53 protein-coding genes and 1 tRNA gene (1 of these 54 cut by a window edge) are annotated in these 55360 nt (G+C 69.5%); 27 read left to right on the top strand and 27 right to left on the bottom strand.

Annotation, left to right across the window (positions count from 1 at the left end; all coding sequences use genetic code 11):
• Positions 1–1423 carry the 5' portion of a methyl-accepting chemotaxis protein gene (locus QZ749_RS03350; RefSeq protein WP_296943216.1) on the bottom strand. It extends 326 nt beyond the left edge of the window, so the window shows 1423 of its 1749 coding nt (coding positions 1–1423); its start codon is at positions 1421–1423; its stop codon lies beyond the left edge, outside the window.
• 129 nt (positions 1424–1552) lie between these two features.
• Here QZ749_RS03350 and QZ749_RS03345 point away from each other — a divergent pair, with 129 nt between their 5' ends.
• Positions 1553–2284 carry an alpha/beta fold hydrolase gene (locus QZ749_RS03345; RefSeq protein WP_296943214.1) on the top strand — a complete coding sequence of 244 codons (732 nt, stop codon included), beginning with the start codon at positions 1553–1555 and terminating at the stop codon, positions 2282–2284.
• 61 nt (positions 2285–2345) lie between these two features.
• Here the strand turns inward: QZ749_RS03345 and QZ749_RS03340 are convergent, their stop codons facing one another.
• The gene (locus QZ749_RS03340; RefSeq protein WP_296943212.1) at positions 2346–3800 is read right to left on the bottom strand and encodes a catalase; all 1455 of its coding nucleotides are present in this window, start codon (positions 3798–3800) and stop codon (positions 2346–2348) included.
• 236 nt (positions 3801–4036) lie between these two features.
• Between QZ749_RS03340 and QZ749_RS03335 the strand changes: the two genes are divergently transcribed.
• A complete protein-coding gene (locus tag QZ749_RS03335) occupies positions 4037–5386 on the top strand; it encodes an HD-GYP domain-containing protein (protein ID WP_296943210.1) in 1350 nt (449 codons plus the stop codon).
• Here the strand turns inward: QZ749_RS03335 and QZ749_RS03330 are convergent.
• A complete protein-coding gene (locus QZ749_RS03330; RefSeq protein ID WP_296943209.1) occupies positions 5343–6125 on the bottom strand; it encodes a TetR family transcriptional regulator in 783 nt (260 codons plus the stop codon). The genes QZ749_RS03335 and QZ749_RS03330 overlap by 44 nt on opposite strands.
• 69 nt (positions 6126–6194) lie before the next feature.
• Here QZ749_RS03330 and QZ749_RS03325 point away from each other — a divergent pair, with 69 nt between their 5' ends.
• Entirely contained in the window at positions 6195–7370 is a 1176-nt protein-coding gene (locus QZ749_RS03325) for an NAD(P)/FAD-dependent oxidoreductase (RefSeq protein WP_296943208.1), read from the top strand.
• A 46-nt stretch (positions 7371–7416) separates the two neighbouring features.
• On the opposite strand, the gene QZ749_RS03320 is transcribed toward QZ749_RS03325, so the two are convergent.
• From QZ749_RS03320 to QZ749_RS03295, 6 genes are all read right to left on the bottom strand, one after another.
• Positions 7417–8511 carry a thioredoxin family protein gene (locus tag QZ749_RS03320; protein WP_373896774.1) on the bottom strand — a complete coding sequence of 365 codons (1095 nt, stop codon included), beginning with the start codon at positions 8509–8511 and terminating at the stop codon, positions 7417–7419.
• A 28-nt stretch (positions 8512–8539) separates the two neighbouring features.
• Positions 8540–9535 carry an alpha/beta fold hydrolase gene (locus tag QZ749_RS03315; protein WP_296943206.1) on the bottom strand — a complete coding sequence of 332 codons (996 nt, stop codon included), beginning with the start codon at positions 9533–9535 and terminating at the stop codon, positions 8540–8542.
• A gap of 234 nt (positions 9536–9769) precedes the next feature.
• Positions 9770–10198 carry an organic hydroperoxide resistance protein gene (locus tag QZ749_RS03310; protein WP_296943204.1) on the bottom strand — a complete coding sequence of 143 codons (429 nt, stop codon included), beginning with the start codon at positions 10196–10198 and terminating at the stop codon, positions 9770–9772.
• A gap of 54 nt (positions 10199–10252) precedes the next feature.
• Entirely contained in the window at positions 10253–10702 is a 450-nt protein-coding gene (locus QZ749_RS03305; protein WP_296943202.1) for a MarR family winged helix-turn-helix transcriptional regulator, read from the bottom strand.
• Between the two features lie 84 nt (positions 10703–10786).
• On the bottom strand, positions 10787–11626 hold the full coding sequence (locus QZ749_RS03300; RefSeq protein WP_296943200.1) for a CAP domain-containing protein: 840 nt from the start codon (positions 11624–11626) through the stop codon (positions 10787–10789).
• 62 nt (positions 11627–11688) lie between these two features.
• A complete protein-coding gene (locus QZ749_RS03295) occupies positions 11689–12033 on the bottom strand; it encodes a zinc ribbon domain-containing protein YjdM (protein ID WP_296943198.1) in 345 nt (114 codons plus the stop codon).
• 133 nt (positions 12034–12166) lie between these two features.
• Between QZ749_RS03295 and QZ749_RS03290 the strand changes: the two genes are divergently transcribed.
• The 3 genes from QZ749_RS03290 (at position 12167) to folE (ending at position 16324) form a co-directional block, all read left to right on the top strand.
• Positions 12167–14257: a M13 family metallopeptidase gene (locus QZ749_RS03290; protein WP_296943196.1), complete on the top strand. Its 2091-nt coding sequence runs from the start codon at positions 12167–12169 to the stop codon at positions 14255–14257.
• 101 nt (positions 14258–14358) lie between these two features.
• Complete coding sequence (locus QZ749_RS03285; protein ID WP_296943194.1) at positions 14359–15348, top strand: MerR family transcriptional regulator; 990 nt, start codon at positions 14359–14361, stop codon at positions 15346–15348.
• A 235-nt stretch (positions 15349–15583) separates the two neighbouring features.
• Positions 15584–16324 (top strand): GTP cyclohydrolase I, encoded by a 741-nt coding sequence (folE, locus tag QZ749_RS03280; RefSeq protein ID WP_296943192.1) that lies wholly within the window; start codon positions 15584–15586, stop codon positions 16322–16324.
• Positions 16325–16360: 36 nt separating this feature from the next.
• Here folE and QZ749_RS03275 read toward each other — a convergent pair whose 3' ends face one another.
• Positions 16361–16510: a DUF2256 domain-containing protein gene (locus QZ749_RS03275; protein ID WP_296943270.1), complete on the bottom strand. Its 150-nt coding sequence runs from the start codon at positions 16508–16510 to the stop codon at positions 16361–16363.
• Positions 16511–16692: 182 nt separating this feature from the next.
• Here QZ749_RS03275 and QZ749_RS03270 point away from each other — a divergent pair, with 182 nt between their 5' ends.
• Positions 16693–18210 carry a BCCT family transporter gene (locus tag QZ749_RS03270; RefSeq protein ID WP_296943190.1) on the top strand — a complete coding sequence of 506 codons (1518 nt, stop codon included), beginning with the start codon at positions 16693–16695 and terminating at the stop codon, positions 18208–18210.
• 4 nt (positions 18211–18214) lie between these two features.
• On the opposite strand, the gene QZ749_RS03265 is transcribed toward QZ749_RS03270, so the two are convergent.
• Complete coding sequence (locus QZ749_RS03265; RefSeq protein ID WP_296943188.1) at positions 18215–19477, bottom strand: DUF2254 domain-containing protein; 1263 nt, start codon at positions 19475–19477, stop codon at positions 18215–18217.
• Between the two features lie 152 nt (positions 19478–19629).
• Between QZ749_RS03265 and QZ749_RS03260 the strand changes: the two genes are divergently transcribed.
• The 5 genes from QZ749_RS03260 (at position 19630) to QZ749_RS03240 (ending at position 26621) form a co-directional block, all read left to right on the top strand.
• Positions 19630–20769, top strand: a complete 1140-nt coding sequence (locus QZ749_RS03260) for a branched-chain amino acid ABC transporter substrate-binding protein (RefSeq protein WP_296943185.1) — start codon at positions 19630–19632, stop codon at positions 20767–20769.
• On the top strand, positions 20769–21461 hold the full coding sequence (locus QZ749_RS03255) for a hypothetical protein (protein WP_296943183.1): 693 nt from the start codon (positions 20769–20771) through the stop codon (positions 21459–21461). Before QZ749_RS03260 ends, QZ749_RS03255 begins: the two co-directional genes overlap by 1 nt.
• 63 nt (positions 21462–21524) lie before the next feature.
• Complete coding sequence (locus QZ749_RS03250) at positions 21525–24851, top strand: DEAD/DEAH box helicase (RefSeq protein ID WP_296943182.1); 3327 nt, start codon at positions 21525–21527, stop codon at positions 24849–24851.
• 155 nt (positions 24852–25006) lie between these two features.
• Entirely contained in the window at positions 25007–26155 is a 1149-nt protein-coding gene (locus QZ749_RS03245) for a glycosyltransferase (RefSeq protein WP_296943268.1), read from the top strand.
• Positions 26142–26621 (top strand): hypothetical protein, encoded by a 480-nt coding sequence (locus QZ749_RS03240; protein ID WP_296943180.1) that lies wholly within the window; start codon positions 26142–26144, stop codon positions 26619–26621. The genes QZ749_RS03245 and QZ749_RS03240 overlap by 14 nt, the downstream gene beginning before the upstream one ends.
• A 101-nt stretch (positions 26622–26722) precedes the next feature.
• On the opposite strand, the gene QZ749_RS03235 is transcribed toward QZ749_RS03240, so the two are convergent.
• Positions 26723–27415, bottom strand: coding sequence for an HAD family hydrolase (locus QZ749_RS03235; protein WP_296943178.1), 693 nt, complete (start codon positions 27413–27415; stop codon positions 26723–26725).
• A 144-nt stretch (positions 27416–27559) separates the two neighbouring features.
• Here QZ749_RS03235 and QZ749_RS03230 point away from each other — a divergent pair, with 144 nt between their 5' ends.
• Positions 27560–27769 carry a DUF2945 domain-containing protein gene (locus QZ749_RS03230; protein ID WP_296943177.1) on the top strand — a complete coding sequence of 70 codons (210 nt, stop codon included), beginning with the start codon at positions 27560–27562 and terminating at the stop codon, positions 27767–27769.
• A 261-nt stretch (positions 27770–28030) separates the two neighbouring features.
• On the opposite strand, the gene QZ749_RS03225 is transcribed toward QZ749_RS03230, so the two are convergent.
• Positions 28031–29044, bottom strand: coding sequence for a DUF4424 family protein (locus tag QZ749_RS03225; protein ID WP_296943175.1), 1014 nt, complete (start codon positions 29042–29044; stop codon positions 28031–28033).
• A 259-nt stretch (positions 29045–29303) separates the two neighbouring features.
• Here QZ749_RS03225 and QZ749_RS03220 point away from each other — a divergent pair, with 259 nt between their 5' ends.
• Together QZ749_RS03220 and QZ749_RS03215 are read left to right on the top strand one after the other, a co-directional pair.
• Positions 29304–29651, top strand: coding sequence for a CzcE family metal-binding protein (locus tag QZ749_RS03220; protein WP_296943173.1), 348 nt, complete (start codon positions 29304–29306; stop codon positions 29649–29651).
• A 42-nt stretch (positions 29652–29693) separates the two neighbouring features.
• On the top strand, positions 29694–30626 hold the full coding sequence (locus tag QZ749_RS03215; RefSeq protein ID WP_296943171.1) for a LysR family transcriptional regulator: 933 nt from the start codon (positions 29694–29696) through the stop codon (positions 30624–30626).
• Here the strand turns inward: QZ749_RS03215 and QZ749_RS03210 are convergent, their stop codons facing one another.
• Together QZ749_RS03210 and QZ749_RS03205 are read right to left on the bottom strand one after the other, a co-directional pair.
• Complete coding sequence (locus tag QZ749_RS03210; RefSeq protein WP_296943169.1) at positions 30627–31169, bottom strand: hypothetical protein; 543 nt, start codon at positions 31167–31169, stop codon at positions 30627–30629.
• A gap of 42 nt (positions 31170–31211) precedes the next feature.
• A complete protein-coding gene (locus QZ749_RS03205) occupies positions 31212–32234 on the bottom strand; it encodes an NAD(P)-dependent alcohol dehydrogenase (RefSeq protein ID WP_296943167.1) in 1023 nt (340 codons plus the stop codon).
• 103 nt (positions 32235–32337) lie between these two features.
• Between QZ749_RS03205 and QZ749_RS03200 the strand changes: the two genes are divergently transcribed.
• A complete protein-coding gene (locus QZ749_RS03200) occupies positions 32338–33252 on the top strand; it encodes a LysR family transcriptional regulator (protein WP_296943165.1) in 915 nt (304 codons plus the stop codon).
• Positions 33253–33301: 49 nt separating this feature from the next.
• Here QZ749_RS03200 and QZ749_RS03195 read toward each other — a convergent pair.
• Positions 33302–33377, bottom strand: a tRNA-Phe gene (locus QZ749_RS03195).
• 130 nt (positions 33378–33507) lie between these two features.
• On the opposite strand from QZ749_RS03195, the gene QZ749_RS03190 reads away from it, so the two are divergent.
• From QZ749_RS03190 to QZ749_RS03165, 6 genes are all read left to right on the top strand, one after another.
• A complete protein-coding gene (locus QZ749_RS03190; protein ID WP_296943163.1) occupies positions 33508–34788 on the top strand; it encodes an FAD-dependent monooxygenase in 1281 nt (426 codons plus the stop codon).
• Between the two features lie 33 nt (positions 34789–34821).
• Entirely contained in the window at positions 34822–35544 is a 723-nt protein-coding gene (locus tag QZ749_RS03185) for a DsbC family protein (RefSeq protein WP_296943162.1), read from the top strand.
• 105 nt (positions 35545–35649) lie between these two features.
• Positions 35650–36108, top strand: a complete 459-nt coding sequence (locus QZ749_RS03180; protein ID WP_296943160.1) for a (2Fe-2S)-binding protein — start codon at positions 35650–35652, stop codon at positions 36106–36108.
• A gap of 10 nt (positions 36109–36118) precedes the next feature.
• Positions 36119–38326 carry a xanthine dehydrogenase family protein molybdopterin-binding subunit gene (locus QZ749_RS03175; RefSeq protein ID WP_296943158.1) on the top strand — a complete coding sequence of 736 codons (2208 nt, stop codon included), beginning with the start codon at positions 36119–36121 and terminating at the stop codon, positions 38324–38326.
• Complete coding sequence (locus QZ749_RS03170; RefSeq protein ID WP_296943156.1) at positions 38323–38937, top strand: nucleotidyltransferase family protein; 615 nt, start codon at positions 38323–38325, stop codon at positions 38935–38937. Before QZ749_RS03175 ends, QZ749_RS03170 begins: the two co-directional genes overlap by 4 nt.
• 61 nt (positions 38938–38998) lie before the next feature.
• Positions 38999–40828 (top strand): M61 family metallopeptidase, encoded by a 1830-nt coding sequence (locus tag QZ749_RS03165; protein ID WP_296943154.1) that lies wholly within the window; start codon positions 38999–39001, stop codon positions 40826–40828.
• A gap of 28 nt (positions 40829–40856) precedes the next feature.
• Here QZ749_RS03165 and QZ749_RS03160 read toward each other — a convergent pair whose 3' ends face one another.
• Positions 40857–41525 carry a siderophore-interacting protein gene (locus QZ749_RS03160; RefSeq protein ID WP_296943152.1) on the bottom strand — a complete coding sequence of 223 codons (669 nt, stop codon included), beginning with the start codon at positions 41523–41525 and terminating at the stop codon, positions 40857–40859.
• A 348-nt stretch (positions 41526–41873) separates the two neighbouring features.
• Here QZ749_RS03160 and QZ749_RS03155 point away from each other — a divergent pair, with 348 nt between their 5' ends.
• Positions 41874–42677 carry a helix-turn-helix domain-containing protein gene (locus QZ749_RS03155; protein ID WP_296943150.1) on the top strand — a complete coding sequence of 268 codons (804 nt, stop codon included), beginning with the start codon at positions 41874–41876 and terminating at the stop codon, positions 42675–42677.
• Positions 42678–42712: 35 nt separating this feature from the next.
• On the opposite strand, the gene QZ749_RS03150 is transcribed toward QZ749_RS03155, so the two are convergent.
• The 8 genes from QZ749_RS03150 to rpe form a co-directional block, all read right to left on the bottom strand.
• Entirely contained in the window at positions 42713–43231 is a 519-nt protein-coding gene (locus tag QZ749_RS03150; RefSeq protein ID WP_296943148.1) for a lipoprotein, read from the bottom strand.
• A 1-nt stretch (position 43232) separates the two neighbouring features.
• A complete protein-coding gene (gene trpC, locus QZ749_RS03145) occupies positions 43233–44033 on the bottom strand; it encodes an indole-3-glycerol phosphate synthase TrpC (RefSeq protein ID WP_296943146.1) in 801 nt (266 codons plus the stop codon).
• Between the two features lie 10 nt (positions 44034–44043).
• Positions 44044–44691, bottom strand: a complete 648-nt coding sequence (locus QZ749_RS03140; protein ID WP_296943144.1) for a LysE family translocator — start codon at positions 44689–44691, stop codon at positions 44044–44046.
• A 1-nt stretch (position 44692) separates the two neighbouring features.
• Positions 44693–45727 (bottom strand): anthranilate phosphoribosyltransferase, encoded by a 1035-nt coding sequence (trpD, locus tag QZ749_RS03135; protein WP_296943142.1) that lies wholly within the window; start codon positions 45725–45727, stop codon positions 44693–44695.
• 162 nt (positions 45728–45889) lie between these two features.
• Positions 45890–46453, bottom strand: a complete 564-nt coding sequence (locus QZ749_RS03130) for an aminodeoxychorismate/anthranilate synthase component II (RefSeq protein ID WP_296943140.1) — start codon at positions 46451–46453, stop codon at positions 45890–45892.
• Between the two features lies 1 nt (position 46454).
• A complete protein-coding gene (trpE, locus tag QZ749_RS03125) occupies positions 46455–47951 on the bottom strand; it encodes an anthranilate synthase component I (RefSeq protein ID WP_296943138.1) in 1497 nt (498 codons plus the stop codon).
• Between the two features lie 212 nt (positions 47952–48163).
• Positions 48164–48862: a phosphoglycolate phosphatase gene (locus QZ749_RS03120; RefSeq protein ID WP_296943136.1), complete on the bottom strand. Its 699-nt coding sequence runs from the start codon at positions 48860–48862 to the stop codon at positions 48164–48166.
• Positions 48863–49534, bottom strand: coding sequence for a ribulose-phosphate 3-epimerase (rpe, locus tag QZ749_RS03115; RefSeq protein WP_296943134.1), 672 nt, complete (start codon positions 49532–49534; stop codon positions 48863–48865).
• 152 nt (positions 49535–49686) lie between these two features.
• Between rpe and apaG the strand changes: the two genes are divergently transcribed.
• Positions 49687–50061: a Co2+/Mg2+ efflux protein ApaG gene (gene apaG / locus QZ749_RS03110; RefSeq protein WP_296943132.1), complete on the top strand. Its 375-nt coding sequence runs from the start codon at positions 49687–49689 to the stop codon at positions 50059–50061.
• A gap of 8 nt (positions 50062–50069) precedes the next feature.
• Here the strand turns inward: apaG and QZ749_RS03105 are convergent, their stop codons facing one another.
• Positions 50070–50225 (bottom strand): hypothetical protein, encoded by a 156-nt coding sequence (locus QZ749_RS03105; protein WP_296943130.1) that lies wholly within the window; start codon positions 50223–50225, stop codon positions 50070–50072.
• 12 nt (positions 50226–50237) lie between these two features.
• On the opposite strand from QZ749_RS03105, the gene QZ749_RS03100 reads away from it, so the two are divergent.
• Positions 50238–51479 carry a murein transglycosylase A gene (locus QZ749_RS03100; RefSeq protein ID WP_296943127.1) on the top strand — a complete coding sequence of 414 codons (1242 nt, stop codon included), beginning with the start codon at positions 50238–50240 and terminating at the stop codon, positions 51477–51479.
• Here QZ749_RS03100 and QZ749_RS03095 read toward each other — a convergent pair.
• A complete protein-coding gene (locus QZ749_RS03095; protein ID WP_296943125.1) occupies positions 51476–52738 on the bottom strand; it encodes an MFS transporter in 1263 nt (420 codons plus the stop codon). The two genes, QZ749_RS03100 and QZ749_RS03095, sit on opposite strands and share 4 nt — an antisense overlap.
• A gap of 118 nt (positions 52739–52856) precedes the next feature.
• Between QZ749_RS03095 and QZ749_RS03090 the strand changes: the two genes are divergently transcribed.
• Positions 52857–53633, top strand: coding sequence for an enoyl-CoA hydratase (locus QZ749_RS03090; protein ID WP_296943123.1), 777 nt, complete (start codon positions 52857–52859; stop codon positions 53631–53633).
• A gap of 4 nt (positions 53634–53637) precedes the next feature.
• Positions 53638–55200 (top strand): phospholipase D family protein, encoded by a 1563-nt coding sequence (locus QZ749_RS03085; RefSeq protein ID WP_296943121.1) that lies wholly within the window; start codon positions 53638–53640, stop codon positions 55198–55200.
• Positions 55201–55360: the final 160 nt, after the last annotated feature.

Here is a 55360-nt window from a genome sequence, read left to right as displayed (position 1 = left end):
CGTTGACCTGGCCGATGCCGGCGGCCTGTTCGCGGCTGGACGTCGCGATCTCGTCCATGATGGCGGTGACGCGGCCGACGCTGGCGACGATGTCGTGCATGGTCTGGCCGGCCTGGCCCGCCAGTTCCGTGCCGTGCGCCACGCGCCCGGTCGAGACGTCGATCAGGTCCTTGATCTCCTTCGCCGCCGCGGCCGAGCGCTGGGCCAGCGCGCGCACCTCGCCCGCCACGACCGCGAAGCCGCGGCCTTGCTCTCCGGCGCGCGCCGCCTCCACCGCCGCGTTCAGCGCCAGCAGGTTGGTCTGGAAGGCGATGCCGTCGATCACGCCGATGATGTCGCCGATGCGCGCCGAGGAGGCGTCGATCGCGTCCATGGTCTCGACCAGCTGACCGACCATGGCGCCGCCACGCCGCGCCACCTGGGCCGCGTCGGCCGCCATGGTCGTGGCCTGGACGGCATGCGCGGCGCTCTGGGCCACCGACTGGGTCAGCTCTTCCATCGAGGCGGCCGTTTCTTCCAGCGCCTGCGCCTGGCTTTCGGTGCGGCGCGACAGTTCCTGCGATTCGCTCGCCATGGCGGCGACCGAGCTGCCGATGACGCCGGTGCCCTGGCGCACGCGGCCGACGATGTCGGCCAGGCCGGCGCGCATGCGCTCCAGGGCCGCCATCAGGCTGGTGTCGTCGCCGGCGCGCAGCGGCACGGCGACCGCCAGGTTGCCGCCGGCGATCTCGGCGGCGACGGCGGCGGCCAGCGCCGGTTCGCCGCCCAGGCGGCGGAACAGGGCGCGGGCGAACAGGATGCCGGCGCCGATGCTGAACGCCAGCGTGGCCAGGCACAGGGCCAGCAGCACGTCGGAGCTGTAGCGGGTATTGCCGACCACGTGGGCGGCGCGCGCGTCGATGGCCTGGCGCTGCAGGGCGAGCAGGGCGTCGACCGCGCCGACGTAGGCCTGCAGCGCCGGCGTGAAGTCGCGCTCGAACACGGTGCGCGCTTCCTCGCCGCGGCCCTGCGCCTTCAGCGTCGTGACGCGCGCGCGCTGGTCCATGTATGCCTGGCGCGCCTGGCCGACCCGGTCGTACGCCGCCTTTTCCTCGGGCGTGTCGAGCAATGCGCCGACCTGTCGCTGCAGGCCGCCCACGCGCTCGGACGAGGCGCGCGCCTCGGCGTCGAAATAGCTCGCCAGGTCGGGGTCGGCGGTGCGCGCCACCGCTTCGGTGCGCTTGCCGGCCAGCGCGATGTCCTTGGCCCAGTTCGAGATCAGCCTTTCCTTCGCCAGCGGTCGCCCGGTCAGCGCCTGCGTGTCGTCCGCCAGCACGTGCAGGCGCCAGATGGCGATCGCGGTGGACAGGAAGGACAGCATGATGATGACGGCGAAGGCGAACCGCAGCTGGGTGCGGACGCTCGATGTGGCGGATGGGATCACGTTCGGCTCCTGTCGTTCCGGTGAGAATTTTATTGGAAAGCAATATCCGCCTTGGCGCATCGACTGTCCAGTCATCCTTTGGTATGAGTCGGCGGGCGCGGGCAGGCACGGATCTGCTAGCATGCCGCCATGGCTATCCTGCTCGTCCCCGGCTTCATGGCCGACGCAACCCTGTGGAACGACATGACGGCGGCGCTGGAGCGCTTCGGCCCGATCGTGCATGCCGACCTGCGCCACGACACCTCGGTCGAGGCGATGGCGCGCCGCGCGCTCGCGGTGGCGCCCGCCGGCTTCCTGCTGGTCGGCTTCTCGATGGGCGGCTACGTCGCCCGCGCGATCGCGCGCCAGGCGCCCGACCGGGTGCGCGCGCTGGTGCTGGTCGCCACCTCGACCCGTCCCGATTCGCCGGCGCTGCAACAGCGCAAGGGCGCGATCGGCAAGGCGGCGCCGTCGATCGCCTTCAGCGGCTTGAGCCGCACGGCGGTGGCGACCTCGCTGCACCCGAAGGAGCGCGACAACGCCGCGCTGATCGAGCGCGTGCGTGAGATGGGCGTGCGCCTGGGCGGGGAGGTGTTCCGGCGGCAGTCGATGCTCGAGCGCCCGGGCGACATCGACCGCCTGGGCGAGATCCGCTGTCCGACGCTGGTGGTGGCGGCCGCGCAGGACCGCCTGCGCAGCCTGGAAGAAGCGCGCGAGATGGCAGAGGGCATCCGCGGCGCGCGCCTCGAGGTCATCGAGGACAGCGGCCACATGATCCCGATCGAGGCGCCGCAGCGCCTGCTGGAGGTGATGGTGCCGTGGCTGGCGGCGCAGGCGGACCGGGACCCGCCCGGCCGGCCGGATCCCGGCCCCGCCATCTGAACCTGCCGTAGGGTGGGCACCCTACGACAGGGGCGTGTGCCGGGAAGCGTTCAGCCCAGGTTCAGGCCCTGTTCTGCAGCCGCGCGATCGCGTCGGCCACGCCCTTGCCGTAGGCCGGATCGGCCTTCGTGAAGTGCCCGATCTGGCGGTCCTGGATCGTGGCGTCGGCCTGGCTCAGCGCGCCGGCGATGTTCTCGACCAGGTTGCGCTGCTCTTCCTCGCCCAGCAGGCGGAACAGGTTGCCGGCCTGGGTGAAGTGGTCGTCCGTGGCGCGGGTATCGTAGCGGCCCGCCGTGCCTTCCACCTGCCAGCCGGCGTCGCCGTGGCCGAAGCCGGCGGCCGCCGGGCCGCCGCCATGCACCGTGTCGTAGTTCTGCGCGGCGCCGCCGTTGGCCAGCGCCATCGCGCCGTCGCGCTGCTGGTTGTGGAAGGGGCAGCGCGGGCGGTTCACCGGCAGGTGCTGGTGGTTGGTGCCGACGCGGTACAGCTGGGCGTCGTGGTAGGCGAACAGGCGCGCCTGCAGCATCTTGTCCGGGCTGTAGCCCATGCCCGGGACGATGTTGGCCGGCGACAGGGCGGCCTGCTCGACGTCGGCGTGGTAGTTGTCCGGGTTGCGGTTCAGCTCCAGGATGCCGACCTTGATGCGCGGGAAGTCGCCATGCGGCCAGACCTTGGTCAGGTCGAACGCGTCCCAGCCGGTCTTCGCTTCCCAGGCGGCGCGCTGCGCGTCGGTCATCACCTGCATCTCGACGCTCCAGCGCGGGAAGTCGCCGCGGGCGATGGCGTTGAACAGGTCGCGCTGGGCGTAGTCCGGATCGGCACCGGCCAGGCGCGTCGCTTCCGCCGCGCTCAGGTTCTTCACGCCCTGCAGGGTCTTGATGTGCCACTTGACCCAGACGCGCTCGCCGGCGTCGTTGATCAGGCTGTAGGTATGGCTGCCGAAGCCGTGCATGTGGCGGTAGCCGTCCGGCGTACCGCGGCTCGAGAACAGCGTGGTGACCTGGTGCAGGCTTTCCGGCGCATTGCTCCAGAAGTCCCACATCATCTGGGCCGACTTCAGGTTCGTCTGCGGGTCGCGTTTCTGGGTGTGGATGAAGTCCGGGAACTTGATGCCGTCCTTCAGGAAGAACACCGGCGTGTTGTTGCCGACCAGGTCCCAGTTGCCTTCCTCGGTGTAGAAGCGCAGGGCGAAGCCGCGCGGGTCGCGTTCGGTGTCGGCCGAGCCCTTCTCGCCGCCGACGGTCGAGAAGCGCAGGAAGGTCTCGGTCTGCTTGCCGATCGCGCCGAACAGCTTCGCCTTCGTGTACTTGCTGATGTCCTCGGTGACCGTGAAGGTGCCGTAGGCGCCCGAGCCCTTGGCGTGCACGACGCGCTCGGGGATGCGCTCGCGGTTGAAGTGCTGCAGCTTCTCGATCAGGTGGAAGTCCTGCAGCAACACCGGGCCGCGCGGGCCGGCGGTGATCGAGTTCTGGTTGTCGACGACGGGGATGCCGGAGGCGGTGGTCAGCTGGGTCATGGTGGGCGCTTTCAGGACAGGTTGATCTTCATCCTATCGACATGGTTCTTTCGATAGGTGTGTTCTATGAATTTCATGGTAGAGGTTTTATCCCATTTGATCAAACTATCTCTTTGTATAGAATCGATAGTTAAAATAAATCTGCAATTCTCGTCCCGTAGATGTAGTCTATTGCCAATAATCATCACTTTTTATATTTCTGTCACAAATACGTGGCGGATTACCTCGTCATGTCCATGAAATCCCTGAAACTGTCGGAATTGATCGGCTCCCTGAGCTATGCGCTGGACATCACCGAGGGACAGCCCGCCGGCCACTGCGTGCGCTGTTGCTGGATTGGTACGCACATCGGCCGCCGCGTCGGACTTCCCGAGGAACAATTGTGGGAGCTGTACTACACGCTCCTGCTGAAGGACCTGGGCTGCAGCAGCAATGCGGCGCGCATCTGCGCGCTGTACCTCACCGACGACCTGCACTTCAAGCACGACTACAAGAAGGTGGGCGACAGCCTGCCGCAGGTGCTGGGCTTCGTGCTCAAGCACACCGGCCTGAAGGCGGGCCTGGCCGAGCGCTTCCGCAGCGTGATGACGATCCTGCGCGACGGTCCGGAAATCGCGCGCGACCTGGTCGCCACGCGCTGCCAGCGCGGCGCCGAGATCGCCGGCCTGCTGCGCTTCCCGCAGGGGGTGTCGGACGGGATCTATTCGCTGGACGAGCACTGGAACGGCCAGGGCAAGCCGGCCCGCCTGGCAGGGGAAGCGATTCCCGTGTATTCGCGCATCGCCCTGCTGGCGCAGGTGATCGACGTGTTCCATGCGGCCGGCGGCCGCGACGCCGCGCTGCGCGAGGCGCGCGCGCGTGCCGGCCAGTGGTTCGATCCCGCGCTCGTCGCCGCCTTCGAGGACGTGGCGCGGGCGGACGATTTCTGGAGCGTGCTGGCCGCGCCCGGCATCGACCAGGCGGTGGCCGACCTGCAGCCGGCGGGCCGCGCGCAGCATCCGCTCGACGACGACTACCTGGACGACATCGCCGTCGCCTTCGGCCAGGTGGTCGACGCCAAGAGCCCGTACACGAGCGGCCACAGCGAGCGCGTGGCGCTGTACACCGACATGATCGCCGAGGCGCTGGGCCTGGACGCGCAGCGGCGCCGCTGGCTCAAGCGTGGCGCGCTGCTGCACGACGTCGGCAAGCTGGGCGTGAGCAACAGCGTGCTCGACAAGGCCGGCGCGCTCGATCGCGCCGAATGGGATGCCGTCAAGCTGCATGCCGAGTTCACCGAGACGATCCTGGGCCGCATCGCCGCCTTCCGCGAGCTGGCGGCGATCGCCGGCGCCCACCACGAGCGCCTCGACGGTTCCGGCTATCCGCGCGGCCTGGACGCCGCCGACATCCGCATCGAGACGCGCATCATCACCACGGCCGACATCTTCGACGCGATCACGGCGGCGCGCCCCTACCGCGGCGCGATCCCGATCCCGCAGGCGCTCGAGATGATGGCCAAGACGGTCGGCAGCGCGCTCGATCCGGCGTGCTTCGACGCGCTCAAGCGGGCGGTCGCCGAGGTGCCGTTCCCGCAGGCGGCGTAGCGTCCTCGCGCAGGGCGGGCACCCCGTGCCCGCCGGGTACCGGCGCCGTCCCGGCGTCCGCCCGACCCAGCATGCCGATCCCGTCCAGGATCAGGTCGATGCCGGCCGCGAAGTCCTCGCGGTCGTCGTGCGTGCGCAACTGCTCGCCCATGCCGCGGGTGAAGGGGAAGGCTTCGGCGTCGAGCCGGGCCCACGCGGCGGCGACGCTGTCCAGGTAGGCGGCGCGGCTGGCGAGGCCGCGTTCCCGCGCCAGGCGCCGGTTGGCCGCGTTCTGTCCCGCCACGCCGAGGATGGTGTTCAGCAGCGTCGACGTCGCCAGCCACAGCGCCGGCGCGGGCACGCCGAGTTCGCGCACCGGCCGTCCGAGGCTTTCGAAGATGCGCAGCATCGGCATCCGCGCCGGACTGCGCGCCAGTTCCGCCCCCACCCAGGGATGCGCGTCGATCGCATCGAACAGCCCCAGGCCGACGGCGCGGATGCGCGCGCGCGCCGTCGCGCCCTCGGCCGCGGTGGCGATGGCGGCCGCCACGATGGCGTCGCACGCGGCGTCCAGCAGGTCGTCCTTGTCGGCGACGTGCCAATAGATGGCGCCGGCGCCGGTGGCGAGCTTCTGCGCCAGCGCACGGAACGTCAGTCCCGCTTCCCCGCCCGCGTCCAGCAGTGCGATGGCCGCGTCGATGATGGCGGCACGCGACAGCGAAGATTCGCCGCGCCGGGTACGGCGGGTAGTGGTGGCCATGGGGGCTTGACATGAGTGGAATGTCGTTCCAGTATACGTTGGAACACTGTTCCACAAAAGGAAAACACGATGACACCTTCCATTGCGATCGTCGGCGCCGGCCTCGGCGGCCTGCTGCTGGCCCGCGTCCTGCACGTGCACGGCATCGCCGCCACGGTCTACGAAGCGGAGCGCGCGCCGGATGCGCGCGCCCAGGGCGGCCTGCTGGACATCCATGCCGAGGACGGCCAGGTGGCGCTGGCGGCGGCCGGGCTCACGGCCGCGTTCGCGCGCATCGTCCACGCCGGCGCCGAGGCGACGCGTGTGCTCGGCCGGGACGGCGCAGTCCTCGTCGACCAGCCCGACGACGGCCGCTTCCTGCGCCCCGAAGTGCCGCGCGGGGCATTGCGCCGCATGCTGATCGATTCGCTGCCTGCCGGCACGGTGCGCTGGGGCTGCAAGGTCGCGGGCGTGACGGCGATCGGCGGCGGCCGCCACACCCTGTCCTGCGCCGATGGCAGCGCCGTGACGGTCGACCTGCTGGTGGGTGCGGACGGCGCCTGGTCGCGCGTCCGGCCGCTGGTGTCGAAGGCGCGGCCCGTCTATACCGGCTACGTGTTCGTCGAGACGTGGCTGCGCGACGCCGACGCGCGCCACGCCGCGGCGGCGCGGGCAGTGGGCGCCGGCATGCTGATGGTCCCCGCGCCGGGACGCGCGATGTTCGCGCACCGCGAACCCGGCGACGTGCTGCATGCCTACCTGGTGCTGAAAAAGCCGCAGGACTGGGTCGCCGCCATCGACTTCGCGGACCGGCCGGCGGCGCTGGCGCGCATCGCGGCCGAGTTCGACGGCTGGGCGCCGGCGCTGCGCGCGCTGGTCCTGGGCAGCGACACCGACCCGGTGCCGCGCGCGATCCACACGCTGCCCGTCGGGCACCGTTGGGAACGCGTGCCCGGCGTGACGCTGCTGGGCGATGCGGCGCACCTGATGCCCCCGTCGGGCGACGGCGCCAACCAGGCGCTGCTCGACGGCGCCGAGCTTGGCCGCGCGATCGCGGCCAACCCCGGCGACCCGCAGGCCGCCCTGGGCGCCTACGAAGAGGCCATGTTCGTTCGCAGCGCCGCGATTGCCGCGCAGGCCATGGCGATGCAGGAAACGCTGTTCGGTCCGGACGCGCCGGCCGGCGTGGTCCGCATGTTCGGTGGCGGCATGGCGCGCAAGCCGGCGCATGCGCCCGGCAGGCCGGACGATCGACGCGAACCGTGAACCGGCATGCGCGGCCGATCGGGCGGGTACCGCCGGGCGCGCGGCGTCAGCCGAACGTGAATGCGAAGGCCTGCGCGCCGGCGTCGAGGAAGCGGATCTCGAACAGGCGCGGGCGCACGGCGCCGGACTGCCGGACGAGCTGGTACAGCCGCGTCGCGCCGATGACGCCGTTGCCGGCGGCGTCGATGTCGGACCCGGCGTCCGGCCCGGGCGGGCGGCCGTCGATGCTCACCTGGAAGCGCACCGGCTTGCCGCCGCTCCCCGGCCCCAGCACGAGGTGCAGGTCGCGTGCGCTGAAGCGGTACGCGATGCCGCCGCCCGCGCCGTTCAGGCGCGCCCGCTCGGGGCCGACGGTCCAGTTGCCGGCGAGGCTCCAGGCGTTCAGGCCGACGTCCGCGCGCGCATAGTCGAACGCGACGTCGCGCCGCAGCCGGCCGCCGGCAAAGCCCGCGGCCTGGGCGTAGCCGACGTAGGTTTCGCCGGAGCGCAGGTTGGCGGGATCGGGCGCGGCCTGCTCGCCGGCGCCGCCCGGCGCGGGGAGCGGCGCGGCCAGCGGCTGCGACGCTCCTGCCTTGCCCGCTTCGGCCAGCAGCGCCTGGATGATGCGCTCGGCCTCGGCGTAGTTGCCTTCGCCGGCGAGGCGCGCGCGCACCCGTCCGCGCGCGTCGGCGATGTAGAACACCGGCCAGGCGTCGTTGCGGAAGGCGTTCCAGATGCGCCGGTCGCTATCCACCGCGACCGGATAGTCGATGCCGAAGCGCGCGACCGCCTTGTTGACGTTGGCGAGGTCTTCCTCGAACGCGAACTCGGGCGTGTGCACGCCGACCACGACGAGGCCCTGGTCGCGGTATCGCTGCGCCCAGGCGCGCAGGTAGGGCAGGGTGCGGATGCAGTTGATGCAGGAATAGGTCCAGAAATCGACCAGCACCACCTTGCCCCGCAGGGCGCTGGCGCCGAGCGGGGCGGCATTGAGCCAGGTGACGGCGCCGTCCAGCGGCGGCAGTGCGCCGAGTACGGGCAGGGCGCTGCGCTGCCCGGCGCCGGCAGCGCCGGCAATACCGGCGACGCCGGCGGCGATGGCGAGCGCGGCGACGGCGAACCAGCGCAGGACATGGCGCGGCGTGGAGGTGGAAGCGGACATGGCGGTGACTCCTCGCAGGCGGGGCGGATCAGAGACGGTCGACGGCGATCACCGCGTCGGCGAAGGCGCGCGGCGCTTCCTGCGGCAGGTCATGGCCGATGCCGCCCGTGACGAGCCGGTGCGCGTACTTCCCGGTGAAGCGCTGCGCATAGGTGGCCGGATCGGGGTGCGGCGCCTCGTTGGCATCGCCTTCCATCGTGATGGTCGGCACCGTGATCGGGGGCAGGCGCGCGAGGCGCGCTTCCAGGTCCGCGTACTTCGCCTCGCCGTCCGCCAGGCCGAGCCGCCAGCGGTAGTTGTGGATGGTGACGGCGACGTGGTCCGGGTTGTCCAGCGCGGCGGCGCTGCGCGCGAACGTGGCGTCGTCGAAGCGCCATTGCGGGGAGGCGGTCTGCCAGATCAGGCGGGCGAAATCGCGGTAGTGCCGCGCGTAGCCGGCCTGGCCGCGCTCGGTGGCGAAGTAGAACTGGTACCACCATTGCCGTTCGGCGCCGGGCGGCAGCGGCTGCCTGCCGGCCTCCTGGCTGCCGATCAGGTAGCCGCTCACCGACACCAGGCCCTTCACCCGTTGCGGCCACAGGGCCGCGACGATGTCCGCCGTGCGCGCACCCCAGTCGTAGCCGGCCAGGATGGCGCGGTCGATCTTCAGCGCGTCCATCAGCGCGACCACGTCGGCCGCGAGCGCCGCCGGTTCGCCGTTGCGCACCGCGTGCGCGTCGCGAAAGCGCGTGCTGCCGTAGCCGCGCAGGTAGGGCACGACCACGCGGTAGCCGGCCTGCGTCAGCAGGGGGACGACGTCGGCGTAGCTGTGGATGTCGTAGGGCCAGCCGTGCAGGAGGATCACCACCGGGCCGCCGGCCGGACCCGCATCGACGTAGCCGACGTCGAGGTCGCCGGCAGCGACCTGCCTGACCGGGCCGAAGGACGGGGCGGTGGGCTGCGCCTGCGCCGGCAGGCAGCAGCAGGTGGCGGCCAGGATGGCGCCGGCGGCGCGCAGGAAGGAAGGCTTGTGGCGTAGGCGCATGATGTCGCTCCAATTTCCAGAAGTTAATTATGACGACAAATATTATGATCGTAAATTTATACGAGGTCGCGGCACTTTTCAAGCGCAACAATCATTATCGCGATAATTAATTCGCCGGCGCAGCAGGCGCGGCGGGGACGACGGAGGGGAGCGGCGCCATGAAAAAAGGCGCCGCCCATGACGGGCGGCGCCTTGCCGTGCAGCTTGCCGGGCCCGCGGCCCGGCCGGAGGCGATCAGGCCAGGGTCAGCGTGACGTCGATGTTGCCGCGGGTGGCGTTCGAGTACGGGCACACGACGTGGGCGGCGTCGATCAGTTCCTGCGCCGCTGCGCGGTCCATGCCCGGCAGGCTCACCTTCAGTTCCACGGCCAGGCCGAAACCGTTGGGGATCGGGCCGATCGAGACGCTGGCGTCGACGGCGGTCTCGGCCGGGACGGCGATCTTCTTCTGGCCGGCCACGAATTTCATGGCGCCGATGAAGCAGGCCGAGTAGCCGGCGGCGAACAGCTGTTCAGGGTTGGTCGCGCCGCCCTTGCCGCCCATTTCCTTCGGCGGCTGCAGGGTCACGTCCAGGATGCCGTCGTCGGTGACGGAACGGCCTTCGCGGCCGCCGGTGGTGTGGGCTTTGGCGGTGTACAGGACTTTGTCGAGTTTGGTGGTCATGGCATTACCCTTTCAGTGAGTTGTCGGTCAAAAAAAAATACGTCGAATCGTGCTTCAGATCGCACTGGCCAGTTGCCGCCGCAGCAGCTTGATGCGCTCGGCCAGGGCCACGATCTCGTCCACGTCGCAGCCGCTGGCGCCCAGGATGCAGCCGGGAATGCCGGCGGCCTGTTGCCGCAGCGCGCGGCCCTGCGCGGTCAGGCGGATCACGACACGGCGCTCGTCCTGCGGATCCCTGGTCCGGTCGACCAGGCCCTGCGCTTCGAGGCGCTTGAGCAGCGGCGTCAGCGTACCCGAGTCCAGGAACAGGCGTTCCCCGATCTCCGACACGGTGATGCCGTCGCGCTCCCACAGCACCAGCAGCGCCAGGTATTGCGGGTACGTCAGTCCCAGCCTGTCCAGGTGCGGCTTGTACACCTTCGTCATCGCCAGCGATGCCGAGTGGAGCGCAAAACACAACTGGTTGTCGAGCAGCAGGGCGTCGTTTGCAGTGTTCGTTTCCATGGGTTGAATAATAGTGCGCAATTCAATTGCGCGCAATATGTGCGTTTCAATCGGCTACATAGGCAGAATCTATCGACGGGTTCATCAGCGTGGCGCGCCGAACACCTGGGTCCAGAAGGCTGTGCGGTTGTCGTTGTCCGGATTGATGGCATAGGCCGCACCCATCTCGGCAAAGCGCGGGTTCATGATGTTGGCGCAGTGTCCCGGACTGTCGAGCCAGGCCGCCATTGCCTCCTGCGGCGTGCGCTGGCCCGAAGCGATGTTTTCCCCGACCAGGCGCCAGCGGTAGCCGGCGCGCGTGGCGCGGTCGGCCGGTTCGCTGCCGTCCGGCTGGCGGTGCTCGAAGTAATGGCGTTCGGCCATGTCGCCGCTGTGCGACAGCGCGGCCTGCGCGAGCTGCGCGTTCCAGCGCAGCGGGGCGGCCGCGGCGAAGGTGCCGTCGCCGCAGCGGCGCGCGCTGGCGCGGGTCGCGTTCACCAGGGCCAGGAGCTGCCGGCCGGCCTCTTCCCAGCCGGGCAATGCGGGAATGACGAGCGGATGCGCGAGCACCACCTGCCATTCCCGGCCGCGCCGCGCCGTGCCGACGGCCGTGAACGCCGGGGCCAGCAGCCGGCCGCAGTAGGTCTTTTGCAGCACGTCCATGGCGCCCCGGGCGTCTTGCGGCCCGGTGACGGTGATCGACTCGGCCCGGTCGGCGCGGTAGCCCTGGCGGCGCAGCGCCGGCTCGAGGAGGGTGCCCGGCCCGATGCGCACGCCGGCCAGCGCCGGCTCGACCGCGAGGGGCGGCGCTGGCAGCGCGGCGGCGCCGGCGCAGGTGCCGGGCGCGGCGCGCCAGGCGTTGATCAGGTCCGCCAGTTCGTCCGCGCGCGCGGGAACCGTCGCGGCGAGCAGCAGCAGGGGAAGAAGGATGCGAAGCGGCGCCATGGTGGTGGAAAGTGTCGTCCCGCCGCAGATGGGGACGGCCGCCGCGAAATCCAGGCGATGGTTCAGGCCTTGCGCACGAACTCCGTCTTCAGGCCCATCTGGCCGAAGCCGTCGATCTTGCAATCGATGTCGTGGTCGCCGTCGACGAGGCGGATGTTCTTGACCTTGGTGCCCTGCTTGACGGTGCCGCCGCCGCCCTTGAGCTTCAGGTCCTTGATGACGGTGACGGTGTCGCCGTCCTGCAGCACGTTGCCGGACGCGTCGCGCCAGACCCTGGCGGCTTCGGCGGCCGCGCCCTCGGCCTGCGGCGGCCATTCGTTGCCGCATTCCGGGCAGGCCAGCAGGCCGGCGCCGTTGTCATAGGTGTAGGTCGACGCGCATTGCGGGCAGGCGGGCAGGGTGCTCATGGGAGATTCTCGCAAATCCGTCCATTATAATACCCGTCCTGGCATCATGGATATATGCATGCATCTTTGCTTGGCAATCGTAAACGGTTTGACTTAGCATCGTCCCCTGGATTCAACCACGGAGACACCCTTCATGAAACGCACCCTGTGCAGCGCCCTGATCGCGGGCCTGTTCGCCAGCCAGGCCCATGCCGCCGCACCATCGGCCGATACCGCGGCCGCCACCGCGCCTTCGACCACCCCGAGCGCCACCGCCGCCGCCCTGTCCGCCTCCGGCGTGGACAAGGCGGCCGTCGACGCCGCCGTCCGCCCGCAGGACGACTTCTTTCGCTATTCGCAGGGCGCCTGGCTGAAGGGCACCGAGATCCCGAACGACCGTTCCAGCTGGGGCGCCTTCAACGTCGCCCAGGAAAACGTCGAGGGCCAGATCCGCACGCTGATCGAGCAGGCCGCGCAGGACCAGGCGGCCAAGCCGGGATCGGATGCGCAGAAGATGGGCGACTACTACGCCAGCTACGTCGACAAGGCGCGGCGCGACGCGCTCGGCGCCAGGCCGCTGCAGGGGGAACTGGCGCGCATCGCCGCGCTGAAGGACAAGCGGGGCCTGGGCGCGCTGGCCGCCCACCTCGAGCGCATCGGCGCCGGCAGCCCGCTGCGCATGGGCGTCGGCCAGGACAGCAAGCAGTCGACCCGCTACCTGGTCGAGATCTCGCAATCGGGCCTGGGCATGCCGAACCGCGACTACTACCTGCAGGACGGCGACGCCAAGCTGATGGACACCCGCGCCAAGTACCAGGCGCACGTGGAAAAGCTGCTGGCGCTGGCCGGCCAGCCGGATGCCGCCGGCCAGGCCGCGCGCATCGTCGCGCTGGAAACCGCCATCGCGAAGGCGCAGTGGAGCGCCGTGCAGAACCGCGACCCGGTCAAGACCTACAACAAGATGCCGGTCGCGCAACTGAAGGCGCTGGCGCCGGGCTTCGACTGGGACGGCTGGATGAAGGAGCAGGGCATCGCCGGCAAGGCCGCCGAGGTCAACGTGAGCCAGCCGACCTATGTCCAGGCGCTGGACGGGATCGTCGCGGCCACGCCGGTCGACACCTGGAAGTCCTACTTCACCTTGCGCCTGCTGAGCGCCTACGCGCCCTACCTGTCGCAGGACTTCGTGGACGAGAGCTTCGCCTTCCGCGGCACCGTGCTGACCGGCGCCAAGGTCAACCGCGCCACCGAGAAGCTGGCGATCGCCCAGATCAACCGCGACCTCGGCGAAGTGGTGGGCAAGGTCTACGTGCAGAACTACTTCCCGGCCGAACGCAAGGCGCAGGTCCAGGACATGGTCAACAACTTCCTGCTGGCCTTCAAGGAGCGCATCGACACGCTCGACTGGATGACGCCGGACACCAAGAAGGCGGCGCACGCCAAGCTGGCCAAGATTTCCGTGAAGGTCGGCTATCCGGACAAGTGGCGCGACTATGCCGCGCTGCAGATCCGGCGCGACGACCTGGTGGGCAACGTGATGCGCGCGCGCGGCTTCGCCCACCAATACGGCGTGAACAAGCTGGGCAAGCCGGTCGACCGCGCCGAATGGCACATGACGCCGCAGACGGTGAACGCCTACTACAGCCCGGAAATGAACGAAGTCGTGTTCCCGGCCGCGCGCCTGCAGGCGCCGCTGTACGACGCCGACGCCGAGCCGGCGATCAACTACGGCGCGGTCGGCATCTCGATCGGCCACGAGATCAGCCACGCCTTCGACGACCAGGGCGCACAGTACGACGGCGACGGCAACCTGCGCAACTGGTGGACCAGGGAAGACGGCGAGAAATTCGCGGCCAAGGGCAAGGTGCTGGTGGCGCAGTACGGCGCCTACAGCCCGGTGCCGGGCTACCACCTGAACGGCGAGCTGACGCTGGGCGAGAACATCGCCGACAACGCCGGCGCCATCATGGCCAGCCGCGCCTATAAAATTTCGCTGAAGGGCAAGCCGGCGCCGGTGATCGACGGCTTCACGGCCGAGCAGCGCATCTTCATGGGCCTGGCCCAGGCGCGCCGCGGCAAGGCGCGCGACGCCGCCCTGGTCGCGCAGGTGAAGTCCGATCCGCACTCGCCGTCCGAATTCCGCGTCAACGGCAGCCTGCGCAACCACCCGGGCTACTACGAGGCGTTCGACGTCAAGCCGGGCGACAAGATGTACCTGAAGCCGGAAGAGCGCGTGATCTTCTGGTAAGCCCCGGCTCTGCCGCCGTCGCCGGCGCGACGGCGGCATCGTGCTGTTCCTGTGCTGAACCGCTATACTGTCGCCATTCATGGTTCAAGAATGGTTCAGACATGCGCAATCCACCGGACGCCGATTCTTCCTCCGAACTCACCTACCGCAGCGGCGCCGCCGCGCGCCTGGCCGGCCTGTCGGTCGAGACGCTGCGCGTATGGGAGCGCCGCTATGGCCTGTCCGACACGCGCCGCTCGGCGCATGGCCAGCGCCTGTACTCGGCCGCGCAGGTGCAGCGCCTGGGCCTGCTCAAGCAACTGGTCGACCAGGGCCACCCGATCGGGCAGATCGCCGCGCTGCCGGAAGCGCGCCTGCGCGAGCTGGCCGGCGCCGCCGCGGGCGAGCGGGAGGTCCCGGCCGGGCCGATCGGGGTGGTGGTGTTCGGGCTGGCGCTGGCGCGCCGCATCGCCGCCGGAGCGCGCTCGACGTTGCCGCTGGACGTGCTGGCCAGCTTTTCGCGCTTCGACCAGCCCTGCGTGCTGCCGCGCGGGGCGGATGCCGACGTGCTGCTGGTCGAGCTGCCGGAACTGGACGAAGGCGCGGTGCCGGCCATCGCCGCGGCGCGCGAGGCCGTTCAGGCGGCGGCGGTGGTGGTGCTGTACCGCTTCTGTTCCAGCGCCACCATCCGCGCGCTGCGTGCCCGCGGCTGGCTGGCGGCGCGGGTGCCGACCGAGATGGGCGAACTGGTGCCGCTGTGCCGCCAGGCCCTGGCCGGCCAGCGCCTGGCGCCGCGCCTGCCCGCCGCGGGGGCGGCGGCGACGGCATCCGCGCCGCCGCCGCGCCGTTTCGACGACGAGGCGCTGGCCGCCATCACGGCCGCGGGCAACAGCATCACCTGCGAATGCCCGCGCCACCTGGCCGAACTCCTGATGATGGTCGGCAGCTTCGAGCGCTACAGCGCCCAGTGCGCCTCGCGCAACGAGGACGACGCCCGGCTGCACCACGACCTCGGCCTGGCCGCGGCCCAGGCCCGCGTCGTGCTGGAAGGCGCGATGGAGCGCCTGGCCCGCGCCGACGGCTTGCCGTTGCCGCCCGGCCTGCGCGAGTGAACCGGGGTTGTCCCGGACTGAAAAAAGCGTCCCGCCATTTGCGATTTGCAATACCGGGCTATAATCCGGTACTTCACTGACGGGCCGTCCGGGCGCCGCCGGCCACGCCGGGGTGCCGGATATGTACCCGGGTACCAGGCCGTTCCGCGCCACCGGCGCCGGAGCGCCCCGCCGCGATGCCGGCCCGCCGCTCGCGCCCCGCGGAGTTAGTCCGCCCATTGATTTCAGGAATTGCATGCCGAACGATCTCATTCCTCCTTTCGAGGCGGACACGCTTGCCGACGCGCTGGACGCACCGTCCGGCGCCCGCCCGGTGTCAAGCCGCATCCGCGCGCGCCTGCAGGCCAGCGGCGCCCGCTTCTTCGCCAACGACAATATCTCGGCGCACATGGCGCCCGGCGAGGTCGACGAGCTGGTCGACGAAGTGGCGGGCAAGATGCAGGACGTGCTGGCGAGCCTGGTCATCGACACGGCCGCCGACCACAATTCGCGTGACACCGGCCGCCGCGTGGCCAAGATGTTCGTCAAGGAAGTCTTCGGCGGCCGCTACGAGCCGATGCCGTCGGTGACGGAATTCCCCAACGTGTCGAACATCGACGAACTGATGGTGGTGGGCCCGATCACCGTGCGCAGCGCCTGCTCGCACCACCTGTGCCCGGTCATCGGCAAGGTCTGGATCGGCGTGGTGCCGAACGCCCAGTCGGAGCTGATCGGCCTGTCGAAGTATGCGCGCATCGCCAACTGGATCATGAGCCGCCCGCAGATCCAGGAAGAGGCGGTGATCCAGCTGGCCGACGCGCTGGAAGCGATCATGGCGCCGGACGGCCTGGCGCTGCTGATGGAAGCGGACCACTTCTGCATGCAGTGGCGCGGCGTGAAGGACATGGACGCGTCGATGGCCAACAGCGTCATGCGCGGCGTGTTCCGCGAGGATGCGGCGCTGCGTCGCGAATTCCTCTCGCTGGTAAAGCGTTAATAAAGTATTATCGCCGTTGCCAGGTCGGCAGCGGTATCACACGGCGCCGGCTCCCTTGGCCGCGCGCCGGCAGCGCTCGGAGCAGAACTTCACGTTCTCCCAGTCGCGCTCCCACTTTTTGCGCCATAGAAACGGCAGCCCGCAGCGGGCACAGGGCTTGCTCGGCAAGTCGGCTTTCTTGCGCATCTTCACGGTCGGTCCCCTGGATTCCCGGTGGCAGGCCATCTTCAAACCACGGCATGACGGGCGAACGCAGCCCGTTCCGGACGCGCCGCCAAGCATGGCGGCGCAGGCAGCCTCCGCATGCCGTCGCAATACCACCGTGCCGCGCGGCCACGCCTGGCACGGTGCAGTTTTAAGGAGTGTATATGCAAATGTTGCTTTCGGCAGGCTTCATCCTGCTGGTCGTGCTGTGGGGCATCGTCGCCCCGGACAGCATGGCGACCGTCTTCGACAGCGCGCTGGTCGCGTTGACCCGCAACTTCGGCTGGTTCTACCTCTGGGTAGTGCTCGGGCTGGTGCTGTTCGCCGCCTTCGTCGCCTTCAGCCGCTATGGCGAACTGAAGCTCGGCGGCGAGGATGACGAACCCGAATTCTCGATCGGCAGCTGGTTCGCGATGCTGTTCGCCGCCGGCATGGGCATCGGCCTGGTGTTCTGGGGCGTGGCCGAGCCGCTGTCGCACTACGGCACGCCGCCGCCCGGTATCGCGCCGCACACGCCGGAAGCCGCGAATGCCGCGATGCGCTACGTGTTCTTCCACTGGGGATTGCATCCCTGGGCCGTGTACAGCGTGGTGGCGCTGGCGATGGCCTTCTTCCAGTACCGGCGCAACGGCATTGCGTTGATCAGTACGGTGACCGATACGCTGCCATGGCGGCCGGTGCGCGCGCTGGGCGGCCTGTTCAATGGCCTTGCGGTGGTCGCGACCGCGTTCGGCGTCGCCGCCTCGCTGGGCGTGGGCGCATTGCAGATCAACAGCGGCCTGCAGGCCGTGTTCGGCGTCGCCGTCGACGAGGCGTGGCAGGTCGGCATCATCGTCGTCACGGCCGCCATCTTCATGGCTTCCGCCGTGAGCGGCGTCGACAAGGGCGTCAAGCTGCTGTCGAACCTGAACATGGTGGTAGCGGCCCTGCTGGCGCTGGTCGTGTTCCTGGTCGGGCCGACGGTGGCGATCATCGAGACGTTCAGCAATTCCATGGGCAGCTACCTGAGCGAGTTCGTGCGCATGAGCCTGCGCGCCACGCCATTCCGCGACAGTACCTGGGTCGGCAGCTGGACGGTTTTCTACTGGGCATGGTGGATCTCGTGGTCGCCGTTCGTCGGCCTGTTCATCGCGCGCGTCTCGCGCGGCCGCACGGTGCGCGAATTCATCGTCGGCACCGTGCTGGCGCCGTCGATCGCGGCATTCCTGTGGTTCTCGATCTTCGGCGGCAGCGCACTGTACATGCAGATCTGGCAGCACGTGCCGATCGCCGAGGCGGTCAAGGCCGACATGGCGACGGCATTGTTCACGATGTTCGGGGCCATGCCGTTCGGGCTGGCGATGTCGGTCGTCGCCACCTTGCTGGTACTGGTATTTTTCGTGACATCGGGCGATTCCGCCGTACTGGTGCTGGGCATGATGAGTACCGGCGGCAATCCCAACCCGTCGGCGCGCGTCAAGCTGGTCTGGGGCACGCTGGTGGCCGGCATCGCGATCAGCCTGTTGCTGGCCGGCGGACTGAAGGCGGTGCAGACGGCGACGATCCTGTTCGCGCTGCCGTTCGCCCTGGTGATCGTGCTGATGGTGGTGGCCCTGTGGCGCGCCCTGCGCGAAGACTGGATCGCGGAAAGCCGGCGCGAGCGCGAGATGCGCAAGCGCCTGCGCGAGATGGCCGCGAAGTGAGGATTCACGGGCCGTCGACCGGCCAGTAGCCGGCGTGGCGCGTCCGCACCTGCGCGAGGTCGGGCGCGAAATCCAGGGCGGCTTGCGCGCGCGCCAGCGCCAGCGCCGCATGGCGGCGCGCGGCGGCACGCATCGAGGGGCAATTGTGCCCCAGCTCTCCCAGCACGCGCTGCAGGCGCAGCCCCACCTCGACGGTGCCGGCGCCATCGCGCGCGATGGCGGTGAAGGCGTCGTCGAACAGCGTGTCCATCGACACCGCGGGTACGGCCACGCGGTCGCAGCGCGCGTCGCTGTCGTCCGGCTCCTGCCTTTCGGCCTCGAACAGCAGGCGCTGCAGCGAGCCGAGTACACCGATGGCCGTGCCGGCGTCGTTGATGCCGGCCGACAGCGCGCGACAGGCGATTTCGGCCAGCACCAGCATCCCGAAGCGCGGGTCGTCGTCGAACTGGCGTTGCGTGCCGACCACGAACGCCTTGGCACAGGCCGCCGTGGCGCCTTCCGTGTCGTCGCGGCCGGGAGCGAACACGATCCTGCCGAGTGGCCGGCCGGCGTGCACGAACGTGCCGGGCAGGGCGGCCACGGCGATGCGCGCGCCGCGCTTGGCCGCTTCACGCTGCAGCGCGGCAACGTCGATGCGTTGCACGTAGCCGACCTGCGCCGCGTGGAACGGCACCCCATCCGGCATCCCGTCGGGCGCAACGCCGCCCATGTGCGGTGCGCGCCGGCGCCGCACCAGCGCGGCGCCGGCAGCGCGCTCGACCTTGGCGACGATCGCCCCGATCCGTCCCAGGCGCGCAATCCGGTCCACCCAGCGCACGAAGGTCAGCACCACGACGACCAGCACCACCATCATCAGCACGAACAGCGTGAATCTGCCGGCACGGCCGTAGTAGCCGTTCATCGCCGCGCTCAGCGCGACGATGCTGAAGATGAACGCGCCCATGTAGGTGGACAGCGCGTTCTGGGAGACGTCGTCGGCGACGATCAGCGGAAAGGCGCGCGCCGTCGCCACCTGGCCGGTCGATGCGTAGGCCGATACCATCGAGGCCACCGCGAAGGTGGCGATCGCCAGCATGCTGGCGGCGATGATCTTCAGCAGGGCGATGACGGATTCCTGCGTGACTTCCGGAACGTCGCCATCGACGATCATCCCGTCCGCCAGGCGCGCCAGCAGCACGCCCGCCACCGACAGCAGGCAGGCCAGCAGCGGCTTGATCCACAGGCGTTCGCGCAGGCGGCTGAACAGGTAGCGCAGTTGGTCTCGCATCGTTCGGTCTTCGGAAGTCGTCGTCGGGCCACGATGGCACGGTCCGCGCGCCGCGTCGGTACGCTGGCATACGCTGTCGGGCAGGCGCATGCGTCCGCCGGCACGACGCGGCCCGGCGGTACAATCCGCCCATCGGATCGAAAAGGAATGCCATGCGCCTCTTGCCTGCCACGTTGTCTTGCCTGCTCGCCCTGGGGTTCGCGCCGGCCGCGCGCGCCCAGTCCGTCGTGACCATCGGCAGCGCCTCGCCGCTGTCCGGCCCCGGCGCGCACCAGGGCAAGGACATCGAGAACGGCGCGCGGATGGCGATCGACGACCTGAACGCGAAGCACATCGCCATCGGCGGCAAGACGGTCAAGTGGGTGCTGCAGGCCGAGGACGATGCCAGCGACCCGAAGCAGGGCACCGCGGTGGCCCAGAAGCTGGTCGACGCCAGGGTCGCGGCCGTGGTCGGCCACCTGAACTCCGGACCGACGGTGCCGGCCTCGAAGATCTACCACAGCGCCGGCATCCCGCAGATCTCGCCGGCCGCCACCACGCCGCTGTACACCCACCAGGGCTACGAGACGGCGTTTCGCGTCGTCGCCAACGACAACATGGTCGGGCGCACGCTGGCGAACTACGCGATCCGTGAGCTGAAGGCGAAGAAGATCGCGGTGATCGACGACCGCACCGCCTTCGGCCAGGGCCTGGCCGACGAATTCGCCAGGAGCGTCAAGGCCGTCGGCGGCGCGCAGCTCGTCAGCCGCCAGTTCACCAACGACAAGGCGACCGACTTCAACGCCATCCTCACGCAGATCCGCGCCACCAGGCCCGACGTGATCTTCTACGGCGGCATGGATGCCGTGGCGGGCCCGATGCTCAAGCAGATGAAGGCGCTCGGCATCCAGGCGAAATTCGTCTCCGGCGACGGCGTGTGCTCGGAAAAGCTGCCGCAGCTGGCCGGCGACGCGCTCGGCGACGACAAGGTCACCTGCGTGGTGGCCGGCGGCGTGACCGGCGCCGAGGAGGCCGGCATGGACGCCTTCGTCCGGCGCTACCGCCAGCGCTTCGGCATCCCGCTGCAGACCTATGCGCCGTACGCGTACGACGCCGTGATGGTGTTCGCGACGGCGATGCAGAAGGCGAATTCGGTCGACCCGGCCAGGTTCCTGCCGGCGCTGGCCGCCATCCGATACCAGGGCGTCACGGGCACGATCGCCTTCGACGCCAACGGCGACCTGCGCGACGCCGCCCTCACGCTGTACACCTACCGCAAGGGCCAGCAGGTGAAATTGAAGGTCGTGCGCTGATGCGCTACATGGACTTCAGCTCCTGGCAGGGCATCATGACCACGCTGGTGGGGCTGGCGCTGGTGACCCTGATCGGCGTCGGCATTCGCGTGCTGATGATGCAGACCATCCAGCAGCGGCGCGAGCGCATGAACCGCCAGATCAACGAACGCCTGCGCACGCTGATCGCGGCCTACCGCACGCTGGGCGGTTCCTTCACCGGCCAGCTGACGGTCGATCCGACCCACCTGCGCGACGTGCGCGCGGACAGCCAGCAGGCGGCCGAGGATCTGAGCGCCCGGCCGGCGCAGGAGAGCTCGGACCGCGCGCGCCGCATCCGCGACGCCGTCGAGGCGGCGCTGGCCGACATCCTGCTGCTCGGCACCGAGGAACAATGCCGGATGGCGGCGCAGGCCGCCAGCGACATGGCGGCCGGGCGCCCGATCCACACGGCCGAACTGGTGATCGCGCTGCGCGACTTCATCCGCGACGCGCTCGACCTGGGCCCGGTCCCGGCCGGCACGACGATCCCGCTGCAGGGGCCGACGCGGGTGCAGGGCAATGGCGGCGGGCGCCGGAACGAGGGTGGCGCCAAGGGCGGCGGCGGCGGTGGTGGCGGTGGCGGTGGCGGCGCAGACGGCGGCGGCGGTGGCGGCGGCATGGCCATGGGCCTCGGCCTGGGCCATCGCAACGACCACCATGATCCGGCTTGAACGCAGGCGCGCGTCGCAGGCGATAATGGCACCTGACGGTTCACGAATCCAGCCAGTTCGCCCATGTACATCACGCTCGACGCCATCCGCAGCCAGTTCGATGCCGGCACATTCGCCCGCGGCCAGGACTATGCCCGCAAGGGCAAGGTGCTCGGCCTGCGCGTGCAGGGCGACAAGCTGCTCGCCGAAGTCGGCGGCAGCGGCGGCGCCGTCTACCAGCAATCGATCCGGCGCCGAGACGGCCGCGGCGGTGTGCGCATCGAGGGCCGTTGCAGCTGTCCCGTGGCGGCCAACTGCAAGCACGTGGTCGCGGTCCTGCTGACCGCCATCGCCTTGCAGGATGCCCCGGTGCCGCCCCCGCCCCGGCCGCAGGCCGGCGCCGCGAACGGCCTGTCCGCCGCCACCGAGCTGTGGCTGCGCCAGGTGGCACTGCTGAACGAGGTCCTGCGCGGCGCCGCGGCCGCGCCGGGCGCGCCGGACGCGCCCGCGTTCCGGCTCGCCTTCGTGCTCGTGCCGGACGAATCCGGCGACCAGCTGGAACTGCACATGTGCAAGGCGCGCCTGGACAAGCGGGGCGACCTCGTGGGCGTCTCGCTCCAGGACGACGTCGGGCAACTGCTGCAGGCGCCGTGGGTGCCGCGCGAAGACCAGCCGCTGGTGCGCATGACGGCCGCCCTGCGCGCCGGCAGGTTCAGGGACATGCGGCCGGCCGGGCCGCTCGGATTCCGCCTCTTGACGGACTTGTGCGCGCAGGGCCGGCTGTATTTCGTCGCCGACACGGCGCGTTTCCAGCACGCCCGCCTGCACGAGGTGGTGCCGGGACCGCAGTACGAGGCGCACCCCGCCTGGCGCCCGTCCGCCGACGATCCCGACGTCATCGGCCTGTCCTGGTGCTTCGCGGACAACGAAGCGATCGACTACCTGCTGTCGACCGAGCCGATGTGCTACCTGGACGGCGGCGAGGACGCGATGGTGCTGGGGGCGCTGTCCCTGCCGGCGCACCTGGCGGCCATTCCTCCCGAGGCCTTGCTGGCGATGACGCTGCAGGCGCCCGACGTGGCGCCGCACGAGCGCGCGGCGGTGGCGGCGCGCCTGGCCGAAAACGGCCTGGACCGCATCCTGCCGCTGCCGCAGGCGTTGCAGACGCGCCGCCGCGCGGACATCGTGCCGGTGCCCTGCCTGCTGTTGGACGGCAAACTGGAAAAGCTGCGCGGCGGCGGGCGCTGGCACGACTATGCGCAGGTGAATTTCTCCTACGACGGCCTGGTCGTCGACGCCGTCGACGCGCCCGTGCTGCGGCGCCGCGCCGGCGAGGACGTCGAACTGGTCGAGCGCCAGCCGGCCGCCGAACGCGCGGCCTTCGAGACGCTGGCCGGGCTGGGGTTCACCCTGCCGGCGCCCGGCTCGCCACTCGACGACATGCCCTGGCTGCTGCAACTGCCGACGCCGGAACGGTGGCTGGCCTTTGCGCGCACGGAGGTGCCGCGCCTCGTCGCCGCCGGCTGGCAGGTGGATACCGGCCCCGGCTATCGCTACGAAATCCTGGCGCCGCAGGACTGGTACGCCGAGCTGGCCGAGGAAGGCGAGGGCGGCGACGGCTGGTTCGCCCTGGAACTGGGCATCCTGGTCGACGGCGAGCGTCATGCGCTGCTGCCGCTGCTGGTGCAGATGATCCGCTCCGCGCCGCACGACTACGACGCCGCCGCGCTGGCGGGCTGGGAGGACGACCACGACCTCATCGTGGAACTGCCCGCCGGCGTGCGCGTCGTGCTGCCGGCGCAGCGCATCAAGCCGATCCTCGCCACGCTGGGCGAGCTGTATTTCACCGAACGCCTGGGCGCCGCCCTGCGCCTGCCCTGGCTCGACGCCGCGCGCCTGGCCGAGCTGGAACAGGCGGCCCAGCTGCGCTGGATGGGCGGCGAGCGCCTGCGCGACCTGGGCCGCAAGCTGCACGCATTCGGCGGCATGCGCGAGGTCGCGGCGCCGGCCGGCCTGCGGGCGCAGCTGCGTCCCTACCAGCTGACCGGCCTGGCGTGGATGCAGTTCCTGCGCGAATACGGCTTCGGGGGCATCCTGGCCGACGACATGGGCCTGGGCAAGACCATCCAGACGCTGGCCCACGTCCTGGCCGAAAAGGAGGCGGGCCGCCTCGACGCGCCCGCGCTGGTGGTCGCGCCGACCAGCCTGATGGGCAACTGGCAGGCCGAGGCGGCGCGCTTCGCCCCCGGCCTGCGCGTGCTGCTCCTGCACGGCAAGGACAGGAAGGACGCGTTCGACCAGGTCGCCGATGCCGACCTCGTGCTCACGACGTATCCGCTGCTGGGCCGCGACGAGGACGCGCTGCGCCGCCACCGCTACCACCTGCTGATCCTGGACGAGGCGCAGTACATCAAGAACCACCGCTCCAAGGCGGCGCAGACGGCCTGCCTGCTCGACGCGCGCCACCGCCTGTGCCTGACCGGCACGCCGGTGCAGAACCACCTGGGCGAGCTGTGGTCGCAATTCAACTTCCTGATGCCGGGCCTGCTGGGCGACGACAAGACCTTCCGCGCGCGCTACCGCAAGCCCATCGAGCAGGACGGCGACGTGCTGCGCAAGGACCTGCTGGCGCGGCGCCTGAAGCCCTTCCTCCTGCGCCGGACCAAGGACAAGGTGGCCACCGAGCTGCCGCCCAAGACGGAAATCGTGCTGCACGTCGACTTCGGCTCGGCCCAGCGCGACCTGTACGAATCGGTGCGGGTGGCGATGGACGAGCGCGTGCGCGACGAGATCGACCGCAGGGGCGTGGCGCGCAGCCAGATCGTGATCCTCGACGCGCTGCTCAAGCTGCGCCAGGTGTGCTGCGACCCGCGCCTGTTCCAGCCCGCCAGCACGGCCGGCTCGGCCAAGCTGGACGCCCTGCTCGAACTGCTCGACACCCTGCTCAGCGAAGGCCGCAAGGTGCTGGTGTTCTCGCAGTTCACCAGCATGCTGGCCCTGGTCGAGCAGGCGCTGCGCGCGCGCGGCGTCGCCTATGCCCTGCTGACCGGCGACACCGAAGACCGCGCCGCGACCGTGGCGGCGTTCCAGCAGGGTGAGGTGCCGGTGTTCCTGGTCAGCCTGAAGGCCGGCGGCGTCGGCCTGAACCTGACGGCGGCCGACACCGTGATCCACTACGACCCGTGGTGGAACCCGGCGGCCGAGAACCAGGCCACCGACCGCGCCTGGCGCATCGGCCAGGGCCAGCCGGTGTTCGTGTACAAGCTGATCGCGAGAGGCACGCTGGAAGAGATGATCCAGGACATGCAGCGCCGCAAGGCCGCGCTGGCCGACGCCCTGCTGGCGCCGGAAGGCGGCCTGGCCGAGGCCATCCGGCCGGACGACCTGCGCGCGCTGTTCGCGCCGTCGTAGCCGTTCCCGCCACCGCCACCGCCGTCATCGGCGGGTCACATTCGCGCATTACAGTCGGACGCTCCAGCATGGACGGGAGCGGCGATGGAAATGCACGGCGTAGCGAAGCACGGCGCGGGGCGGCAGCCTTGAGCGGCGACGATTTCCGGTTCGGCATGGCCGGCAAGCGCATCGTCGTGCTCAGCGTTCCGGCCGGCGCCGGGCATGTCCGCGCCGCCGAGGCGATCCGCTGCCGCGCGGCGGGGGCCCCTTTCGATGCCGACGCCATCCACCTCGATGCGATGGACTACGCGGCGCCGCGCCTGCGCAAGGTGTACACGGACCTCTACCTGTGGCTGGTGAGGCGCGCGCCGGGCCTGTGGCGCCACGTGTACCGCCTGACCGACGCCGCCGCGCCGGACGGGCGCTGGAACCGCCTGCGCCGCCGGATCGAGCGGCGCGACAGCCGCGCGCTGGTGCGGCGCATCGCCGCGCTCGCGCCCGACGCCGTGGTCTGCACGCATTTCCAGCCGGCCGAGATCCTGTCGCAGCAGCTGGCCGCCGGCGCGCTCGCTTGCCCGGTGTGGGTGCAGGTGACCGACTTCGACCTGCACCGCATGTGGGTCCATCCGCACGTCGCCGGCTATTTCGTCGCCAGCGACGAGGTGGCGTTCCGCCTGCGCGCGCTGGGCGTGCCGGCCGCGGCGATCCACGTGACCGGCATCCCGATCATGCCGGCGTTTTCCCGTCCGCCGGAGCGCGCCGAATGCGCGCGCGAACTCGGCCTCGATCCCGCCATCACCACGTTGCTGCTGATGGGCGGCGGCGCCGGCCTGGGCGGCCTGGGCGCGATGGCGCGGCGCCTGCTCGCCATCCCCGGCAACTTCCAGCTCATCGTGCTGGCAGGGCGCAACGCGACCGAACTGGCGGCGCTGCGCGACCTGGCCGCGCAGCATCCGGGCCGGCTGGCGCCGCTGGGCTTCACCGACCGGGTCGAGCGCCTGATGGCGTGCGCCGACCTGGTCGTCACCAAGCCGGGCGGCGCCACCACGGCCGAATGCCTGGCGCTGGGCCTGCCGATGATCGTCAACGCGCCGATCCCCGGGCAGGAAGAACGCAACGCCACCTTCCTGCTCGAACACGGCGCGGCCCTGGAGGCCGGCGACCCGCAGGCCCTCGACTACCGCGTCCGCTACCTGCTGGCGCATCCGGCGAAGCTGGCCGAGATGCGCGAGCGCGCACTGGCCCTGGGCCGCCCGCACGCCGCCACGCAGGTACTGGAAACCATCCTCAAGCACACCGAAAACCAAGATGCCGTCATTTGAACTGCCGCACCCGGGCCAGCTCGCCGCGACCCTGGCCTGCGTGCTGGCCGCCGCCTACCTGTTCGCGCGCGTGGAAGTCGAGATCGAGGGCGACGCCGGCTGGGCCGCCAACCTGCCCACCTGGCGCATCGAGGAACACCCGCTGCTGGACCTCTTCTGGGGCGGGCGCGCGATGACCGGCTACCACCTGTGGATGTTTTCCTTCATCGGCGTGTTCTTCCACTTCCCGCTGTGCTTCATGGGCCAGTGGTCGTGGCAGCTGGAGGCGCGCGTGGCCGCGTCGATCATGCTGTTCTGGATCGTCGAGGACTACCTGTGGTTCGTGATCAATCCGGCCTTCGGCTGGCGCCGCTTCAAGAAGGAGCACGTCACGTGGCACAAGCGCTGGGCGTGCGGGGCGCCGATCGACTACTGGCTCTTCGGCGCGATCAGCGTGGTGCTGTTCTGGTACGGCTACGGTGCTTGACGCGGCACGTCGTCCCGGCGCAGGCCGGGACCCAATTTTCGCGAGCAGCCGGGCTGCGGGCACATCCGGTCCCGGCCTGCGCCGGGACGACGGTTTTGACGTCAGCGGGACGACGCCAGATCGAGCGCGTGGCGCACCCGCCGGCACAGTTCGTCCGAGGTCCGCGCGATCAGTTCGTCCGGGATGGCGAACTTGGCCGTCAGGCGATCGTGGTCCTCGAAACCGTAGGACACCATGAACGGGTGCATGCCGGTGTGGATGGCCGCGGCGAAATCCTTGTGCTCGTCGCCGCAGACGTAGGCGCGCGCCGGATTGATGCCGAACTGTTCGCGGATGGCGCGGAACTGCGCGGTCTTTTTTTCGCCCAGCGGCACGTGGACGAGGAAGTCCAGGTCGTTGATGTCGATGTCGTGGCGCAGGAACAGCTGGCGCAGCGTTTCCAGCGGGTCGTTGGTGATGTTGCGGGTGACCACGCCGACGACGACGTCCGGCGCGGCGATGAGTTCGCGCACCAGGTCGGCGATGCCGTCGTACAGCGCGGCTTCCTCGCGGTACACGGTGGTGAGGCTGTCGACCAGCCTGGCGCGGCTGTTCTTGCGCAGGTTCTTGCGCAGGATCGTCGGGAATTCCTTCAGGCCGCCCAGGTATTTCAGCAGGTTGTGGCGCTTCTGGAAGCGCGCCTCGTCGCCGATGACGAGGCCGTGGCGCGCGAAGGCCGCCTCGATGGCGGAAAACGCGTCGATCGTGGTGCCGTCCGCGTCGAGGATCAACAATCGTTTATTGCTCTTGTACATATGTTTGCCGGGCGATACCTGTTTCCGACCATCATACAAGGGCGGTCGTGACAGGCGTATGACAGGGACCGTGCCTGGCAGTACCGTGCGGACGCGTTGCGCCGGCTGTGGTCAAATCGCCTCTCATCACAGCCAGGAGGACGTATGACGGACGAATTCAAGGCCGGCGACAAGGTGCAATGGCAGGCGTCGCAGGGCACCGTGCGCGGCACGGTCAAGAAGAAACTGACGGCGCACACGGCGATCAAGGGGCACGAGGTGGCAGCCTCGGCCGACCATCCGGAATACCTGGTCGTCAGCGACAAGACCGGTGCCGAGGCGGCGCACAAGGCGAGCGCGCTGAGGAAGGTGTGAATCGGCCCCCAGGTTGATTCCGCGTAAATAGTTATCCATTGTGGTTCAGCGCACGGACGGTCCCAGGCGTGCGCGGCATCCTGAAAGCGTCATCCGAACCAACGCACAAGGAGCGCAATCATGGGTAAATATTTTCTCGCATGGCTGATGGGCGTGCCCGCCGTCGTCCTGGTCATCCTGTACTTCTTCTTCCACTGATCGGCACGATGGCCGAACGATGCCGGCGCCACCCTCGGGTGGCGTCGTCGCATCCGGGCGGCGCTATTTGCGCAGGACCGGCATGCGGCCCACGTTGGCCCCGTCCTCCGCGCCGACGTTGCCGAAGTAGACGTCCAGGTCCTGCGCCGGCTTGAAATTGCGCAGGCGCACCTGGTAAGTCTTCGCATCGATCTTCCGGAACGTCCCGGGGAAGCACAGGCTGACCAGTTCGGCCGGATCGTCCTTGCGCACGTTGAGCGTGAAATCCTCGATGCCGCGCTTCCAGGTATTGCCGGTCTTGAGGATGTAGGCCACCTTGGCCGCATTCAGCCAGTACCCGCCCGGGTCGCCATGGCGCGCCGCCAGCCTGTTCCAGCTTGTCAGGAACGCCGCGTCGGCGCAATACCGCTTCGCCGTGTCCGCATCCATGCCCGACTCGCCCGGGCCCGCCGCCACGAAGGGGCGATAGGCATGGTGCACGCGCACCACCTTGTTGCTCGGGAACTTTTGCTTCCACACATAGTTGATTTGCACTTCCCAGAGCGGACCGGTGTCGCCCGTCTGCCCCGCGCCGTACAGCTTCGATCCGGCCAGTTGCTGGCGCTGCCGGGCGCTCAGCGGCGCCACGCCGGCCTGCTTGCCGAAGCTGGGGTGGTAGGCGATCTGGGCATCGCTCAGGCCCAGCTTGCGCAGCCGGGCGGTGACGTCGACGCCGTCGAGCAAGGCCTGCACGACGGTGTCGAAGCGCACCGGCTTGCCGTCGACGGCGATGGAAAAGCCGTCCGGCTGGCCGTAGTAGCTGTCGCTGACCTGTTCGAAGGCCGGATAGGCGGGCAGGGGGAAGACGATGGTTTCCTCCACGTCCGCGGCGGATTCGTTGACGAATTCGTAGTCGACGCTGATGCGGCGGTGGCTGACGTCGAGGACTTCCTTCTTCATGGCGATGGCATCGGTCTTGTGGAACACGATGCCGCCGGCGCCGACGGCGCCGATGCCGTCGTTGGCGGAGGCCGCCAGCGGGAGCAGCGGAAACAGCGGGAGCAGCAGCGTGGCGAGCGTGGCGGGCGTGGGTTTCATGCGTGGCGATGGTTGAGATATTGGACGATGGCCAATATACCGAACATCGCCGGCGGCACGCTACGCCGCCCGGCAAGGCGGGAGCGCGGGCGGGATTGTTACCCGATCCGTAACGAACAATCCCCGTTGCCGGTATTTTTCGGCACGGACCGGGTCACTATCATGGGTCCCGCAAGACATCGCCGACCAGGCGATCGACGGCGCCGCCCGCATCCCGGGCGGCGCCATGCCCAGACCTTTGCCCGTACCGGAAACCGACATGAACATGAAAACCACGCTGCTCTTCCCCGTAATGCTCCCCGTATTGCTCGCCACCACCCTGGCCGCCGGCGCCGCCGAACAGCCGCTCGACTTCGCCGGCAACGCCGTGCCGCGGGAGACGCGGGCCGACCAGGTCATCGTCATCACCGCGGCCACGCGCCACGTCAACGTCACCGGCGGCTCGGTCGTGCGCTTCGTCGTCGGCGACCGTTCCTTCACCTGGAACTTCCAGAACGGCGTGGCCCACGTCGTGCCGTTCGACCTGGCGCGGATCGCGCCGCCGGGCCTGGTCGACCATCGCGTCACGACCTACGTGTCCGACAACCCGCTGTACCAGAACAACTGACGCGGGAACGCGCATCGCCCGCCTGCGGTAAGATGGCGGGCTATGCGCAAGGATCTCGACCATGGACTGCTGCACGCGATGACGGCCTTCGTGCACGTGCTGGACGGCGGCAGCTTCACCGCCGCCGCCGGCCACATGGGCATCACCAAGGCCCAGGTGTCGCGCCTGGTGACGCTGCTGGAAAACCGCCTGCAGGCCAAGCTGCTGCACCGTACCACGCGGCGCATCGCCGCCACCGATGCCGGCGCGCGCTATGCCGGCCAGTGCAAGGCCATCCTCGACATGGTGGCGCAGGCGGAAGGGGAGGTGGCCGGCACCGGCCAGTCCGCCGGACGGCTGCGCGTGATGTGCATGACGGCCTTCGGCAACCGCTACGTGACGCCGCTGGTGGCGCGCTACTGCGCGGCCAATCCGCGCGTGACCCTCGACTACAGCGCCTCGCAGGATCCGCCCGACCTGCTGGCCGAGGGCATCGACGTCAGCGTCTACCTGGCCCAGTCCCTGCCCGATTCCGCCCTGGTGGCGCTCAAGCTGGGCCGGATGTTCTCGGTGCTGTGCGCGGCGCCGGACTACCTGGCGCGCTGCGGCGCCCCGCGCCATCCGGACGACCTGGCCCGCCATACCTGCCTGCGCCTGGTGAATTCCTCGGTGACGTCGCATTGGGAGCTGGACAACGGCACCGACCACGTCAGGCTCGACCCGCAAGGCCCGCTGGTCGGCAACGCCGCCGAGGTCGTGCTCGACGGCGCGCTGCGCGGCCTGGGCATCGCGATGCTGCCGTTCTACAGCATCGTCGAGGACATCGAGAACGGCCGGCTGGCGCGGGTACTGCCGGGCTGGCGCTCGCCCGAGATCGGGATCTTCGCGCTGTTGCCGTCGGGCCGCTTCGTCGATGCCAAGACGCGCGCCTGGATCGACCTGCTCAAGCACGCGCTGCCGCCGGCCCTGGCGCGCGACGCGGCGCACTTCGCCTGATCAGCCCTGCGCCACGCTGACCCGCGCGAAGCGCAGGTTCTCGAACACCTTGATGCGCCCCGTCAGCGGCCACCAGTCGTACAGGAAGATCTGCACCGGCCGCCACATCGCCACCCAGCCGATGATGGTCAGGCTCTCGCGCGCGATCTTCGCGGTGGGACCGGCGCCGAAGCTGGCGACGACTTCCGCCAGCGACAGGCAGGCCGCGACGAAGGAGAAGCCGATCAGCAGGCTGGTGCGCCCCTCGCGCAACAGCTGGCGCAGCTGGCCGCGCACCAGCCCGATCTTGTAGCCGTAGTAGTTGTGGATGGCGTCGGCGACCAGGTCGCCGGCCTGCTCGGGCGCGTCCAGCCGCTCCACGCAGATCGACAGGTGCAGGCGGCTCTGGCGCGGCAGCGCCATCGCCCAGTTCTCGATGTATTCCTCGCAGGCGCGGTCGAGGTCCTTGTTCAGGAAGGGCGCCGGATCGAGCGAGTTGAACAGCTGCTGCAGCTCGCGCACGCGCAATTCCAGCGTGTGGGTGGGGAGTTGGCTGATGTGCATGGGGCAAGGGTAGCGCAGCGCGGCGCGCGGCGCCAGCCGGCTTCAGGCCGTCTCGATGACGATCTTGCCGAACGCCCCGCGGTCCAGGTGATCGAAGGCGGCCGGCAGGCCGGCCAGCGGGTAGCGCGCATCGATCGCGGGTTTCAAGCCGATGCGGTCGACGGCGCGCACCAGGTTTTCCAGCGCCCGGCGGCTGCCGGTGCCGATGCCGTGGATCGTCACGTCCTTCAGCATCAGGGGCATCGCCGGGGCGGCCAGGTCGAAGCCGTCGAGCGCGCCGATCTGGCAGACGTGGCCGCCGACGGCCGCGGCCTGCACCGACTTGCCGAGGTGGGCGCCGCCGACGACGTCCAGGACGTGATCGGCGCCGCGGTCGGCGGTGAGCGCGTACACCGCGTCGAGCCAGTCGGCGCGGCTGCTGTCGATGTAGTGGTCCGCGCCCAGCGCGCGGGCGCGCGCCTCTTTGCGCGCGCGGCCGGACACGATGACCTCGGCGCCGTGCGCCTTGGCGATCTGCAGGCCGAACAGCGCGACCCCGCCGGTGCTGGGAATCAGCACCGTGTCGCCGGCGCGCACGCGGGCGCGTTCCACGAGGGCGAACCAGGCCGTGACGCCGGCGCAGGGCAGGGTGCAGGCCTCGGTATCCGCCAGCGTGGCCGGGGCATGGACGAACCACGCTTCGGGCATCGCCACGTAGTCCGCCAGCACGCCGGGATAGTGGCCGCCGAGCGTGCGGTAGGCCGGCGTGCGCGCATCGCCGGGGCGCAGGCCGTCGATCCAGTCCGGCATGAAGGTCGAGATCACGCGCTCGCCGACGGCGAAGCGGCTGGCGCCGGGGCCGGCCGCGACCACTTCGCCGGCCAGGTCGGAACCGGGCGTGAACGGAAACGCGAGCGGCAGGCCGCGTCCGGTCTCGACGACCATCTTGTCGCGGTGATTCAGGGCGACCGCCGCCACCTTCACCAGTACCTGTCCCGGTCCCGGGGCCGGCACGGGCACCTCGCGCAGGGTGAGCCGGTCGCGTCCGATGGCGTCGATCTCCCAACGCCGCATTGTCCTTGCCATGATGTCGTCCTGTCTCGTCGATGATGGGACGTAGTCTGGCATGGGCGATTGATGAAATGAATACCCTATAATCGGCACGTGTTGTTGAGCATGGTGCATCAATATGAAAGGTGGCGATTTTTCCGAACTGTTCGCGTTCGTGACCGTGGCGTCCGAGCGCAGCTTCCGCCGCGCCGCCCAGCGGCTCGGCGTGTCGCCGTCCGCGTTGAGCCACACGATCCGCGCGCTGGAGGAAAGGCTGGAGACGCGCCTGCTCAACCGCACCACGCGCAGCGTCGCCCCGACCGAAGCCGGGCAAGCCCTGTTCGCGCGCCTGCGGCCGGCGCTGGCGGAGGTGGAGGAGGCCGTGCGCGATGCGGGCACCCGCCCCGACCGTCCCACGGGCGTCGTGCGCATCAACCTGCCGCGCAGCGCCGCCCAGCTCGTGGTGGCGCCCTTGCTGGCCGACTTCCTGGCCGCCTATCCGGGCGTCCGGCTCGACCTGGTGATCGACGACAGCATCACCGACGTCGTCGCCGGCGGCTTCGATGCCGGCATCCGGTCGGGCGAACTGGTGCACCAGGACATGGTCGCCGTCAGGCTCACGCCGGACCTGCGCATGGCCGTCGTCGGCGCGCCCGCGTATCTCGCGCAACGGCCGCCGCCGCGGGAGCCGCGCGACCTGCACGGGCACGCCTGCCTCGGCTACCGCTGGCGCGAAACGGGCGTGCTGCAGCGCTGGCGCTTCGACGGTCCGGAGGGATCGATCGACGTCGATGTCGAGAGCGTGCTGACCGTGAACGACACCAACGTCCTGCTGGACGGGGCGCTGCGCGGCGCCGGCCTGGCCTACCTGGTCGAGAGCCTGGTGGCGCCGCACCTGCAGCGCGGCGAACTGGTGCGCGTGCTGGAACCGTGGTGCCGGCCGTTCGCCGGTTTCTACCTGTATTACCCGGGCAGTACGCGCATGCCGGCCGCGCTGCGCGCTTTCGTGGATTTCGTCAAGCTGCGGGGGCCGTCGTCGGGAGGAGGGACTTGAAACGACAACGCCACCCGGAGGTGGCGTCATCGACATGCTGCTGAATTCTTGGTGGCCCGGGGCGGAATCGAACCACCGACACAAGGATTTTCAATCCTCTGCTCTACCAACTGAGCTACCAGGCCAAGAGAGGCATGATTATAGCCAGCGCTTTGCGGGATCGCAAGTCCTGCCGAGCGATTTTTTGGGCCGGCGCAGGGGACAGGGGGCCCGAACGACGAAAACCGGACACGGCGAAGGGTCTATAATGTCTCCATGACCACACAGACCTCTTCCTCCGCCACTTCCCGCCCCGACGCCCGGCATGCCGATGCCCGCCAGGGGATCGTCCACAGTAGCGATGTCTGCATCGTCGGCAACGGTGCGATCGCCAAGACCGCCGCGCTCGGCCTGTCCCAGGCCGGCCACAGCGTGACCCTGCTGGTGCCGCCCGCGCGAGCGGCGACGCAGGACGGGGCGGCGGGCGCGGCGCCGTGGGATACGCGCGTGTACGCGCTGAACCACACGGCGCACACGCTGCTGTCGTCGCTGAAGGTATGGGGCGCGCTCGACATGGCGCGCGTGGCCACCGTCGACGCGATGGACGTGCAGGGCGACGGCCCGCAGGCGGGCCACCTCGGCTTCGACGCCTTCGGCGCGCATGCGGGCACGCTGGCCTGGATCGTCGAGGACGGCAACCTGGGCCAGGCGCTCGACGCCGCCCTGCGCTTCGCCCGGAACGTGCACGTGGTCAGCGGCCGCGCCGTGCGCCTGGCCACGGATGCCGAGCACGCGACGGTCGAGCTGGAAGACGGCGCCCGCATCGAGGCCCAGCTGGTCGTCGGCGCCGACGGGCGCCAGTCCTGGGTGCGCGGCCAGTGCGACATCGGCATCGACTACCGTTCCTACCACCAGCGCGGCGTCGTCACCAATTTTTATTGCGAAAAGCCGCACCACAACGTTGCCCGCCAGTGGTTCACCGGCAAGGACGGCATCGTCGCGCTGCTGCCGCTGCCCGGCAACCGCGTGTCGCTGGTGTGGTCGGCGCCGGATGCGCTGGCCGACACCATCATGAACGAATCGCTGGGCGAGCTGGCGATCCGCCTGGGCGAATATTCGGAATCCACGTTGGGCGTGCTGCGCCCGCTCGAGCCGGAACAGCTGCCGACGCCGCCAATCCAGGCGATCCCGCTGCTCTTGATCCGCCCGCACGCGATCGTCGCGCCGCGCGTGGCGCTGGCGGGCGACGCCGCCCACGGCGTGCATCCGCTGGCCGGGCACGGCATGAACCTGGGCTTCGGCGACGTCGTCGACCTGTTGAAGGTGCTGGGCGCGCGCGAGGCGCAGCAGGGCATCGGCGACGAGCGCGTGCTGGCCCGCTACGCGAGAGCCCGCAAGGAAGACGTGCTGTTGATGCAATTCGCCACCGACAGCCTGGAGCGCCTGTTCGGCGCAAATCTGGAACCGCTGCGCGTGGTTCGCAATTTGGGATTAAACTTGCTGGATAAGTTGCCTATGGTTAAGCGTCGGCTGATTGCCCATGCGATGGGCAGGTAACGATCCACACAGAAAGAATTGGGAATTTCAGTCATGCTCAAAACGAAGCTCGCCGTCCTGCTGGCGACCGGCCTGATGGCGTCCTGCGTCGAGGCGCAGAATTCGGTCGAGGCGACCATCAAGAAGGCCGTCGAACCGCGCCTGGGCGGCGCCAAGATCGAGTCGGTCAAGGAAACGCCGTACGGCGGCCTGTACGAACTGCGCGTCGCCGGCGACATCCTGTACACCGATAAAAAGGGCGAGTACCTGTTCATCGGCCACGTCTACGACGCCAAGACCACGCGCGACCTGACGCGCGAGCGCATCGACGACATCAACAAGATCAAGTTCTCCGACCTGCCGTTCGAATCGGCGATCAAGCAGGTCAAGGGCGACGGCAAGCGCGTGATCGCCGTGTTCGAGGACCCGAACTGCGGCTATTGCAAGCGCCTGCGCCAGACCACGCTGAAGAACATCGACAACGTCACGATCTACACCTTCATGTACAACATCCTGTCCGAGGATTCGTTCGTGAAGTCGAAGAACATCTGGTGCGCGCCGGACCGCGCCAAGGCCTGGGACGACTGGATGATCAACGGCAAGGCCGCGCCGGCCGCCGCCGCCAGCTGCGAGTCGCCGAACGAGAAGGTGCTGGCGCTGGGCCAGAAGATGAAGATCCAGGGCACGCCGGCGATCTTCTTCGCCGACGGCACCCGCATCCCGGGCGCGATCGACCAGAAGGCCCTCGAAGCCAAGCTGGCCACCGTTAAGCAGTAACCGGTTGCAGTACCGAGCAGCAAGCGCCGCACGCCTGGCCGGGTGCGGCGTCGTCGTATCGAGACATAGAAAAACACGTTTTTCCACATCCACTAGGGAGCCGCAATGGTCACTTTGAACATCAACGGGCGCGACCTCCAGGTCGACGCCGATCCCTCCACGCCCATCCTGTGGGCGCTGCGCGACAACCTGAACATGACGGGCACCAAGTTCGGCTGCGGCGCCGCCCTGTGCGGCGCCTGCACGGTGCACCTGAACGGCGAGCCCATCCGTTCCTGCATCACGCCGATCTCGGCCGCCAGCGGCCAGAAGATCACGACCATCGAGGCGATGGCGTCCGACAAGGTCGGCAAGGCCGTCCAGGACGCCTGGGTCCGGCACGACGTGCCGCAATGCGGCTACTGCCAGAGCGGGCAGGTGATGAGCGCCACGGCGCTGCTGCGCACCAACAAGACGCCCAGCGACAGCGACATCGACAACGCCATGAGCGGCAATATCTGCCGCTGCGGCACCTATCAACGCATCCGCGCGGCCATCAAGGATGCCGCCAAGACCCTGGCCTGAGGAGGACGACATGCGAGCTGAATGGTTCAAGAATGCCGGCGCAACCGGCGGCATGGCCTCGCGCCGCGGATTCCTGAAGGCCGGCGCGGGCGCCGCCGGCGGCCTGGTGCTGGGCTTCATGCTGCCGGGCGGCGGCCGCCTGGCGCGCGCGGCCGAGGCCAAACCGGTGGTGTACGCGCCGAACGCCTTCGTGCGCGTGGCGCCGGACGATACGGTCACCGTGATCGTCAACCGCCTCGAATTCGGCCAGGGCGTGCACACCGCGCTGCCGATGGTGATCGCGGACGAGCTGGACGCCGACTGGCGCCAGATGCGCAGCGAGCTGGCCCCGGCCGGCGACGTCTACAAGGACCCGGTGTTCGGCATGCAGATCACCGGCGGTTCGGGCACCATCGCCCACTCCTTCACCCAGTACCGCGAAGTCGGCGCGCGCGCCCGCGCGATGCTGGTCGCGGCCGCGGCGCAGCAGTGGAACGTGGACCCTGCCAGGTGCCGCACCGACAAGGGCACGGTGATCGGCCCGGCCGGCCAGAAGGCCCGCTATGGCGCGCTGGCCGATGCCGCCGCCAGGCTGCCGGTGCCGCAGGCGGTGACGCTGAAGGACCAGAAGCAGTTCCGCTACATCGGCAAGCCGATGGCGCGCCTGGATGCGCGCGCCAAGTCCACCGGCAGCCAGCAGTTCGGCCTGGACGTCAAGCTCGACGGCTGCAAGGTCGCCGTCGTCGCGCACCCGCCGGTGTTCGGCGCCAGGCCGGCGACGTTCGACGCCGCCAGGGCCAGGGCAATCAAGGGCGTGGTCGCCGTGCTGGAGATCCCGGCCGACCGCGGCGGGCGCGCCGTCGCCGTCGTCGCCGACGGTTACTGGCCGGCCAAGCAGGGCCGCGACGCGCTCGCGATCGAATGGGACACGGCCGCCGTCGAGAAGGCCGACAGCGCCCGGCAGCTGGCGCAGTTCACGGAAACCTCGAAGACGCCGGGCGCGTCGTCGCGCAAGGCCGACGTGTCGAAACTGGCGAACGCGCCGAAGAAAATCTCGGCCGTGTACGAGTTCCCGTATCTGGCGCACGCGCCGATGGAACCGATCAACTGCACGGTCGACCTGAAGGACGACGCCTGCACGCTGTGGGTGGGTTCGCAGTTCCAGACCGGCGACCGGGCCGCCGCCGCCGCGACCGCCGGCCTGAAGCCGGAACAGGTGACGCTGCACACCATGATGGCCGGCGGCGGCTTCGGCCGGCGCGGGGTGCCGACCTCGGACTTCATCGTCGAAGCCGTCAACATCGCCAAGGCCTACAAGGCCGCCGGCAACACGGGCCCCGTGAAGATGATCTGGAGCCGCGAGGACGACATCAAGGGCGGCTACTACCGCCCGTCGCACGTGCACCGCGCCGACCTGGGCCTGGACGACAAGGGCAATATCGTGGCCTGGAACCACGTCATCGTCGGCCAGTCGATCGCCGCCGGTACCCCGTTCGAAGGCTTCATGATCAAGGATGGCGTCGATTCGACCATGGTCGAGGGCATGGGCGAGCCGTATGCCGTGCCGCTGAACCTGTCGGCCCACATCGCCAAGGCCAACGTGCCGGTGCTGTGGTGGCGTTCGGTGGGCTCGACCCACACGGCGTTCGTGATGGAGACGCTGATCGACGAGGCGGCGCATGCGGCCGGCGCCGACCCGGTGGCCTACCGCAAGAAGCTGATCGATCCGAAGCATGCGCGCCACCACGCGGCGCTCGACCTGGCCGTGGCCAAGTCGGGCTACGGCAAGAAGGTGCTGCCGAAGGGGCATGCCTGGGGCGTCGCCGTGCACGAGTCGTTCAACACCGTGGTCGCCTACGTGGTCGAAGCCTCGATCAAGGACGGTGCGCCGAAGCTGCACAGGGTCACCGCCGGCGTGCACTGCAACCTGGCGGTCAATCCGCTCACCATCGAGGCGCAGATGCAGGGCGCGGCGCTGATGGGCCTGGGCATGACGCTGCCGGGCGCCGCCATCACGCTGAAGGACGGCGTGGTCGAGCAGCAGAACTTCGGCGACTACGTGGTCGCGCGCATGAACGACATGCCGCACATCGACGTGCACCTCGTGCCCTCGCAGGACGCGCCCACCGGCATCGGCGAGCCGGGCCTGCCGCCGCTGGCGCCGGCCTTCGCCAACGCCGTCTTCAGGCTGACCGGCAAGCGCCTGCGCAAGCTGCCGTTCGACCTGGCGGCGGCATGACGGCGGCGGCGTCCCCGGCTTCCTTCCCCGTCGGCATCCTGATGGCGGCCGGCCGGGGACGCCGTTTCGATCCGGCCGGCGTGCGCAACAAGCTGTTGCAGCCGCTGGCCGGCGCCGGTATTCATGATGAGCCGGTGGTCGCGGCCAGCGCGCGCAAGCTGCTGGCCGCGCTGCCGCGCGTCGTCGCGGTGGTGCCGCCGGACGATGGCGGCGTGGCCGCGCTGCTGGCGGGACTCGGTTGCATCGTCACCACCTGCCCGCAGGCCGACAGCGGCATGGCGGCGTCGCTGGTGCATGCGCTGCGCCATGCGCTGCAGGTGCTTCCCGGGGCGCCGTCCTGGCTGGTGGCGCTGGGCGACATGCCGCACGTGGCGCCCGCCACGCTGGACGCGCTGGTCGCCGCGCTGGCGGCCGGCGCGCCGATCGCCGCCCCCGTCATGGACGGGCGGCGCGGCAATCCGGTCGGCTTCGGCCGCGTCCACCTCGACGCGCTGCTGGCGCTGCGCGGCGACCAGGGCGCGCGCGCGCTGCTGCGGGCCGCGGCGGTCACCGAGATCCCCGTCGACGACGCCGGTATTTTCCGCGACGTCGACACGCCCGCCGATTTATAGAATTCCAGCGCCTGGAGAATCCGATTACACTACGGCGCATCAAGAGAGATTCTCCAGAACCATGAAAAAAACAACCCAGAAGAAGCAGGCCGCCGTCCAGTACACGATCGTGCCGAAGGACCTGGCCGGGCACCTGTTCAACGTCACCGTCACGGTGGCGGCGCCGGACCCGGAGGGCCAGGTGTTCGCGCTGCCGGCATGGATCCCGGGCAGCTACATGATCCGCGAGTTCGCGCGCAACATCGTGCGCATCCGCGCCGAGAGCGCCGGCCAGCCGGTGGCGCTGGCCAAGCTCGACAAGCATTCCTGGCGCGCCGCGCCGGTGGCCGGTCCGCTGGCGCTGCACTACGAAGTCTATGCCTGGGACCTGTCGGTGCGCGCCGCCCACCTCGACCAGACCCACGGGTTCTTCAACGGCACCAGCGTGTTCCTGCGCGTGCTGGGGCAGGAAGCCACGGCGCACCAGGTCGACATCCAGCGTCCGTCCGACCCCGCCGCGCGCGCCTGGCGCGTGGCGACCTCGCTGCCGGAACTGGGCGCCAGGCGCTACGGCTTCGGCACCTACGTCGCCGCCGACTACGACGAACTGGTCGACCACCCGGTCGAGATGGGCGACTTCGCGCTGGGCGGCTTCACGGCGCACGGCGTGCGCCACGACATCGTCATCACCGGCCGCGTGCCCAACCTGGACATGGCGCGCCTGGAGCAGGACCTGAAGGCCATCTGCGACACCCAGATCGCGTTCTTCGAGCCAAAGACGAAAAAGGCGCCGATGGACCGCTACGTGTTCCTGACGATGGCCGTCGGCGACGGCTACGGCGGCCTGGAGCACCGCGCCTCGACGGCGCTGATCTGCTCGCGCGCCGACCTGCCGACCACCGCCGCCGTGAAGACGGCCGAGCCGAACGAGGGCTACACCAAGTTCCTGGGCCTGTGCAGCCACGAGTACTTCCACACCTGGAACGTCAAGCGCATCAAGCCGGCCGTGTTCGCCCCCTACGACCTGCAGGTGGAGAACTACACGCCGCTGCTGTGGCTGTTCGAGGGCTTCACCAGCTACTACGACGACCTGATGCTGGTGCGCAGCGGCATCATCAGCGAGGCGACCTATTTCAAGTTGCTGGGCAAGACCATCGCCAGCGTGCTGCGCGGCAGCGGCCGCACCAAGCAGAGCATCGCCGATTCCAGCTTCGACGCCTGGAGCAAGTACTACCGCCAGGACGAGAACGCGCCGAACGCCATCATCAGCTACTACACCAAGGGCTCGCTGGTGGGCCTCGCGTTCGACCTGACGATCCGCGCCAGGACCGGCGGCGCGAAGTCGCTGGACGACGTCATGCTGGCGCTGTGGGAACGCTACGGCCGCGATTTCTACAGCGGCGGCGCGGGGGGCGGACGCGGCGTGACCGAGCAGGAGGTCGAGGCGCTGTTCGACGAGGTCGCCGGCGTGCGCCTGAAGTCGATCTTCGACCGCTACATCCGCGGCACCGAGGACATCCCGCTGGCCAAGCTGTACGCGCCGTTCGGCGTCAAGGTGGTGGAGGAGCGCAAGAGCGCCCGTCCGTCGCTGGACGCCGGCATCGGCCGCGACGCCGGCGGCGCCAGGCTGACCCAGGTGCACGAAGGCGGCGCCGCGCACCAGGCGGGCCTGTCGGCGGGCGACGTCGTGATCGCCGTCGACGGCCTGCGCGTGAACGGCAACCCGTCGAACCTGGACCAGCTGTTCGCGCGCTACCGCGTCGGCGACACGGTGGAGGTGCACGCCTTCCGCCGCGACGAGCTGATGCGTTTCGACGTCACGCTGCAGGGCGACCGCGTGCCCTGCGTGCAGGTCGCCGTGGCGCCGGGGACGCGCCGCGTGGTGACGGTGAAGCGGCCGAGCGCGAGCTGAGGGCCCATCCGACGCGGCGCCTTGTCGTCTAGTCCAGCCCGGTCTTGCCCGGCACCCAATAGGCCTTGGCCGTCAGGCGGCCGGCCGGCATGCCCAGCATCTTGAGCGTCCGGCGCATGCGCTGGATGAACCACGACCTGCCTGTGAGCACGAACTGCGCGCCGTCGGCGGCAAGGCCGGACAGGCGGCACTCGATGTCCGCGACGTGCGCATCGTCGTGTCGCTTCTCGAACGGTTCGACGCTCTTCAGCCCGAGCCGCGCGAGGACTTGCCGGACAGGACGGCAGGCGTCCGTTTCGACGAGGCCGTGCACGCCGCCGGGCGCCTGGCCGGACAGCGCATGGATGAGGCCGAGCGAGGTCTCGTCGCCGAGCACGACCACCGGTCCCGGGGCGCGGCCACGCAGATCGATGGAAGTGCGCGGCCCGAATACATGGCAAGCGTCGCCATGGCCGCCGCGGCTGGCCCATTCGCTTCCCGGACCGGGGCCGTGGGCAAAGGCGAGGATGCGCAGGCGCCCATTGTCCGGGTCCCAGTCGAGCGGGGTATAGGTGCGCGTCGCCAGTCCCGTGCCCATGCGTACCTGGATTTTCTGGCCGGGCACCCAGCCGGCGCCCCGGAACTGCGGGCTCTCGAGCGTGAGCAGGTAGAAGCGCTCGGCCACCCGTTCGCGATCGATCACGACCGCGCGTTTCATGAACAGGTCCGTCAGCGTCTGCTGGAACCATCCCGTCCGACCAGTCGCCTCCACGCCGGACGCCGGCGATGCGGCCGTCATCGGACCACCCCTGTGAACACGTTGCCGCTGTCAATGAGCGGCGCCGCCAAGGACCGGTCGGCGGTCCGGGCATCATGGCAAGGTCGCGGCAGCGTGCCGGCGACGGGGCCGTTGTCGAGTGAATACATGCATGTTCTCCTTGTTGGGTCGACGGGGGCCGGCGCCTGACGAAGTGTGCACCGCTGCCTGCATGGTAAAAGGGTTTGCATTTGACGGCATTGGGCAAGATTGACAGAATATTTGGAAATCCTGCCAATCGATCCCCGCATGCCCCTGCTGAACGACCAGAGTTTCCCTTCCGACTGGGTGCAGCCGGACACGGTGCCGCGCCCCGTCGTCACCTACGGCATCATGTCGGATCGCCTGGGCAAGGTGGAGCTGGCGTTCCACCGGCACGAGAAAAGCCAGTTCATGCTGACGCTACGCGGTGTCCTCAGCTGCGAACTGGAGGGTGGACTGTGGATCGTGCCGCCGCAAAGCGCCATCTGGATCCCGAGCGGGGTGCTGCACAGCGTGAAGTTCTCTGGCAGCATCGAGGGCTACAACGCGTTCATCGATCCGGCAGTGTGCGGGGACCTGCCTGCGAGTTGCTGTACCTTGTCCACGACGCCGTTGCTGCGCGAACTCCTGGTCCGCGCCGCGCATTTGCCGCTGCTGTATCCGGAGGAAGGCATGGCGCAGCGCCTGGTAGCCCTGCTGCTGGACGAGATGGCGATCGCGGCGCCGGGCAAGCTGCACCTGCCGATGCCGTCCGACGAGCGCCTGCGCAAGCTCGTGGACATGATCGTGGCCGATCCCGGCGACCGGGTGACGATGGATGCCTGGGCGGCGCGTGCCGGCATGAGCGAACGCACGCTGGCGCGCCTCATCAGCCGCCATACGGGCATGAGTTTTGGCCGTTGGCGCCAGCAGCTCAGGATCATGCTGGCATTGCAGCTGCTCGCCAAGGGGATGTCGATCCAGCAGGTTGCCGATCGCCTGGGCTACGAGAGCGCCGGCAGCTTCGTGACGATGTTCCGGCGCATGCTCGGTGCGCCGCCGGGACGCTATATGGCTCAGCAGCGGACGTAGCGGCGGACGCGGCGGCGCAACGTCGAGGCGTGACGTCATTCGGACGCCTGCACCGGCGCCAGGCTGCGCAACTGGTAGCGGTAGCGTTCCCCGAACAGGAAGGTTTCGGAGAACGTCAGCCTGCCGTCCGCCTGCGCCAGCCGCTGCGGCGGCGGCAGGGGCGCGCTGCGCCGCATCGAATCGAGCGCGACCTGCGCCGCATTCGTATCCCGCGCGCGCTGCACTTCCACGCCCGCCAGCGCGCCGGCCTGGTCCACCGTGATGCGCAGCACGACGACGGCGGGCATCAGCGGCGGCAGCGTGCCGGCGAAGGCGAGGTCGGCGTTGTGCTGGAGGACGTGGCGGGCGACCAGGGTCTTGTAGTCGTCCAGGCCCGCCGGCGGCGGGATGCTGGGGCTGGCAGGCTGCGCGGGCGGCGCGGCATGCGTGATGGGGGAGGCGATGGGAGCGGGCGGCGAGCTGGCCATCAGGCCGATCGGCCCGGTGCTCGAGCATCCGCCCAAGCCAGCAATCAATGTGATGAAAACCAGGCCCGAGCGGATGATCTTTTTCATGTCAGTCGAATAATCGTCGCAGTTCGCTGCCGGGATCGGGCGCGCGCATGAAGGCTTCGCCCACCAGGAAGGCATGCACGTCGGCCTCGCGCATGCGCTTGACGTCCTGCGGTCCCAGGATGCCGGACTCGGTGACCACCAGGCGCTCGGCCGGGATACGCGGCAGCAGGCCGAGGGTGGTGTCGAGCGTGACATCGAAGGTGCGCAGGTTGCGGTTGTTGATGCCCAGCAGTTGCGTCTTGAGGCGCAGCGCCGCCGTCAACTCAGCATCGTCATGGACTTCGACCAGCACGTCCATGCCGAGTTCCATCGCGCAGGCTTCCAGGTCCGCCATCAGGCCGTGGTCCAGCGCCGCGACGATCAGGAGGATCGCGTCGGCGCCCATCGCGCGCGCCTCGTACACCTGGTACGGGTCGACGATGAAGTCCTTGCGGATCACCGGCAGGTCGCAGGCGGCGCGCGCTGCGCGCAGGTAGTCGGCGCTGCCCTGGAAGAACTGCACGTCGGTGAGCACCGACAGGCAGGAAGCGCCGCCCTGCGCATAGCTGTGCGCGATGGCGGCCGGCTGGAAGTCGGCGCGCAGCACGCCCTTGGACGGCGAGGCCTTTTTCACTTCCGCGATGACGCCGGCGCGGCCCGCCGCGATGCTGCGGCGCAGGCCGGCTTCGAAGCCGCGGATGCCGGCGCGCAGTGCGCCGTCGGTGTCGACGTCGCGGCGCAGGCTGGCCAGGTCGCGGTGCTTGCGGGCGGCGGCGACTTCGTCGGCCTTGACCGCGAGGATCTTGTTCAGGATATCGGACATGATGGAACCTTTACGATGGCTTCGACAGCGCCAGCTTGACGCCGAGCCAGACGAACAGGCCGCCGGTGGCGCGGTTCAGCCACAGTGCGACGGACGGGTTGAGCTTGATGCGGCGGCTGGCCTGCGCGGTGAACACCGCCAGGCCGTGGCACCACAGCATGCCGTTGATGTTGAAGATGCAGCCGAGTACGACGAACGCCAGCGCCTTGTCGGGCGCGCCGGCATCGATGAATTGCGGCACGAAGGCGAGGAAGAACAGCGCGACCTTCGGGTTCAGGACGTTGGTGAGGAAGCCCTGGGCGAAGATCTTCCGGTACGGCAGCGGCGGGACGGCCGGCGCGGCGGCGGCGCCGTCGCGGCGCCGGCTGCGCAGCAGGCCGAGCGCCATGTACAGGATGTAGGCCGCACCGGCCAGCTTGACGGCCGTGAACGCCGCCGCCGACGTGGCCAGCAGGGCCGACAGGCCGAGCGCCGCCGCCAGGATGTGCACGAGGGTGCCGGCGCCGATGCCCAGCGCCGCCGCGCTGCCGGCGCGCCAGCCCTGGGTGGCGCTGCGCGTCATGATCAACAGCGAGTCCGGTCCCGGCATGATGTTCAGCAGCAGTCCGGAGACGACGAACAGGCCCAGGTCGTGGATGCCGAAGGCGTGGGCCGGCATGTCAGTTGGCCGCGCCGAGCTGGCGCGTGACGGCGACGAACTGCTCCAGCTTGGCCAGCGCCGCGCCGGAGGCGATGGCGGCGCGCGCCTTGTCCAGGCCGTCGGCGATCGACGGCGCCACGCCGGCCGCGTACAGCGCGGTGCCGGCGTTCAGCGCCACGATGTCGTGCGCCGGTCCCGGCTCGCCGCGCAGCGCCTCCAGCATGCGCGCCTTCGACTCGGCGGCGTCGGCCACCTTGAGGTTGCGGCTGGCGATCATCTGCAGGCCGAAGTCTTCCGGATGGATCTCGTATTCGCGGACCTTGCCGTCGACCAGTTCGCCGACCAGGGTGCCGGCGCCCAGCGACACCTCGTCCATGTTGTCGCGGCCCCAGACCACCACCGCATGCTGGGCGCCGAGGCGCTGCAGCACGCGCACCTGGATGCCGACCAGGTCGGGGTGGAACACGCCCATCAGGATGTTGGGCGCGCCGGCCGGATTGGTCAGCGGCCCGAGGATGTTGAAGATGCTGCGCACGCCCAGTTCGCGCCGCACCGGCGCCACGTGCTTCATCGCGCTGTGGTGGTTGGGCGCGAACATGAAGCCGATGCCGGTCTGGGCGATCGACTGGGCGATCTGCTCGGGTTTCAGGTCGATGTGGGCGCCCAGCGATTCGATCACGTCGGCGCTGCCGCTCGACGACGACACGCTGCGCCCGCCGTGCTTGGCCACGCGCGCGCCGGCGGCGGCGGCCACGAACATCGCGGCGGTCGAGATGTTGAAGGTATGGGCGCCGTCGCCGCCGGTGCCGACGATGTCGAGCAGGTTCGTGGTGTCGGCCATCGGCACCCTGGTCGAGAACTCGCGCATGACCTGGGCGGCGGCGGTGATCTCGCCGATGGTTTCCTTCTTCACGCGCAGGCCCATGGTCAGCGCCGCGACCATGGTGGGGGACATGTCGCCGGACATGATGCTGCGGAACAGGTGCAGCATCTCGTCGTGGAAGATTTCGCGGTGCTCGATGCAGCGGACGAGGGCTTCTTGTGGAGTGATCATGGCGTGGGTCCAATCCAGAAATCGTAGTGATCGTTGACCGATGAGTCGTCGCCCCGGCGCAGGCCGGGGTCCAGGTTGCGGGCGGTGCGCAGGAACTGGATCCCCGCCTGCGCGGGGATGACGGTCTCGAGGGCGGTGGTACTGACGCTGTTCGCCCGCAGGTCAGCGGTCGAGGAAATTCTTCAGCATCGCATGCCCGTGCTCCGACAGGATCGACTCGGGATGGAACTGCACGCCCTCGATGTCGAACTCCTTGTGGCGCACGCCCATGATCTCGCCGTCGTCGGTCCATGCCGTCACCTCCAGGCAGGACGGCAGCGAGGCGCGCTCGATCGCCAGCGAGTGGTAGCGGATCACGGTGAAGGGACTGGGCAGGCCCGCGAACACGCCCACGCCCGTGTGCGCGATCTTCGAGGTCTTGCCGTGCATGACCTGCCTGGCGCGGACGATCCTGCCGCCGAACGCCTCGCCGATCGCCTGGTGGCCCAGGCACACGCCCAGGATCGGCTTCCTGCCCGCGAATTCCTTCAGCACGTCCACCGAGACGCCGGCGTCGACCGGCGCCTTCGGGCCCGGCGAGATGCAGATGCGGTCCGGGTCCAGTTCCGCGATCTGCCCGAGCGTGATCTCGTCGTTGCGCACGGTACGCACGTCCTCGCCCAGCTCGCCGAAGTACTGCACGATGTTGTAGGTGAACGAGTCGTAGTTGTCGATCATGAGCAGCATGTCAGATCTCTCCATCCAGTCCGTCTTGCACTTGCTCGGCCGCGCGCAGCACGGCGCGCGCCTTGTTTTCCGTTTCCTGCCATTCCATCTCGGGGACGGAGTCGGCCACGATGCCGGCCGCCGCCTGCACGTACAGGTTGCCGTCCTTGATCACGCCGGTGCGGATCGCGATGGCCACGTCCATCTCGCCGCCGAACGACAGGTAGCCGCAGGCGCCGCCGTAGATGCCGCGCTTCACGGGTTCCAGCTCGTCGATGACCTCCATCGCGCGCACCTTGGGCGCGCCGGTCAGGGTGCCGGCCGGGAAGGTGGCGCGCAGCACGTCCAGGTTGGACAGGCCGCCTTTCAGGGTGCCTTCGACGTTCGAGACGATGTGCTGCACGTGCGAGTACTTCTCGATGACCATCCGGTCGGTGACCTTGACGCTGCCGATGGTGGCGATGCGGCCGATGTCGTTGCGCGCCAGGTCGATCAGCATCACGTGCTCGGCGATCTCCTTGGGGTCGTTGAGCAGCTCGTGCGCCAGCTCGGCGTCGCGCTCCGGCGTCGCGCCGCGCGGGCGGGTGCCGGCGATCGGGCGCAGCGTGACCTTGCGCTGGCCATCGGGCTCCTGTTCGTTGCGCACCAGGATCTCGGGCGAGGAGCCGACGATCTGCATGTCGCCGAAGTTGTAGTAGTACATGTACGGCGACGGGTTCAGCGAACGCAGCGAGCGGTACAGCGACAGCGGCGAATCCACGTAGGGCTTGCGGATGCGCTGGCCGATCTGCACCTGCATCAGGTCGCCGGCCATCACGTATTCCTTGGCCACGGCCACGGCCTTCAGGTAGTCCTCCTTGCCGAAGTCGCGGACCGCCTCGGTGCGCACCGAGCTCGAGGTGACGGGCGCATCGACGCTACGGCGCAGCATCATGCGCAGGTCCTTCAGGCGCTGGCGCGCCTTCGCATAGGCCTCGGGTTGCGCCGGGTCGGCATAGACGATCAGGTACAGCTTGCCGGACAGGTTGTCGATCACGGCCAGCTCTTCGGTCAGCATCAGCTGGATTTCCGGCAGGCCGAGGTCGTCCTTCGGCGCCGTGTGCGCCAGCTTCTTCTCGATGTGGCGCACCGTGTCGTAGCCGAAGTAGCCGGCCAGGCCGCCGCAGAAGCGCGGCAGGCCCGGACGCAGCGCGACCGTGAAGCGGCTCCGGTACTGTTCGATGAAGTCGAGCGGGTTGCCCTCGTGGGTCTCGATGACCTGGCCGTCCTGCTCGATCGTGGTGACGTCGCCGCGGGTGCGCAGCAGCGTGCGCGCCGGCAGGCCGATGAAGGAGTAGCGGCCGAAGCGTTCGCCGCCGACCACCGACTCGAGCAGGAAGGTATGCTTGCCGGCGCCCTGGCTCTGGGCCAGTTTCAGGTACAGCGTGAGCGGGGTTTCGAGATCGGCGAAGGCTTCCGCGATCAGGGGGATACGGTTGTAGCCTTGCGTGGCCAGCGACTTGAATTCGAGTTCGGTCATGTTTTCTCCCAGGCCGCCGGTGAAGGAGGGAGGGGCGGCGATGTCTTCAAAAAACCTGCCGGGGCTGTGCACGCGCACGCGCACCGGCAGCAATCAAGCGGTCAGTTGGACCAGGATTGCCAGCGTCGCCAGACCCAGGCCTCAGGGGCGCCGGTGTGCGTGACGGTGGGTTTTTTGGCGGAAAACATGTATAGACGATTTACGGAAATGCGTTAGGTTGCGGTACGGTTGTGCGCAGTTAGCAGCGTTGCCGCATCGAGCAGCGAATCCACTATACCATCGGAATCCATGGTTTGCACGGGCTTTCCGTGGTTATAACCATATGGCACGGCGAGCACGAAGCAGCCGGCCGCGCGCGCGGCCTCGGCATCGTTGCTGGAGTCGCCGATGGCGACCACCTGGCCGGGATCGAGCCCGAAGTCGCGGCAGACCTGCAGCAGCGGCAGCGGGTCGGGCTTCTTGCGCGCCAGCGAATCGCCGCCGTAGACCACCTCGAAGAAGGACGCCAGCCCCTTTTGTTCCAGCAGCGGGCGGGCGAACGCGATCGGCTTGTTGGTCACGCAGGCCAGGCGCAGGCCCAGGCCCTGCAGGGCCGCCAGGCCTTCCTTCACGCCCGGATACAGCGTGGCGCGTTCGCCGTTGATGGCGAGGTAGTGGCGCTGGTAGGACGCCATGGCGTCGTCGAACACGGCGTCGATGCGCGCCGCGTCGTAGTCCAGCCCCAGCACGTCGCGGATCAGGCGCTCCGATCCCTTGCCGACCATCGGTTCGATGACGGCCGCGGTGATCGGCGCCAGCCCGAAGCCGGCGCGCATGCCGTTCAGTGCCAGTTCGAAATCCGGCACCGTGTGCAGCATGGTGCCGTCCAGGTCGATGATGGCGGCCCGGATCGCCGCAGCGCCGGCCCGCATTTATTTGCCGACCGTGGCCAGCTCGGCGCGCATGGCGTCGATCACGGCCTTGTAGTCCGGCTTGCCGAAGATGGCCGAGCCGGCCACGAAGGTGTCGGCGCCCGCCGCGGCGGCGGCGGCGATGTTGTCGGCCTTGATGCCGCCGTCCACTTCCAGCAGGATGTCGCGGCCGGATTCGTCGATCAGGCGGCGCGCGATCGCGATCTTCTTGAGCGCTTCCGGAATGAAGGACTGGCCGCCGAAGCCCGGGTTCACCGACATGATCAGCACCATGTCGATCTTGTCCATCACGTGTTCCAGGTAGTGCATCGGGGTGGCCGGGTTGAACACCAGGCCGGCCTTGCAGCCGTTGTCGCGGATCAGCTGCAGCGTGCGGTCGATGTGTTCCGAGGCTTCCGGGTGGAAGGTGATGATGTCGGCGCCGGCCTTGGCGAAGTCCGGGATGATGCGGTCGACCGGCTTGACCATCAGGTGCACGTCGATCGGCACCTGCACGTGCGGGCGGATCGCCTGGCACACCAGCGGGCCGATGGTCAGGTTGGGGACGTAGTGGTTGTCCATCACGTCGAAGTGGATGATGTCGGCGCCGGCGGCGACGACATTGCGCACTTCCTCGCCGAGGCGGGCGAAGTCTGCGGACAGGATGCTGGGGGCGATGCGGTAGGTGGTCATGGTCTGCGGGACGGCTGGTATCGAAGAGGCGTCATTTTACCTCCATGCGCGCCGGCGGGCCCGGCCCGGCCGCCATCCCGCTGTCCGCCGCCGCGGTTTCGGCAGGCGTTGTATCATGTTGGCCACGCCGATCAACACGACAAGGAACACCGATGCCCGCCTACGATTTCGCGATCGCCGTCAGGACCCAGTACCTGCCGGAACAATCCAGCCCGGAGCGGACGCAGCACGTGTTCACCTACACGATCACGATCCGCAACACCGGCACCGTGCCGGCCCAGCTGATCTCGCGCCACTGGGTGATCACCGACGCCAACAACCAGGTGCAGGAAGTGCGCGGCCTGGGCGTGGTCGGCCACCAGCCGCTGCTGCAGCCGGGCGAGCAGTTCGAATACACCAGCGGCACCCAGCTGGAGACCCAGCTCGGCTCGATGAAGGGCGAGTATTTCTTCGTCGCCGAGGACGGCCACCGCTTCGAGGTGCCGATCCCGGAGTTCGTGCTGTCGCTGCCGCACGCCCTGCACTGATCGCCGGATCACGGGGCCGGCGCATCGTCCTCGCCGTCGTGTCCGCGCTTGGCGTCCCGCGCGCGCGGCGCCTGCTCGGGCTTGCGGCCGGCAAACATCGTCCACCACACGATGAACACCAGCAGGAACAGCGCCACGCCCGCTTCCAACAGCAGTATCCACATCACGGTTTCCCCATGCTCTCGACACGCCGCAGTGTACCCGCTTTATCGACCCTCGTCGTCCTGCTGGCCGCCTGCTCGACCGCGCCGCAACAGCCGTCCCGGCCGCAACCGCAGCCGCCGGTGACGATGCCGCCGCCGGTCGGGCCGGTGACCGTGCCGCCGCAGCCGCAGCCGCAACCCCAGCCGCAGCCGCCGGCGCCGTTGTTCACCCCGGTCGCCTTCGATGCGCTGCCGGGGTGGCGCCAGGACGACCTGCGCCAGGCCTGGCCGGCGTGGCAGGCGTCCTGCCGCGCGCTGCAGGCCAGGGCCGACTGGAAGGCCGCCTGCGCGGCGGCGCGCCAGGTCGACCCGAACGACGGCGCGGCGATCCGCCGCCATTTCGAGGCCTGGTTCGTGCCCAACCTGGTGCGCGCCGCCGACGGCGCCGACGCCGGCCTGATCACCGGCTACTACGAGGCGATGCTGCGCGGCGCCCGCAAGCGTGGCGGCGCCTACCAGACGCCCTTGTACAAGGTGCCGGACGACCTGGTCACCGTCGACCTGGCCAGCGTCTACCCGAGCCTGAAGGGCATGCGCCTGCGCGGCCGCCTGGCCGGCAAGACCGTGGTGCCCTACGGCACGCGCGCCGAGATCGAGCGCGCGCGCATTCCCGGCAAGGAACTGCTGTGGGTCGACGATCCGGTCGAGGCCTTTTTCCTCGAAGTGCAGGGCTCGGGCCGCGTGGTGCTGGAAGACGGCGGCGGCACCGTGCGCGTGTCCTACGCCGACCAGAACGGCCATCCGTACAAGGCGATCGGGCGCTGGCTGGTCGAGCAGGGCGAGCTGACGCCGGAACAGGCCACGGCGCAGGGCATCAAGGCCTGGATCGCCGCGCATCCGCAGCGGCGCCAGGAACTCCTGAACGTCAATCCCAGCTATATCTTCTTCCGCGAGGAGCGCCTGCCGGATCCGGGCGTCGGTCCCAAGGGCGCGCTCGGCGTGCCGCTGACGCCGGCCCGTTCGGTCGCGATCGACCCGGCCTTCCTGCCGCTGGGCGCGCCGATCTTCCTGGCGACCACCGCGCCGGCCAGCGACGTGCCGCTGCAACGCCTGGTGATGGGCCAGGACACCGGCGGCGCCATCAAGGGCGCCATCCGCGCCGACTTCTTCTTCGGCTTCGGCGCGCAGGCGGCCGACGATGCGGGCCGCATGAAGCAGCGCGGACAGGTCTGGGTGCTGCTGCCGCGACCGGCGCCGGCGCAGGCCGCGCGCTAGTCTTTCACATGGCGCAGCCGGGTACCCGCCAGGGTGCCCAGCGTGAGCGCGGCCGCGCCGAGGGCCACGAAGGCCAGGCCGCCGCGCACGCCGTAGCGTTCGCCCAGCATGCCGGCGCCGGCCGCGCCCAGCGGCGCCATGGCCACGGTCAGGAAGCGCATCGTCGAGGTCATCCGGCCGAGGAAGGCGTCGGGCGTGACGCGCTGGCGCAGCGCCAGGTAGGGCAGGAAGAACAGGATGGCGCCGCAGTCCAGCCAGAACACGACGACCGCATACGCGATGGCGCTGGCGGTGCTGCTCCCCATCAGGTCGCGCGGGATCGCCGGCATCAGCACGAAGCCGAGGCTCGACGCGCACAGGCCGATCGCGATGGTGGCGCCGGTACCGAAGCGTCGTCCCAGTGGCTTGAGCAGCATCGAGCCGACGAACACGCCGACGCCGCCCAGCATCTGCGCCATGCCCATCGTCCCCGGCGCCAGCCCGAGCACCCGGGTGGCGAACAGCACGTACAAGGCCGTGTAGCCGTAGAACAGCAGGTGCCAGCAGGCCGAGGTCCAGGCCAGCAGGCGCAGGGTGGGGTGCTTCCAGACGAAGGACAGGCCGTCGAGCATGTCCCGGAGCGCGTGCGACCGCGGCGGCTGCGGCTGCGGTTCGCGTGCGCGGATGCGGCGCAGGTTCAGGATCGAGACGGCGAAGCCGGCCACGTTGCACAGGATGGCAACAGGCGCGCCCAGCAGCTGGACCAGGATGCCCGCCAGGCCGGGGCCGAGCAGGCGCGAGGCCGATTCGGTGGCGCCGAACTTGGCCTGGGCGTCGATCAGGCCGTCGCGCCCGACCAGGAAGGTCAGGAAGACCTGCTCGGCGCCGCCGCCCACCACGTAGCTGGTGCCGAGCAGGAATTCGATCGCGTACAGCCAGTGGATCGTCAGCCAGCCCTGCCACCAGGCCAGCGGCACGGTCGCCAGGCCGATGGCCACCATCGCATCGCTGCACAGCTTGACCGGCAGGCGCCGGCGGCGCTCCAGCAGTACGCCGGTGGGAAGGCCGAACAGCAGGAAGGGCAGGGAGCCGGCCGCGGCCAGGGTGCCCATCTGCGCGGGCGTCGCATGCAGCAGCAGGGCGGCGCAGATCGGCAGGGCCAGCAGCGTGATCTGGGAGCCGAAGTTGAACAGGATGCTGCTGGCCCAGAAACGGCGGAAATCGGGATTGCGCAGTTGCTGGTCGCCGGCGAGGCGACGGAAGAAGGCGATGGGGGACACGGGCGGGCTCGGCGAATCGCGGGACAGGCGATGATAGCAGCACGGGCTTGCCGTATACGTCACCTTTTCGTGGTTCTGGCGCTACAATCCGGAAGTCTTCTCATATAAGGGGTGTCCCATGGAGTATGCAGACCTGCTGATCGAACGTCACGACAAGGTCGTCGTGATCCGCCTGAACCGTCCGAAGGCGATGAACGCCCTCAACGACAACATGATGAACGAGCTGGGACATGCGCTGCACGCGTTCGACGCCGACCCGTCCGTCAACGTGATGATCCTGACCGGCAGCGACAAGGTCTTCGCGGCGGGCGCCGACATCGCCGCCATGGCCAACTACACCTACGCCGACACCTATCCGGGCAACTACATCGGCCGCAACTGGGAACATATCCTGGACGTGCGCAAGCCCGTGATCGGCGTCGTCGCCGGCTATGCGCTGGGCGGTGGCTGCGAACTGGCGATGATGTGCGACTTCCTGATCGCCGCCGACAATGCGAAATTCGGCCAGCCCGAGATCAAGGTCGGCGTGACCCCGGGCGCGGGCGGCACCCAGCGCCTGCCGCGCGCCATCGGCAAATCGAAGGCCATGGACATGCTGCTGACCGCGCGCATGATCGACGCGGCCGAGGCCGAGCGCACCGGCCTGGTGTCGCGCGTGGTGCCGGCCGACCTGGCCATGACGGTGGCGCTGGAGGTGGCCGAGGGCATCGCGGCGATGCCGGTGTCGGTCGCCATGCAGATCAAGGACGCCGTCAACCGCGCCTTCGAGACCACGCTGACCGAGGGCGTGCGCTACGAGCGTCGCTTCTTCCATGCCGGCTTCGGCACGGCGGCGCAGAAGGAGGGCATGGCCGCCTTCCTGGAAAAGCGCAAGCCGAACTTCGACGGGATGTGATCCCATGCGGACGTCGGCTTTCCTGAAGGGAGGCGCGGCGTTCGCGATCGTCGCGGGGGCCTTCCTCGGTTGCGCCTGGCTTCCCCCGACGCTGCCGCCGCCGACGGCGATGCTGCGCGCGCCGTCCAGCGCCTGCCTCGACACGGCCGGCACCGCACTGGGCACGGCCATCGCGCCGCTGGCGGCGGCGCATCCGGGGCTGGCGGGCATCCATCCGCTGATCGACGGCCGCGATGCGTTCGCGGCGCGCGCCCTGCTGGCGGCGCGCGCCGAACGCAGCCTCGACGTCCAGTACTACATCTGGCGCAAGGATCTCACCGGCACGCTGCTGCTGGAATCGCTGCGCGCCGCCGCCGCGCGCGGAGTGCGCGTGCGCCTGCTGCTCGACGATAACAATACCGACGGCCTGGACCCGGCGCTGCTGGCGCTGGACCGCGCGCCGAACGTCGAAGTCCGCCTGTTCAATCCCTTCGCAATGCGCAGCTGGCGCAGCCTCGGCTACCTGACCGAGTTCGCGCGCCTGAACCGGCGCATGCACAATAAATCGTTCACGGCCGATAACCAGGCGACGATCGTGGGCGGGCGCAACGTCGGCGACGAATACTTCGGCGCCGCCGACGATGTCCTGTTCGTCGACCTGGACGTGCTGGCCGTCGGCCCGGTGGTGCAGGACGTCTCGCGCGATTTCGACCGCTACTGGAACAGCGGCTCCGCCTATCCGGTGGCGGCCCTGGTCGATGCCGGGCAGGCCGACGCGCCGGACGCGTTGCCGCGCCAGGCCGCCCTCCTGCGCACGCGGCCGGAGGCGCGCGGCTATCTCGACGCCTTGCGCAGCGCGCCATTCGTCGCCCAGCTGGCGCAGCGGCGCCTGGCGCTGGAATGGGGCGTGGCGCGCCTGGTCAGCGACGATCCGGCCAAGGTGCTGGGGACGGCGCCGGCCTGGGCGCACATGGCGCCGCGGCTGCGCGCGCTGCTGGGCGAGCCGCGGCGACGACTCGACATCGTGTCGCCATACTTCGTGCCGGGCGAGGAAACGACGCGGACGCTCGTCGCCATGGCGCGCGGCGGCGTGCAGGTGCGGGTGTTGACGAATTCGCTGCATGCCACCGACGTCGCGGCCGTCCACGCGGGCTACGCCAGGTGGCGGCGCGCCTTGCTGGAAGGGGGCGTGGCGCTGTACGAGTTGAAGCGCATGGGCGATGGCGACGCGCAGCAGCGCCGCATCGGCGGCAGTTCCTCGTCCAGCCTGCATGCCAAGACCTTCGGCGTGGATGGGCAGCGCATCTTCGTCGGCTCCTTCAACCTCGATCCGCGCTCGATCGCGCTGAATACGGAGATGGGCCTGGTGATCGACAGCCCGGCGCTGGCCGGACGGCTCGACGACACGCTGGCGCAATCCATGCCGGCGCAGGCCTATGCGGTGCGGCTGGGCGAGGATGGCGAACTGGCGTGGATCGAGCGGACCGGCGGTGGCGCCGTACGGCATGCCGAGGAACCGGGGACGAACGCCTGGAAGCGCGCCGGCGTGCGCGTGCTGTCGTGGCTGCCGATCGACTGGCTGTTGTAGGCTGTTCTCATGGCCTTGCGGCAAACTCATCCATTTGCTATAGTGCGCGTCCTGCTTCTGCAGCGCAGTAAAAGTTCAGCGAAATCAAGTAGTTGGACGAGAAGTGTTGATGACTTCGATTGCGGTGCAGAAAACGAGGGGGTTGACGAAGCAAACGAAA

It is taken from the genome of uncultured Massilia sp. (assembly GCF_913773735.1).
Taxonomy (GTDB): Bacteria; Pseudomonadota; Gammaproteobacteria; order Burkholderiales; family Burkholderiaceae_D; genus Telluria.
This window is presented reverse-complemented; position numbering and strand designations above follow the sequence as displayed.

Bases quoted from the DNA above. Each gene is read 5' to 3' on its own strand.
- QZ749_RS03345 (WP_296943214.1), top strand. From the start codon at position 1,553: ATGGCTATCCTGCTCGTCCCCGGCTTCATGGCCGACGCAACCCTGTGG.
- QZ749_RS03340 (WP_296943212.1), bottom strand. From the start codon at position 3,800: ATGACCCAGCTGACCACCGCCTCCGGCATCCCCGTCGTCGACAACCAG.
- QZ749_RS03335 (WP_296943210.1), top strand. From the start codon at position 4,037: ATGAAATCCCTGAAACTGTCGGAATTGATCGGCTCCCTGAGCTATGCG.
- QZ749_RS03330 (WP_296943209.1), bottom strand. From the start codon at position 6,125: ATGGCCACCACTACCCGCCGTACCCGGCGCGGCGAATCTTCGCTGTCG.
- QZ749_RS03325 (WP_296943208.1), top strand. From the start codon at position 6,195: ATGACACCTTCCATTGCGATCGTCGGCGCCGGCCTCGGCGGCCTGCTG.
- QZ749_RS03320 (WP_373896774.1), bottom strand. From the start codon at position 8,511: ATGTCCGCTTCCACCTCCACGCCGCGCCATGTCCTGCGCTGGTTCGCC.
- QZ749_RS03315 (WP_296943206.1), bottom strand. From the start codon at position 9,535: ATGCGCCTACGCCACAAGCCTTCCTTCCTGCGCGCCGCCGGCGCCATC.
- QZ749_RS03310 (WP_296943204.1), bottom strand. From the start codon at position 10,198: ATGACCACCAAACTCGACAAAGTCCTGTACACCGCCAAAGCCCACACC.
- QZ749_RS03305 (WP_296943202.1), bottom strand. From the start codon at position 10,702: ATGGAAACGAACACTGCAAACGACGCCCTGCTGCTCGACAACCAGTTG.
- QZ749_RS03300 (WP_296943200.1), bottom strand. From the start codon at position 11,626: ATGGCGCCGCTTCGCATCCTTCTTCCCCTGCTGCTGCTCGCCGCGACG.
- QZ749_RS03295 (WP_296943198.1), bottom strand. From the start codon at position 12,033: ATGAGCACCCTGCCCGCCTGCCCGCAATGCGCGTCGACCTACACCTAT.
- QZ749_RS03290 (WP_296943196.1), top strand. From the start codon at position 12,167: ATGAAACGCACCCTGTGCAGCGCCCTGATCGCGGGCCTGTTCGCCAGC.
- QZ749_RS03285 (WP_296943194.1), top strand. From the start codon at position 14,359: ATGCGCAATCCACCGGACGCCGATTCTTCCTCCGAACTCACCTACCGC.
- folE (WP_296943192.1), top strand. From the start codon at position 15,584: ATGCCGAACGATCTCATTCCTCCTTTCGAGGCGGACACGCTTGCCGAC.
- QZ749_RS03275 (WP_296943270.1), bottom strand. From the start codon at position 16,510: ATGCGCAAGAAAGCCGACTTGCCGAGCAAGCCCTGTGCCCGCTGCGGG.
- QZ749_RS03270 (WP_296943190.1), top strand. From the start codon at position 16,693: ATGCAAATGTTGCTTTCGGCAGGCTTCATCCTGCTGGTCGTGCTGTGG.
- QZ749_RS03265 (WP_296943188.1), bottom strand. From the start codon at position 19,477: ATGCGAGACCAACTGCGCTACCTGTTCAGCCGCCTGCGCGAACGCCTG.
- QZ749_RS03260 (WP_296943185.1), top strand. From the start codon at position 19,630: ATGCGCCTCTTGCCTGCCACGTTGTCTTGCCTGCTCGCCCTGGGGTTC.
- QZ749_RS03255 (WP_296943183.1), top strand. From the start codon at position 20,769: ATGCGCTACATGGACTTCAGCTCCTGGCAGGGCATCATGACCACGCTG.
- QZ749_RS03250 (WP_296943182.1), top strand. From the start codon at position 21,525: ATGTACATCACGCTCGACGCCATCCGCAGCCAGTTCGATGCCGGCACA.
- QZ749_RS03245 (WP_296943268.1), top strand. From the start codon at position 25,007: ATGGCCGGCAAGCGCATCGTCGTGCTCAGCGTTCCGGCCGGCGCCGGG.
- QZ749_RS03240 (WP_296943180.1), top strand. From the start codon at position 26,142: ATGCCGTCATTTGAACTGCCGCACCCGGGCCAGCTCGCCGCGACCCTG.
- QZ749_RS03235 (WP_296943178.1), bottom strand. From the start codon at position 27,415: ATGTACAAGAGCAATAAACGATTGTTGATCCTCGACGCGGACGGCACC.
- QZ749_RS03230 (WP_296943177.1), top strand. From the start codon at position 27,560: ATGACGGACGAATTCAAGGCCGGCGACAAGGTGCAATGGCAGGCGTCG.
- QZ749_RS03225 (WP_296943175.1), bottom strand. From the start codon at position 29,044: ATGAAACCCACGCCCGCCACGCTCGCCACGCTGCTGCTCCCGCTGTTT.
- QZ749_RS03220 (WP_296943173.1), top strand. From the start codon at position 29,304: ATGAACATGAAAACCACGCTGCTCTTCCCCGTAATGCTCCCCGTATTG.
- QZ749_RS03215 (WP_296943171.1), top strand. From the start codon at position 29,694: ATGCGCAAGGATCTCGACCATGGACTGCTGCACGCGATGACGGCCTTC.
- QZ749_RS03210 (WP_296943169.1), bottom strand. From the start codon at position 31,169: ATGCACATCAGCCAACTCCCCACCCACACGCTGGAATTGCGCGTGCGC.
- QZ749_RS03205 (WP_296943167.1), bottom strand. From the start codon at position 32,234: ATGGCAAGGACAATGCGGCGTTGGGAGATCGACGCCATCGGACGCGAC.
- QZ749_RS03200 (WP_296943165.1), top strand. From the start codon at position 32,338: ATGAAAGGTGGCGATTTTTCCGAACTGTTCGCGTTCGTGACCGTGGCG.
- QZ749_RS03190 (WP_296943163.1), top strand. From the start codon at position 33,508: ATGACCACACAGACCTCTTCCTCCGCCACTTCCCGCCCCGACGCCCGG.
- QZ749_RS03185 (WP_296943162.1), top strand. From the start codon at position 34,822: ATGCTCAAAACGAAGCTCGCCGTCCTGCTGGCGACCGGCCTGATGGCG.
- QZ749_RS03180 (WP_296943160.1), top strand. From the start codon at position 35,650: ATGGTCACTTTGAACATCAACGGGCGCGACCTCCAGGTCGACGCCGAT.
- QZ749_RS03175 (WP_296943158.1), top strand. From the start codon at position 36,119: ATGCGAGCTGAATGGTTCAAGAATGCCGGCGCAACCGGCGGCATGGCC.
- QZ749_RS03170 (WP_296943156.1), top strand. From the start codon at position 38,323: ATGACGGCGGCGGCGTCCCCGGCTTCCTTCCCCGTCGGCATCCTGATG.
- QZ749_RS03165 (WP_296943154.1), top strand. From the start codon at position 38,999: ATGAAAAAAACAACCCAGAAGAAGCAGGCCGCCGTCCAGTACACGATC.
- QZ749_RS03160 (WP_296943152.1), bottom strand. From the start codon at position 41,525: ATGAAACGCGCGGTCGTGATCGATCGCGAACGGGTGGCCGAGCGCTTC.
- QZ749_RS03155 (WP_296943150.1), top strand. From the start codon at position 41,874: ATGCCCCTGCTGAACGACCAGAGTTTCCCTTCCGACTGGGTGCAGCCG.
- QZ749_RS03150 (WP_296943148.1), bottom strand. From the start codon at position 43,231: ATGAAAAAGATCATCCGCTCGGGCCTGGTTTTCATCACATTGATTGCT.
- trpC (WP_296943146.1), bottom strand. From the start codon at position 44,033: ATGTCCGATATCCTGAACAAGATCCTCGCGGTCAAGGCCGACGAAGTC.
- QZ749_RS03140 (WP_296943144.1), bottom strand. From the start codon at position 44,691: ATGCCGGCCCACGCCTTCGGCATCCACGACCTGGGCCTGTTCGTCGTC.
- trpD (WP_296943142.1), bottom strand. From the start codon at position 45,727: ATGATCACTCCACAAGAAGCCCTCGTCCGCTGCATCGAGCACCGCGAA.
- QZ749_RS03130 (WP_296943140.1), bottom strand. From the start codon at position 46,453: ATGCTGCTCATGATCGACAACTACGACTCGTTCACCTACAACATCGTG.
- trpE (WP_296943138.1), bottom strand. From the start codon at position 47,951: ATGACCGAACTCGAATTCAAGTCGCTGGCCACGCAAGGCTACAACCGT.
- QZ749_RS03120 (WP_296943136.1), bottom strand. From the start codon at position 48,862: ATGCGGGCCGGCGCTGCGGCGATCCGGGCCGCCATCATCGACCTGGAC.
- rpe (WP_296943134.1), bottom strand. From the start codon at position 49,534: ATGACCACCTACCGCATCGCCCCCAGCATCCTGTCCGCAGACTTCGCC.
- apaG (WP_296943132.1), top strand. From the start codon at position 49,687: ATGCCCGCCTACGATTTCGCGATCGCCGTCAGGACCCAGTACCTGCCG.
- QZ749_RS03105 (WP_296943130.1), bottom strand. From the start codon at position 50,225: ATGTGGATACTGCTGTTGGAAGCGGGCGTGGCGCTGTTCCTGCTGGTG.
- QZ749_RS03100 (WP_296943127.1), top strand. From the start codon at position 50,238: ATGCTCTCGACACGCCGCAGTGTACCCGCTTTATCGACCCTCGTCGTC.
- QZ749_RS03090 (WP_296943123.1), top strand. From the start codon at position 52,857: ATGGAGTATGCAGACCTGCTGATCGAACGTCACGACAAGGTCGTCGTG.
- QZ749_RS03085 (WP_296943121.1), top strand. From the start codon at position 53,638: ATGCGGACGTCGGCTTTCCTGAAGGGAGGCGCGGCGTTCGCGATCGTC.